Genomic DNA, 47120 nt, shown 5'->3' on the forward strand with positions numbered 1-47120 from the left:
CCGGCGGCCAGCGCCAGCGCATCGCCATCGCCCGCGCGCTGGTGCTGAAGCCGGCGCTGATCCTGCTCGACGAACCGACCTCGGCGCTCGACCGCAGCGTGCAGTGCCAGGTGGTCGAGCTGCTGCGTCGGTTGCAGCGTCGCCACGGGCTGAGCTACCTGTTCATCAGCCACGACCTGGCCGTGGTACGCGCCCTGGCCCATGACATCCTGGTGCTCAAGGACGGCCGGGTGGTGGAGCAGGGCAGCGCCGCTGCGCTGTTCAGCCAGCCGCGCCACCCCTATACCCGCGAGTTGCTCGGAGCGATACCGGCGCTGCGCCTGGAAGAGCACCTGCGGGTGGCCGGGCTGGGAATCTGAGGCGGGAAACCATGCTGACTCTAAGGATGTTCCGAAAGGTTCTTTCCAGACGCCCCGGCGCTTTTCTTAAGATCGGCCTGCGGGCCCGTCAGGGACAAGGAGCCATGTCGGCTTCCGGGTCCGTCCGATCGATTGGGGGAATGCGATGAGTTCGTTACCGTTGTACTTCGATTACGCCGCCACCACGCCCGTGGACGAGCGCGTGATCCGGGCCATGGTGGAGTGTCTCGGCTACCAGGCGTGTTTTGGCAATCCCGCGTCGAACTCCCATGCCTACGGCCGCCAGGCGCGGCGGGCAGTGGAGCGGGCCAGGGAGCAGGTGGCCGCGCTGGTCGGCGCCAGCGCCGGGCAGATCGTCTGGACTTCCGGCGCCACCGAATCCAACAACCTGGCCCTCAAGGGCGTGGCCCAGGCGCTGGACGCGCCCGGCCACCTGATCACCAGTCGCCTGGAGCACAAGGCGGTGCTGGACACCGTGCAGCAACTCGCCGCTGACGGCTGGAGCGTGACCTGGCTGGCGCCCGGCGCCGACGGCCTGATCCGGCCGGAACAGGTGGAGGCGGCCTGGCGCGCCGATACCCGCCTGGTGTCGCTGATGCGGGTCAACAACGAACTCGGCACCCTGACCGACATCGCCGCCATCGGCGAACGGGTGCGCGAGCGCGGCGCGCTGTTCCACGTCGACGCGGCGCAGGCCAGCGGCAAGGTGGCGATCGACCTGGGCCGCCTGGCGGTGGACCTGATGTCGTTCTCCGCACACAAGACCTACGGGCCCAAGGGCATCGGCGCGTTGTACGTCGGGCCGCGCGCCGAGCGGCGGCTGAAGGCGCAGATCCACGGCGGCGGACACGAGCAGGGCCTGCGTTCCGGGACCCTGGCGACCCACCAGATCGTCGGTATGGGCGAGGCCTTCGCCCTCGCCGGCGAGCTTTTCGAGGAGGAGGGCAGGCGCATCGCCGGACTCCAGCGGCGTCTGCTGGAGGGGCTGGCGCAGATCGACGGCTGGCGCCTGAACGGCAGCGCCGACGCACGCATCGCGCATACCCTGAACCTGACCTTCGACAACCCGGCTTTCGTCCCCCAGGCGCTGGAGTCCAGCCTGGCGGTGTCCAGCACCTCGGCCTGCAACTCGGCGCGGCCGGCGCCGTCCCACGTGCTTCTCGCCCTCGGCCACGACGCCGCCAGCGCTGGCCGCAGCGTGCGCCTGAGCCTCGGTCGCTACACCCGCGAGGCCGACGTCGACGCGGCGGTGGCCGCCCTCAAGGCCGCGGCGGATAGCGGCGCGCCGGCGTGGCAGCCGTTCCTCGGGGTATCCAGGGCAGGCTGAGCGGCCGGCTCGACCCGCCCTCGCCGAAGCCCGGGGCGGCGGATAACCGCGAAGCGGTTATCCGCCCTGCGGCTCCAGGGGCTTTTCGTCTTTGCCGCCGTTTCCCGGCAATGCGCGCTTGGCGGATCATCCAGGTTGGGTATCATGCGTCGCCATTCCCATCCACCGCCGACGGAAGTCAGGCTTTGCCTGCGTGAGCCCAATGGACGATCTCTCCCCCGATTCCGCCTTGCCGCCTGCCGGCAGTGCCCAGGACAACGACGCGCCGCGCCAGTTGGTGGTCTGCATCGACGGAACCTCGAACCGCTTCGGCGACCAGCCGACCAACGTGGTGCGCCTGTACCGCTCGCTGTCGCGCGATCCGCGCAGGGTGCTGGCCTACTACGACCAGGGCGTCGGCACCTTCGGCCTGAAGGAAACCCTGTTCGAGTGGCAGAAGTTTCCCTCGCGGATCGCCGGCCTGGCCTTCGGCTGGGGACTCAAGCGTAACGTCGAGGGCGCCTATCGCTTCCTCGCCGAGCACTACCGGCCCGGCGACCAGATATTCCTCTTCGGCTTTTCCCGCGGCGCCTATGCGGTGCGCGTGCTGGCCGCGATGCTGCGCGCGGTGGGCCTGATCGATGCGCACCAGCCGCACCTCTTCGACTACGCCTGGACCCTGCTCACCACCCGCATGCCGCCCCGCGACGAAGACAAGCGGGCCGGCACGCGTCGTCGCGGACCGGACTTCGGCCTGCTGGGACGCTTCCGCAAGGTCTTCGGCCGGCAGGTGAAGGTGCACTTCCTCGGCCTGTTCGACACCGTGACCTCGGTGGGCTGGGTCTACGACCCGCTGACCGTGCCCTATTCCTCGAACAACGAAATGGTCGACGTGGTCCGCCAGGCCCTGGCCATCGACGAATGCCGCTGCTTCTTCCGGCAGAACCTCTGGTTCGGCGAGAAGGACCGCAAGTCCGACGTGTTGCAGGTGTGGTTCCCCGGCATGCACTCCGATGTCGGCGGCGGCTATGCGCCGAAGGACTCGCGGCTGGCCCTGGTGGCCTTTACCTGGATGCTCGGCGAGGCACTGGAGGCCGGCCTGCATGTCGACCCGGCGCGCAGCCGCGACCAGTTGCGCGCGCGCTCGAAGCAGGGGCCGGACCCGACCGCGCCGATCCTGCCGGTGATGACCCGGCCCTGGCGCCTGGCCGAGTGGCTGCCGCTGCTGGTCTGGGACCGCCGCAGCGGCAACCGCGCCTGGCGCTGGTCGCGTGGCCGGCCGCGCTCGCGGCCGCTGGAACCGGTCGGGCAGGAAACCCGGGTCAAGCTGCACCGTTCGGTACAGCGGCGGCTGGACGAATGCCCCGACTACCGGCCGTGCAACCTGCCAGCGCTGGAACGCTGCGACCTCGTCGACGATTCGCCGTTGCTCGACGGCTACCGCTAGCGGCTGGCCGCGATCGCGTTCAGAACCACATGCGGATGCCGGCGACGAAGCGCGCCTCGTCGTCGTCCTCGCCCTCGGCGCGGGCCAGGTCGGCGCTGTTGCCGTAGGAGCGGTTCCAGGTCACTCCGATGTAGGGCGCGAACTCGCGACGGATCTCGTAGCGCAGGCGCAGGCCCAGCTCGCTGTCGGCAAGGCCCGAACCGATGCCGCGGGCGGGATCGTTCCTGCCGTACAGGTTGACCTCGGCGCTGGGCTGGAGGATCAGCCGGTTGGTCAACAGGATGTCGTACTCGCCCTCCAGGCGCAGCGCGCTCTGGCCGTTCTCGCCGAGGAAGGCGGTGACTTCCGCCTCGAAGTCGTAGAGCGCCAGGCCCTGCACGCCGAACGCCGCCCAGGTCTGCGGCGAGCCGGGCTTGAAATCCTGGCGCACGCCGGCGACCAGGTCCCACCAGGGACCGATGGCGTGCCCGAACAGCGCCTGGACCTCGGCGTCCTCGGTCTTGCCGTCGAGCCGTTCGCCTTCGCTGCGCAGCCACAGGCGGTTGATGTCGCCGCCGATCCAGCCGCTGGCGTCCCAGGCCAGCGCGCTGCCGTCGTCGGCGTCCTGGTATTCCAACTGGTCGAGCAGGAAGAAGCTGTTCAGCGCGCTGTCGTGCACCTTGTGCCCCTCCAGCGGCGGAAAGGCGGCACGGCGGTCGGCCTCGGTCGGCACCGGGATCGGCGTACGGCTCCGGCTGGGCGCGGCCTGCGCCGGAGGTTGCCGCGCAGCGTGGCTCATCCCCGGCATCCGGCCATGGTCCATTCCCTGGTGCTCCATGGGCTGTGCCGGGGCGGGCGATGCGGCGCCGTGGTCCATGCCCGGCATCCGGCCATGCCCCATCCCCTGGTGGTCCATGGGTTTCGCCGGGGCGGAGGTCCTCTGGCCGTGGTCCATGCCAGGCATCGCGCCGTGGTTCATGGCCGAGTGGTCCATGCCATTGTCCTGCGCGGCCTCGACGGGATTCGGCAGGCCCAGCAGCAGACCCAGGGCGAGGGCACCGCCGGCCAGGCGGGCGGGTTTCGGCTGGCGGCTCATGCGTTGTCTCCTTCGTCTACCCGCACTTCGCGGAACATGCCCATCTCCATGTGGAACAGCAGGTGGCAGTGGTAGGCCCAGCGTCCCAGGGCGTCGGCGGTGACCCGGTAGCTGCGGCGGGTGCCCGGCGGCATGTCGATGGTGTGCTTGCGCACCAGGAAGTTGCCTTGCTCGTCCTCCAGGTCGCTCCACATGCCGTGCAGGTGGATCGGGTGGGTCATCATGGTGTCGTTGACCAGGACGATCCGCAGGCGCTCGCCGTAGGTCAGGCGCAGCGGCTCGGCGTCGGAGAACTTGATGCCGTCGAAGGACCAGGCGAACTTCTCCATGTGCCCGGTCAGGTGCAGCTCGATGGTGCGCCCCGGCTCGCGGCCGTCCGGGTCGGCGAAGCGGCTGCGCAGGTCGGCGTAGGTCAGCACCCGCCGCCCGTTGTCGCGCAGGCCGAGGCCGGGGTCGGCGAGCTTCGGTGTCGGCGTCATGGTCTGCATGTCGACCAGCGGGTTGCCGTCTTCCGAAGCCGGATGGGACTGCATCGGCATGGCGCCCATGCCCATCCTGGAATGGTCCATGCCATTCATGTCCATGCCGGCCATCTTCGAATGGTCCATGCCATTCATGTCCATGCCCGACATCTTCGAATGGTCCATGCCGCTTGGGCGGCTCGTCGCCGCGCCATGTCCCATGGCGCCGTGGTCCATGCCGCCCATGCCCATGTCGTCCATGCCGATCAGCGGGCGCGGATCGGGCGGCGGCACCGGCGCGCTAAGCCCTTCGGCCAGCGCCAGGGTGCCGCGGGCATAGCCGCTGCGGTCCATGGACTGGGCGAAGAGGGTATAGGCGCGCTCGCCGCCCGGCTCGACGATCACGTCGTAGGTCTCGGCCACGGCGATGCGCAACTCGTCGACGCTGACCGGCTCGACGTGCTGTCCGTCGGCGGCCACCACGGTCATCTTCAGGCCGGGAATGCGGACGTCGAAATAGCTCATCGCCGAGGCGTTGACGAAGCGCAGGCGGAGTTTTTCGCCGGGGCGGAACAGGCCGGTCCAGTTGCCGTCCGGCGGCTGTCCGTTGAGCAGGTAGGTATAGGTGTAGCCGCTGACGTCGGCGAGATCGGTGGGACTCATCTTCATCTCGGCCCACATCTTGCGGTCGGCCAGGGTCGCGGCCCAGCCGTTGGCGCCGACGTCGTCGATGAAGTCGCCGACGGTGCGCTTGTGGAAATTGTAGTAGTCGGACTGCTTCTTCAGCTTGGCGAGGATGCGCTGCGGCTTCTCGTCCGACCAGTCGCTGAGCAGCACCACGTAGTCGCGGTCGTAGCTGAACGGTTCCGGCTCGCGGGCGTCGATCACCAGGGCGCCGTATACCCCGGCCTGCTCCTGTAGCCCCGAGTGGCTGTGGTACCAGTAGGTGCCGTTCTGCCGGACCTTGAAGCGGTATTCGTAGAGACCGCCGGGAGCGATGCCTTCGAAGCTGAGGCCCGGCACGCCATCCATGTTGGCCGGCAGGATGATGCCGTGCCAGTGGATCGAGGTGTCCTCGGCGAGGCGGTTGCGCACCCGCAGGGTCACGCTGTCGCCTTCGCGCCAGCGCAGGGTCGGGCCGGGCAGCGAACCGTTGATGGTCATGGCGGTGGCCGGCGAGCCGCTGAGGTTCACCGGGGTCTCGCCGATGAACAGGTCGAAACTGTCGCCGGCGAGCAGGTTCTGCTGGCCCGGCCCGGCCAGGGCCCAGGCCGGGGCGCGCCAGAGACCCAGTCCGCCGAGCAGACCGGTGGCGGCGAGGCCTTTGACGAAGGTGCGTCGCGAAGTTCTGTGCATCCGCTGGTTTCCACGCAGGTGGCAGGACGGACTGCGCGAGCCTGCGCAGCCGGGAGGTCGCGGCCCCGCCAGGGCGGTGCGGCGATGCGGACACCCTAGCGGCGCGCGCCTGTCGGCAAGCTGTGGGGAAGATTACAGTGCTGTCAGCTCAGCGCGGCGGGTTCACCAGGTGGCGGTCGAAACCGCGCGCCACCAGGCGTTCCCAGGCGTCCATGACCTGCGCCGGGATCGGGCAGGCGACCTGGAAGCCCAGCGCCGGGTAACGCATGATGCGGTCGAGGTCGCCGACCATCTCGTCGATCACCCCGAGTACGCCGACCAGGTTCGAGATGCCGTCGGGAAATGCGTAGTCGGGCGCATCCACATGTCCCTCCAGACCCGGCCAGCGGACCGGCAGGGTCAGCGCCACGCGGCGGATCGAGTTGGGCTTGGTGACGAAGGTCGCGCGGCGCAGGTCGGGGAACAGCTCGCGGGCGAAGGCGATGTTCTCGGCGAAGTTGGTCGCCCGCGGCTCGATCACGATGAGGCTGTCGCTTACCCCGCGCGCCCTGGCGTGGCGGGCGAACAGCTCGGCTTCCGGCTCGACCCAGAGATGGCGCGTCCAGTGCCCGGTGTTGCCGGTGAACAGCAGGCGTTCGGCGAGGCCGCGCTCGAGCAGTTCGCAGGCGTGGTCGCAGACCCGCAGGTCGTAGGAGCCGCATACCACCAGCAGTTCGCAGGGCACATGGCAGCGGCCGTGGCCGAGGAAGTCCCAGAGCAGCCGGGCATCTTGCAGGGTCGGGCTCATGGGACGCCAACGCTCCTCTCGCTGCCGGTCGTGGCGGGGTACCGATGCTGGCAGTACAGCCGGTCGTCTTCGCGGACGATCCGCAGCTCGCGGAAATCCCGGACCGACCAGTGCGCGCCGGCGGCGAGCAGGCCGCTCTCCTCGCCGATCGCCACGCAGGTCGCGCCGGCGGCGCAGGCGGCCTGCACGCCGCTGAGGGAGTCTTCGAACACCAGGCAGCGCGCCGGTGCCACGCCGAGCCTGGCCGCGGCCAGGCGGTAGCCATCCGGAGCCGGCTTGCCATGGACCACGTCGTCGCGGCTGACCAGGGTGCGGAACGCCGCCTGCAGGTCGTGCTGGCGCAGCACGTGGTCGATGCGTGCCGGCCAACTGCTGGTGACCAGCGCCAAGGGCACGTCCAGCCAACGCAACTGGCGGATCACCGCGGCGACGCCGGGCAGCAGGGGACAGTCGGCGCCTTCCTCCAGCGCATCGACCCGTTGCTTGAGGATCCGCCGGCGCTCCGTCGGCAGGTGGCCGAACAGATAGTCCAGGGTGTAGCCGCCCGGGCGACCGTGCACGTGGTCGCGCAGGCAGTCCGGGCCGAGCGCCACGCCCTGTTCGCCGGCGACCCGGCTCCAGGCCGCGGCGATGGCTTCGCGGGAGCTGATCAGGACGCCGTCCATGTCAAACAGAACGGCTGAAAACGCTAGTCGATGCATCTCGGGCACTCTGTAGGGCAAGCCAGACCAGGACAGCGCCGCCGAGGGCGAACAGCGCCATGATCAGATAGGACCACTGCGGCAGGCCTTCGTACAGCCAGCCGGCGGCCGGACTGGCGAGGCCCATGGGCAGCGCTACCGCCAGAGAGTAGTAGATCCCCTGGGTCAGTACCCGCGCGCTTTCCGGCGCGTGGTCGCGGATGTAGCGCATCACCGCGGCGTGATAGGCGGCGAAGCTGAGGGCGTGCAGGCACTGGCCGAGGAGGATCGCGGCGAGATGTTCGCTGCCGGCCAGCAGGCCCCAGCGCAGCGCCGCGCAAAGGCTGGAGAAGAGCATCACCTGGAGCGCCGGGTGGCGGTCCAGGATGCGGTTGGAGACGGCGAAGAAGCTGATCTCGGCGATCACCGCCAGGCCCCAGAAGGCGCCGACCGAGAACGACGAGTAGCCCAGCGCCTGCCAGCCCAGCGAGGCGGTGGTGAAGTACAGCGAGTGGCTCAGTTGGATCATTCCCGCCGCGGCGATGGCCAGCAGCAGGGGACGTTGCCGGAGGATCGCGCGCAGGTCGGGACGGCGCCTGGCGCCCGGCAGCGGCGAGTCCGGACGGCGCAGGTTGCGGCGACGGAGGAACAGGCAAGCCAGCGCGGTGAGCAGCATGGTCAGGCCGACCAGGGCGGGCACCAGTTGCTGGCCGAAACGACCGAGCAGCAGGCCGCCCAGGGTCGCGGTGAGGATGAAGGCCAGCGAACCGACTGCGCGTACCCGCCCGTAGTTCTGCAGGGCGGCCTTGTCGCGCTTGAGCAGGTAGGATTCGGTGAGCGGCAGCACGCTGGTCCAGAACGCGCCGTAGAGCACGCTCAGGGCGATGAACAGCGGCAGCCCCTCGGCCAGTTGGAACAGCAGGGCGCAGGCGCCGGCCAGGGCCGCCAGCAGGGTCGCCAGGCGCAACTGGTCGATGCGCCAGTCGGCCACGTAGGTCAGTGCCACCCCGGCGATCACCTGCGGCCAGTAGGCCGCGGCGATCAACAGGCCGATCTGGCTGGCGCCGAAGCCCAGGCTGGCCAGCCAGGTCGGCCAGAACGGATAGATCAGCCCCTCGGCGGCGAAGTAGCCGGAAAAGATCAGGTACATGCCGGTTCCCGCGTCGCCGTGCCGCTCCGCTGCGGTCTGCGCCTCACTCGAAGCGCGCCCTGGCGAAGGCGTTCTCGCCCTTGCGCCAGACCAGCAGGGACTCGCCCAGCACCACCAGGTCGACCATGCCGTCCTCCAGCGCGCCGAGGGCGTCCTGCGGGGCGCAGACGATCGGTTCCTCGTGGCGGTTGAAGGAGGTGTTGATCAGCGCCGGCTGGCCGCTGCGGGCATGCCAGGCATGCAGCAGGGCGTGCATGAACGGATCGGCCTGCGGTCGGATGATCTGCGGCCGCGCGGTGCCGTCGACATGCACCACTGCCGGGCAGCGCTCGCGGAAATCCGCATGGCAGTCGTAGGTCATGGTCATGTAGTCGGCCGCCACCTGGTCTTCACGCCAGCCAACGTAGCAAGCCTCGGCGTGTTCTACCGCGGTGACCGGGGCGAACGGCATGAACTCGGTGCGTTCCATGCGCTGGTTGAGCCAGTCGTTGGCGCTGGCATCGCCGGGATGGTAGACGATGCTGCGGTTGCACAAGGCGCGCGGACCGAACTCCATGCGGCCCTTGAACATGCCCAGCACCTGGTTTTCCCGCAGCGCTTCGACCAGCGTCTCGATCAGGTTGGCCGGCCGGCTGTAGGCCAGCTGCGGGTACTGGCTGGCGATCAGCTCGGCATTCTGTGCGGCGCTGCGCGCGTCCGGTCCGAGGGCCATGCTCGGCGCCGGGAAGCGCGTACCGTTCTCGCGATAGGCCACCGCCACCGCCGCGGCCAGGGCCAGGCCGCCGTCGCCCATGCAGGGCAGCACGTAGACATCGCGGACCCCGGGGATCTCGCGCAGGCGCTGGTTCAGCTTGACGTTGCCGAATACCCCGCCGGCCAGGCACAGGTTGGCACAGCCGGTGCGCGCCACGTGCTCGCGGGCGATGGCCACCAGCAGGTCTTCGGAGTGCCGTTGCGCGGCGGCGGCGACATCCGCCGGGCGTTCCGCCGCGCAGCGTTGCAGCAGCGGATCGCTGTAGCCGTCGTAGGAGGGCAGGTACAGTTCGCCACAGCGGGCGCGCAGGCGGCCGTTCTCCAGGCGGATCATGTCGTTCATCAGCGGCAGCAGCTTTTCCGCGTCGCCGAACGCCGCCAGGCCGGTGATCTTTCCTTCGTGGCGGTTCGGCTTGAAGCCGAGCAGGCGGGTGATGCGCCCGTAGAAGTAGCCCAGGCTGTCGACGCTGGTCTCGCGTTGCAGGACCGTCTCGCCGCCGTCGGCGCGGTAGTGGGTGACGGTGAGCGACTGGAAGTCGCCGCGGCCGTCGCAGGTGAGGGTCAGCGCCTCGTCGAACGGCGAGCAGACGAACGCGCCGAGGGCGTGGCATTCGTGATGGTCGATGTACTCGACCTTGCCGCGCAGGCCGTTGGCGCGGACGAAGGCATCGAATTCGCCACGCTTGGCCTTGTCGTTGGCCATCTCGTCGGCGATCCGCTTGCGCAGGTGCGGCAGGCCTTCGGGACGCTCGCGGGCTTCCTCGAGGACCCGGTCCAGGTAGAGGTCGAGGTGCCGCCCGGCGTCGAACCCGGCGTTCCAGCCGTAGGCGATGCGGTCGATGTCGGCCAGGTCGATGCCGGCCTCGCCGAGCACATAGTCGATGGAGCGGCTCGGCCAGGCCTTGTGGTCCTTCTGGCGGGTGAAGCGTTCCTCGCTGGCGGCGGCAACGATCCGGCCGTCGCGCACCAGGCAGGCGCCGGCCAGGTCGTTGTTGGTGATCCCGAGAATGATCATGCGGTGTCCTCTTGCGCGAACGGGTGGGGGCGAGAGGCGTAATAGGTTGCATGGCACCGCGGGCCCAACAACCTGCCAGATCTGGTCGCCTGCGAAATCTGGCAGGGCTACCGGATCTGGCAGCTGGACAGCCGTCGACGGGCTTGCCGGCCATGCCGGCCGGGCGCCCGCGCCGGCATCAGAAGCTGTAGCTGAGGCGGCCGAACAGGATGCGTCCGTAGGGATCGGTGTAGCGCGGGTCGTAGCCGCTCTGGAAGGTGTAGGTCTGGTTGCTGAACGGCGGTTCGCGGTCGAACAGGTTCTTCACCCCGAGGGTCAGCCCCAGCGCGTGGCTGAGGCGGTAGCTGCCGGCCAGGTCCCAGAGGTTCCACGAGCCGACCTTGCCGTGGCTGGCGCGGTCGTAGTCGTTGTAGCCGCTGGTGTAGCGGTTGCTCAGGGTGGCCTGCCAGGCGTCGCGGCTCCAGGTGGCGCTGGCGACATGCTTCCAGCGGGCGATCACGCCGACGCCCTGGAAGTCGCCGACATTGTCCAGGTACTGGCCGCCGATCTGCTGCTGGAAGTCGTAGCGGGACACGTAGGTGCCTTGCAGGTCGAGCCCGAACTGCCCGTAGCGGCTGGCCGGGAAACGATAGTCGAGGCTCAGGTCGACGCCGCTGGTCTTTACCTTGCCGAGGTTGGCCAGTCCGGTGACGACGTGATCGATCGAGCCGTCGGCCTTGCGCACGATGCGTCCGGCGTAGGCCTGCGGGTCGGCGAAGATCGCCGCTTCGGGAAACTCGGCGATCTGGTTGGCGATCCTGATCCACCAGAAGTCCAGGCCGACGGAAAGGTCGCGCAGCGGCTGGTAGACCAGGCCCAGGGTAACGTTGCGCGCGGTTTCCGGTCGCAGGTCGGTATTGCCGCCGGTGGCGTTGTAGAACTGCTGGGCGCAGTCGCGGTTGGCGATGCCGCCCTGGCTCGGCTGGCCGCCGGCGCACAGGCGCGGGTCGTCGTAGTTGGCGCTGGTATAGGTGGTGAAGGTCGGGTTGTACAGTTCGTACAGAGACGGCGCGCGGAAACCTTCGCTGTAGGCGCCGCGCAGGACCAGCTGGCGGAACGGCTGGAAGCGGAACGAATATTTCGGGTTGCTGGTGCTGCCGAAGTCGCTGTACTTGTCGTGGCGGATCGCTGCGCTGAGTTCCAGGCTGTCCAGCACCGGCACGTTGAGTTCGGCGTACTGCGCCTTCAGGTTGCGCTCGCCGCTGACCGTGGCGGCGGGATCGACGCCGAGGCTCTGCACGTTGCCGGCGAAGTCCTGGATGTCCTGGTGGAACGCTTCCTTGCGGAACTCGCCGCCCAGCGCCAGGGCCGCCGGCCCGGCGCCGAACCAGTCGCCGATCTCCCGGCTGGCGCGGGCGTCCAGGCCCTTGACGCGGCCGACCGAGGTACGGAAGTCGCCGCTCAGGGCATGGCTGCCGAGGTAGGCGAGGCCGGCGTCGGTCTGCGGCCCGAACGGGTTCAGCGTCCCGTTGGCGATGCCGAGGGCGGCGGCGCGATCATCGACGTAGCCGCTGTGGATATGGTCGACCACCTTGTTCTGGTTGTACGAGGCGCCGATATCGTAGTCCCAGCCGGCGAACTGGCCGTCGAAGCCGAGCAGCAGGCGCTGGCCGGTGTTCTGCGAGGATTGCAGGCGCGGCCCGAGCACGCTCTGCCGCCAGTTGACCGCCACCGGCCGGCTCGGGTCGAGGGCGAAGCCGCCGGGACCGGGAGTGATGCCGTTGCCGGGATAGAAGGCGGTGCCGGGATCGATCTGCAGGCCGGTGAGGGTCCCTGGGCCGACCTGGGTAGCGTTGTCGTTGCGCGACCAGAAGTACTCCAGGCTGACGTTGTGCTCGTCGGCCAGCTTGCCGGTGGCGCGGCTGAACACCGAGGTCTTCTCGGTTTCCGGCACCAGGTCGAGGTAGCGCCACAGGCTCTGCCGGCAGATGCCGTTGCGCGGGATCAGGTCGGCGCCCTTGCAACCACCGGCGGCCAGCGGATTGCTGGCGTTGGCGCCCTGGCTCCAGTTGCCGGGGAAGGCGGTGCCGGAGCTGTAGTCGAGGCCGCGTCCCGGCTGGTAGTTGTAGGTGTAGCCGCGGTCCTTGGCGCCGAGGCGCTCCTGCTTGTCGTAATTGGCCACCGCGAAGACATTGAAGCGATCCTCCTCCAGCTCGCCGAAGCCCCAGCTAGCGCTGACGTTGCGCTGGTTGCCGCCGCCGTCGCGGGTGGGGGAGGCGTAGCCGCCGTCGAAGCGGCCTTCGTTCAGGCTCTTGCGGGTGATGAAGTTGATCACCCCGCCGATGGCATCGGTGCCGTAAAGCGCGGAGGCGCCGTCGCGCAGCACCTCGACCCGGTCGATGGCGGCGAAGGGAATGGTGTTGAGATCCACCGCGGAGCCGTCGATGGCATTGTTCGCCAGGCGCCGGCCGTTGAGCAGCACCAGGGTCTTGTTCGCGCCGATCCCGCGCAGGTCGGCGAACGAGGCGCCGCCGGTGGCGCTGCCGACCGAGCGACTGGAGTTGTATACGCCCTGGTTGCCGGAAAGCCGGCCGATGAGCTCTTCGGTGCTGGTCACACCCTGTTGGCGCAGCTCCTCGGCGCGCAGGACGCTGATCGGCACCGCGGTTTCCGCATCGACCCGGCGGATCGCGCTGCCGGTCACCTCGATCCGTTGCAACTGGACCGTGGGCGGGTCGACAGGCGCTTGTTCCTCCGCCGTGGCGGCGCTGCCGGGAGCGAGCTGCAGGGCCAGCAGCAGGGCGGCGCCCAGCGGCGCGTCGGTGTGGAGCGATCGGTGCATGGTCGGGGCATCCCTTGTTCCGGTGTGTCCAGGGATGTCCGTCGAGCCGGGGGATTTTCCAGGGTCGGCTTAGACCTTTGCGCCATGAGTTTATGTCCGCTGGGAAGAAGCCATGCCGTCGCGCCTTTCGTCGGCGGGCCGGAGCGGCAGAACCAGTACCCTCCGCCGAGGTCGAAAAGCAGGCGTCGCGGCGCTGCTGCGGCGTCCTTTCTTCAGCTACATTTTTCTTTCAGCAGTCGTTCCCATCATCCAGGGCAGCACCCAAGGGGCAGATCATGGCTCGCACCACTCCCATCGAGCTTTATCGCAACATCGGCATCGTCGCCCACGTCGACGCCGGCAAGACCACGACGACCGAGCGGATCCTCTTCTATACCGGCGTCAACCACAAGATGGGCGAGGTCCATGACGGCGCGGCGACCATGGACTGGATGGTCCAGGAGCAGGAGCGCGGCATCACCATCACCTCGGCGGCGACCACGGCCTTCTGGCAGGGCTCGACCAAGCAGTTCCCGCACCGCTATCGCTTCAACATCATCGACACTCCCGGCCACGTCGACTTCACCATCGAGGTGGAGCGCTCGCTGCGCGTGCTCGATGGCGCGGTGGTGGTGTTCAGCGGCGCCGACGGAGTCGAGCCACAGTCCGAGACGGTCTGGCGCCAGGCCAACAAGTACCATGTGCCGCGCCTGGCGTACGTGAACAAGATGGACCGCCAGGGTGCCGATTTCCTCCGTGTGGTCGCGCAGATCAAGCAACGCCTGGGCCATGTCCCGGTGCCGATCCAGCTGGCGATCGGCGCGGAGGAGAACTTCAGCGGGCAGATCGACCTGGTGAAGATGAAGGCCATCTACTGGAACGATGCCGACCAGGGCACCAGCTACCGCGAGGAGGAGATCCCGGCGGAGCTGCGGGCGCTGGCCGAGGAGTGGCGGGCGCACATGGTCGAGGCCGCCGCCGAGGCCAACGACGAACTGATGAACAAGTATCTGGAAGGCGAGGAACTGAGCATCGAGGAGATCAAGGCCGGGCTGCGCCAGCGGACCCTGGCCAACCAGATCGTACCGGCGGTGCTCGGCTCCTCGTTCAAGAACAAGGGCGTGCCGCTGGTGCTCGACGCGGTGATCGACTATCTCCCGGCTCCGTCGGAAATCCCGGCGATCAGGGGCACCGACCCGGACGACGAAGAGAAGCACGACGAGCGCCATGCGGACGACGACGAGCCGTTCTCGGCGCTGGCGTTCAAGATCGCCACCGACCCCTTCGTCGGCACCCTGACCTTCGCCCGTGTGTATTCCGGGGTGCTGACTTCCGGCGACGCGGTGCTCAACTCGGTGAAAGGCAAGAAGGAGCGGGTCGGGCGGATGGTGCAGATGCACGCCAACCAGCGCGACGAGATCAAGGAAGTGCGGGCCGGCGACATCGCCGCGCTGATCGGCATGAAGGACGTGACCACCGGCGACACCCTGTGCGCCATCGACAAGCCGATCATCCTCGAACGGATGGACTTCCCCGATCCGGTGATCTCGGTGGCGGTGGAACCGAAGACCAAGGCCGACCAGGAGAAGATGGGCATCGCCCTGAGCAAGCTAGCCCAGGAAGACCCGTCGTTCCGCGTGAAGACCGACGAGGAGACCGCGCAAACCATCATTTCCGGGATGGGCGAGTTGCACCTGGACATCATCGTCGACCGCATGCGCCGCGAGTTCGGCGTCGAAGCCAATATCGGCAAGCCGCAGGTGGCCTATCGCGAGACCATCCGCAACACCTGCGAGATCGAGGGCAAGTTCGTCCGCCAGTCCGGCGGCCGCGGCCAGTTCGGCCATTGCTGGATCCGCTTCGCTCCGGCCGACGAGGGGCAGGAAGGCCTGGAGTTCCACAACGAGGTGGTCGGCGGGGTGATTCCCCGCGAGTTCATCCCGGCGATCCAGAAGGGCATCGAGGACCAGATGCAGAACGGCGTGCTCGCCGGCTACCCGCTGATCGGCCTGAAGGCGACGGTGTACGACGGCTCCTACCATGACGTCGACTCCAGCGAGATGGCGTTCAAGATCGCCGCCTCGATGGCCACCAAGCAACTCTCGCAGAAGGGCGGAGCGGTGCTCCTGGAGCCGGTGATGAAGGTCGAAGTGGTGACCCCGGAGGACTACATGGGCGACGTGATGGGCGACCTCAACCGCCGGCGTGGCCTGATCCAGGGCATGGAGGATACCCCGGCGGGCAAGGTGATCCGTGCCGAGGTCCCGCTGGGCGAAATGTTCGGCTATGCCACCGACGTGCGCTCGATGTCCCAGGGGCGCGCGAGCTACTCGATGGAGTTCGTCCGCTATGCCGAGGTACCGGCCAGCGTGGCCGAGGCGATCGTCGCCAGGCAGGGCCGCTGAGAGCCGCCGCGCGCCGCCGAGGCCAGCGGCGGCGCGCGCCTTTCCGGGAGAGGCAGCCGCATCTTCGGCGCCGATGCGCTTGCCAAGCGCGGTCTTTGACGCCCCCTGGATGCTTAACTATAAGACAGTGACCAAGGCCCGCACTTATACGGTCACAAGGATGGCGAATCGATGCTTGCTTCAGCGATTGCCAGCGGTACCGCAGTCTCCCAGGTCTCCAAGCATCTCCTAATGTTCCTGGCCGCCCTTTTCCTCGCCCTCGGTGCATGCGGCTGGGCGATCCTGCACATCGCCAGGCACCAGGACGACATCGCCATCGAGCAGAGCCATTTCTATGTAGAAAAGGCGCTGCAAAATCGTCGGGAAAATTCCGAGCAGTTCTCCACCACCTATTCCTTCTGGACCGACGCCTACGTCTATCTGGGAAGCCGGATCGACGTGGACTGGGCCTTCACCAAGAACAACCTCGGCTCGGTGCTTTACACCACCAACGGCTACGACGGCGTCTTCGTCATCGACGACCGTGGCACTCGCTACGCCATGCTCGAGGGCGAGCTTTCCGAACGCTCGCTGGCCGACTTGCTGAACGCCGACACCGGGGACATCCTCCGCTCCGCACGCCGTGCCGCGGTGGACGAAGCGGCGATCAGCCGCTACGTCGACTTCGACGGCGCACCGGCGATCCTGGTCGCCTCGGCGATCAAGCCCACCAGCGATCATGCGCCCATCGACCTGGCCAAGGCCTCGGTACTGGCCTTCGTCGACCGACTGACCCCGGAAAAGCTGGCCAAGCTCGGTGGCGACTACGGCATTGCCAACCTGCACCTGCTGGCCGGCGGTGCGGCGGGCGACAAGGATAGCCTCGCCCTGGAAGGCACTCCCCATCGCCTGGCCTGGGTGTCGTCGCGTCCGGGTAGCGCCATGCTGCGGGAGACCGCGTTGCCGCTGCTGGGAATCTTCGTGCTCGCCGCCGGGCTGCTGTTCTGGCTGAGCCGCAGCGCCGTGCTCAACGCTCGCGCGGTGGATCGCCAGCAGAAGGTCCTGAAACGCAGCAACCAGGCCCTGCTGGCCAGCGAGGAGCGTTTCAAGTCGATAGCCGAGGCGGCCTCGGACTGGATCTGGGAAGTCGACGGGCATTGCGTCTTCACCTATCTCTCCGTGCGCTTCCGCGACGTCACCGGCTACCAGCCGGAGGCCTGGATCGGGCGGCGGCTGGACGAGTTGCTGGATAGCGATACGGTGAACATCGTCAAGTGGCTGGAAGGACTGCCCGACGCCGGTGCGCCGTCCAGCCTGGTCTGCGCTTTCCGCGACAGCCAGGGCCAGGCGCGGATCGGCAAGCTGAGCGCCAGCGCGATCCGCAACGGCGTCGCCAGCGGCTATCGCGGCACGGCGGCCGACATCACCGACGAAGTCGAAGCCCATGCGAAGATCCAGCATTTGTCCCTGCACGATGCCCTGACCGGCCTGCCGAACCGCAACAAGCTGTTCCAGTTCCTCGAACGCCTGCTGGCGGAAAAGGCTGGCAAGTCGCCGCTAGCGGTACTGATGCTCGACCTCGACCGCTTCAAGCCGATCAACGACCAGCACGGCCATCCGGCAGGCGACGCGGTGCTCTACGCCATCGCCGAACGGCTGCGCGCCTCGACCCGCGACCAGGACATGGTTGCCCGGCTCGGCGGCGACGAGTTCGTGGTGGTCAGTACCCACGTGTCGTCGAAGCTGGAAATCGAGAAGTTCTGTAGCCGGCTGATCGAAGTGATCAACCGCGAGATCGCCTACGAAGGGCACAGCTTCCATGTCGGCGCCAGCATCGGCGTGGCCCTGGCGCCGGAGCACGGCGGCGACCCGCGCGGCCTGCTGCGTTGCGCCGACGTGGCGATGTACGAGGCCAAGGCCGCGGGGCGCAATACCTGGCGTTTCTACCTGGAAGCGATGGACTCCCATCTCGCCGAGAAGAAGCAGCGCGAGACCGAATTGCGCGCCGCCTTGCAGAACGGCGAGTTCGAGTTGTACTACCAGCCGCGCTTCCTGGCGCAGGAGCAGACGATCGCCTCGGCGGAGGCGCTGATCCGCTGGAACCATCCGCGCCGCGGACTGATCGGCCCGGACGAGTTCATCGGCCTGGCGGAAGAAAGCGACCTGATCGTGCAGATCGGCAACTGGGTGCTGCGCGAGGCCTGCGCCACCGCCGCCACCTGGCCAGGCGAGGTGATGGTCTCGGTGAACGTGTCGCCGGCGCAGTTCATGACCGGCGATATCGTCTGGCAGGTGCGCGAGGCGCTGCGCCTGGCCCGCCTGGATGCCCGCCGGCTGGAGCTGGAGGTCACCGAGAACGTCATGCTCAACGATGTCGACGGCGCGCTGCGGACCATGACGGCCCTCAAGGAACTGGGCGTCCGCCTCAACATGGACGATTTCGGTACCGGCTATTCCTCGCTCGGCTACCTGCGCACCTATCCCTTCGACAGCATCAAGATCGACAAGCGCTTCGTCGCCAGCATGGAGAAGACCGGGCGCGACCGTTCGATCGTGCAGGCCATCATCAATCTCGGCAACGCCCTGAACCTGCGGGTCACCGCCGAGGGCGTGGAGACCGAAGGGCAGATGCATATCCTGCGCGACGAGCAATGCCACGAATTGCAAGGGTTCCTGCTCAGCCGGCCACTGGATGCGCGGCGCCTGCGCGATCTGCTGGAGCACGAGACGGGGCAGACCCAGGCGCCACAGGTTTCCGCCGAAGGCCATGCTGCGCGCCGGCCTTGAGTGGGCGTCAGAAGGGAGCACGCGGTGCCTCGGCGGCCCTCGGTCCAGCGAACGCCCTGCGTATGGTTCAGAAAATGCTGAACTGATTATTTGACCTGACTGATTCCCTTCCCGTCTTCGCTTGCCGACACTCCGTCCTTCCCATGGCCTTGTGCCAGGGCCGCCGGCCGGAATGCCTGCTTCCGGCGAGCGATAACAAGAATGACGAGGAAGCCACATGAGCAATAACAACGAGGCGTCACGCCCGAAGATCGAAGTGCGTTCGATCGATTACGTTCCCCGCCACGAGCGTCACGGCAAGGTCTGGCACCAGGCGCCGTTCTGGTTCACCGGCAATTTCGTACTCACCACCATGGTCACCGGCTTCACCGGGCCGGCCCTCGGCCTGGGGGCGCTGTACTCGATCCTGGCGATCGTCCTCGGCGTCTGCTTCGGCACCTTCTTCATGGCCTTCCATGCCAACCAGGGCCCGCGCATGGGCTTGCCGCAGATGATCCAGTCGCGTGCCCAGTTCGGCCTGCGCGGGGCCATCGTGCCGTTCGCCGCGGTGGTCTTCGTCTATATCGGCTTCAACGTGTTCAACGTGATCCTCGCCACCGACGCGATCAACACCGTGCTGCCGGGACACCGCGCACCCTGGTACGTCCTGCTGATCGGCGCGGCGCTGCTGCTCGTTGAACTGCGCGTTGCCGTAGTCGTGGCCGCCATTGGCGTTGCCCGGCTTGCCGCTGTCGAAGAGGAAGCGGTTGTCGCCGCCGGCGTCGGTGATGTAGCCGACGTTGACCGGGTCGAACTCGACGCTGCCGGTATAGAAGGTCCGCGGCCGCAGGTCCGGCGGCAGCAGCAGGTCGTAGAGGGTCGCCACCGAGCCGTTGTGCAGGTAGGGCGGGCTGGCCCAGATACCGTTCAGCGGGCGCGCCTTGTAGGCCATCAGGTCGCTGGTCATCGCCAGGCACTGCTCCAGGCGCCGGGCCTTGTCGCTGCCGGCCGTGACGTTTTCGGCCAGGAGCAGGGCGCCTGGCGCGTCCGCGGCGGTCGCTTCGGCGCTGCCGGCGTCGGGGCTGTCCGGGACCGGACTGATCAGCGGCGGCAACTGCCCGTCGAAGATGCCCAGGGCGGCGGTCTGGAAGGCACCCAGGGCGATGCTCAGGCCGCGCGCGGCCAGGGCCTGGACCACCACTTCCTGGAGCACGTCCACCGCATAGGCCTGCTTGCCGTAGAAACCGCGCTGGCCGGTGCCGACGAAGGACAGGTAGGGCTTGCCGCGCACGTAGCCGGTCTTCAGTTGGGCGATGCTGTTGCAGGCGGTCCACGGGTCGGTACCGATCGGCGCGACCTCGCCACGCGCCTGCAGGTGGGTGAGCACGGTCTTCACCGGGGTCTGCAGGTCGTTGCGGTCCAGCGGCGTGTGGCAGCTGGCGCAATGTTGCCGGTACAGCTCGCGGCCCTCGGCGACCCTGGTCGGCTCCGGGGCGCCGAACAGCGGGTTCGGCCAGGCCGGCGGTTTCAACTGGCCGAGCTGGTCTTCGATGCGGATCAGGTTGTCGACGTTGATGCTCGACGGGTAGCCGATGTGCAGCGCCGACTGGATCGGGCTGAGCACCTTGACGTCGGCGAATACCCCGACCGCCTCGCCGGCGTTGCGCGCCAGGGCGCCGACGTCGAACTTGCGGTTGTCGATGTCGACCACGTTGATGTGGTTCGGGTTGAAGCCGGTCCACTGCACGCGGTCCAGCTGCGGTACGTTCCACAGGAACGGATAGCTCACGGGGGCGTCCTCGGCGCCGTAGATCTGCTCGTCGGCATGCAGTTCGTAGCCCACCGAGTTGAAGATCGAACCGATGGCGTCCAGGCGGCCCGGGCCGAACTCGGGATCGTGCGGCAGGTTGAAGTGCGAGCCGTCGCGCAGGCGCACGAGGGTGGCGTCCAGGGCGGCCTGCAGGCGTGCCTTGTTGGCGTCGTTGTAGCCGCTGACCAGGCCATCGGCGCCGAGCACCTTGCGGGCGAAGCGCTCGAACTTGGCGGTGTCTGCGCGGGTGCTCTGCAGGGCGCCGAGGATCTCCAGCTGGAAGCCGGCGAGGTCGCCCATGGTCTGCCCGCCGTAGACGGTCAACTGGGTGCCCTGGTAGCTGATGTGCGAGGTGTGGCACATGCTGCAGGTCGGTCCGACCCAGGGTTCCCTGGAGCCCTGCAGGGCTTTCCAGCGCAGCTTGGTGAAGGTCAGGTCGCTGTCGTCGCTGCGGTCGACCGCGTAGCCCTGCACCACCTTCACGCCGGAGCCGCCGAGGGTGTGCGGGACATAGCCGTACTGGCGGATCAGCGCGTCGGACATCAGCGGTTCTTCGCTGGCGCGCTGCTCCAGCGCCACCAGCCAGGCCAGCGGCAGCATCCGCGAGCCCTGGCCGGCTTCCAGCCAGGCGGTCTTCTGGGTCTGGTTCCAGCCCTGGTCGAGGTCGACGCCGCTGTCGTCGGCGAATGCCGGGGCGCCGGCGAGGACGGAAAGGATGGCAAGGCTGAGTCGCGATAGGGGCATCGGGCGGTTCTCTCTATTGGGCATGTGTGCGGGGCCGGCTCACAGGGTCTTGAGGTATTCGAGCAGCGCCAGGCGCTGGCTTTCGTCGTAATTGCGGGCGAAATCGTGGCCGGCGTTGGAGTTGCCTTCCAGGTGGGTGTCGAAGAGGAAGGCGTTGTCCGGGCCGGGCGCGGTGAGGTAACCGACCCGGCTCGGATCGAACTCGTGGCTGCCGGTGTAGAAGGTGGCCGGCCGTTGCTCCTGGGGCAGCAGCAGGTCGTACAGCGACGGCACCGAACCGTTGTGCAGGTAGGGTGCGGTGGCCCAGATGCCGTTCAGCGGGCGAGCGATGTAGCCGAGGAATGGATGCTCGGTATTCAGGCAGTAGTCCTTGCGCGCACTCTTGTCGGTGGGGGCTTCGCCGGCGGCGAGGCTCTGCGCCTGGCTGTCGGCCGGGCCGGCGCCGGCCAGCAGCAATTGTCCGGCGGGCACCGCTTGCAGGCTGTCGGAGCCGGGCAGGGTCTGCTGCCCGGTGACGATGGCGTGGATGATCTCGGCGATGCCGTCGGCCAGTTGGCCTTTCTTGCCGAGCATGATCTGGAACACCTCGGGAACCTGCATGTCGGCGATCTTCGAAGTCCGCCCGACGATGCCGACGCCGCTGGGGGTGCCGAGGGACGGCCGGAACAGGCCGAAGTAGTTGCCGCTGGGGCTGCTGAAGGTGAAGGTGTTGCAGGCCATCCACGGGTCGGTGCCGATCGGCGCGTCGTCGCCATGGGCCTTCAGGCGCACCTGGCGGACCTTGATCGGGGTTTGCAGGTCGTCGCGGCCGATGCTCGCATGGCAGGCCGCGCAGTTCTCCTCGTAGAGGCGCTTGCCCTGGGCCAGCCTGGCGCTGTCCGGGGCGCCGAACAGCTGGCTCGGCCAGGCCGGCGCCTTGAGCTTGTGGATCAGGCCCTCGACACGGGTCAGGTTGTCCACGCGGATGCTCGATATATAGCCCTCCAGGCCGGACAGCGGATGGCTGACCACGTCGCCGTAGTCGCCCTGGACCACGCCGATGTCGCCGGCCAGGTAGCCGAGGTCGAAGACCTGGCCGTTGAGGTCGAGGACCTTGACGTTGGGCACGAATCCGCTGGATTGCAGCTTGTCCATCTGCAACGTGTGCCACAGCGCCGGGAAGCTGGTCGGCGCGTCGGTCGGGTTCGCTTGCAGATGGCGGGTGCCGGAGTTGATTGCCGCGCGGTTGAGTGACTGGCCGGTGGCGTCGAGGCGCCCCGGGCCGGGCTGCAGGTCGGTCGCGGACATGCTCAGCAGGGTGTCGATCAGCGCCGCTCGCTTGACCAGGGCGGCCTTCAGCAGGTCGCGGTTGGCCGGGCTGTCCTCGCTGCCGAGGACGTTGCCGGCGAAGCGCGCGAACTTGTCGCCGTCGTCGCTGGTGCGGCGCAGCGCGGCGAGCACTTCGTCGAAGATCGCCTGGACGTTGGCCAGGGTGGCGCCGGCGTCGACGGTCAGTTCGCTGCCGCGGTAACTGATGTCGGTGGAGTGGCAGCCGGCGCAATTCAGCCCGACCCAGGGTTCGCTGGACGACTGGCGTGCCTTCCAGCGCAGGCGGGTATCGGAGAACAGGCTGTCGTCCTGCTGGTCGAGGGCGAAGCCGCGCGGCAGGCGCAGTTCGCCGCCTTGCCAGTTGCGCAGGGGAAAGCCGAGGCGCCGGGCGTTGTCTTCGGAGAACAGGCGTTCCTCGCTGTCCGGACGTTCCAGCGCCTGGGCCCAGGCCAGCGGCAGCAGCCGCGAACCGAGCGAGGCGTCGTACCAGGAGGCGCGCTGCTCGGCGTTCCAGCCTTGCTCGAGCTGGATTTCGGTGGCGACGGCAGGGTTGCCGGCGGTGGCCAGTGCGGCGGCCAGCAGGACCCGCGAAAAGGTCGGATGCATCGTGTTCCCCTCATGGCTGACGACGTCTGCGTCCCCACAGGGCAGAGCGATGCAGTGCGCTCGATGGCTGGGCGTGCCGCCACTTCGTCCCTGACGGGAGCGCGCCGGCCGCGGCGCGCCGCGAGCCGGAACGTCCGGTTGGGCACTACGCTACGGAGTCGCGGCGGCCTGCGGGTAATGCTTTTTGTGCGACGGAAAAGGTATGGGAAACGGAACCGCCCGGTCCGGAAAGGGCGCGCCGGTCGGGCTTCGCCGTGCGCGCCAGGTTCGCAGGGCGGAGAGCGCCTAGGGCGTTGCCCGCTCTATCGGACAATCCCTGCCGGGCTTGCGGACGAAGACCAGGTAGAGTGCGCTGAGCAGCGCGAGGAACGGCACGCCGAAGACCAGGGTCATGCGGAACGCCTCGGTGAAGAAGGTGGTGACCAGGATCGCCGCCATCAGCGCCAGGCCGAGCAATGTCGACCAGGGCGCCAGGCGCATGCGGAAGGCCAGCGGCGCGGCGCCATGGCGGGCGCGGTGGCGGCGGAAGCAGAGGTGGGTGAAGAAGATCATCAGCCAGGTGAAGAGGGCGCCGAACATCGACACCGCCATCATCAGGGTGAACGACTGCTCCGGATAGACCAGGTTGAGCAGGGTCGCCAGGGCGATACCGACGCTCGACAGCAGCAGCGCGTTCAGCGGCACGCCCTGGCGGCTCAGTTCGCCGAGGCCCTTCGGCGCGTGGCCCGCGCGCGACAGGCTGAACATCATCCGGGTGGTGATGTAGAGCTGGCTGTTCATCGCCGACAGCGCGGCCACCAGCACCACGAAGTTCATCACCCCGGTGGCGCCGGGCAGGCCGATCGCCTGCATCACCGTGACGAACGGGCTCTGGCTCTGCCCGGCCTGGTCCCAGGGGACGATGGCGAGCATCAGCGCCAGGGTCAGCAGGTAGAACACCACCAGGCGCAGGATGGTCGAGCGAAACGCCGACTTCACCGCCTGTTCCGGGTGCTCGGCCTCGGCGGCGGCGACCGCGATCATCTCCACGCTGAGATAACTGAAGATCGACACCACCACGGCGATCCACATGCCTTTCAGGCCGTGCGGGAAGAAGCCGCCGTGGGCGCTGTAGTTGTGCACGCCGTAGGCCGGGTTGGCGGAGCCGAACACCAGGTAGGCGCCGAGCAGGATGAAGGCGACGATGGCGGCGATCTTCAGTGTCGAGAAGCAGTATTCGAAGTTGCCGAAGGCTTTCACGCTGCTGGCATTCAGGCCGATCAGCAGGGTCGAGAAGGAGATGATCCAGACCCATTCCGGGATAGCGGCGAACCAGTACTTCATGTACATGGCTACCGCCGTGACCTCGGTGCCCACCGCCAGGACGATGGCCGCCCAGTAGGCGTAGCGCACCAGGAACCCGGCCAGCGGGCCGACGTAGTGCTCGGCGAAGGCGCCGAACGAGCCGGGGGTGGCATGGGCCACGGTCATTTCCGCCAGGCAGCCCATCAGCAGCAGGGTGATCAGCGCGCCGATGGCATAGCTGAGCAGGACGCTGGGACCGGCGAAACCGATGGCGAAGGCGCTGCCCATGAACAGGCCGGTGCCGATGGCGCCGCCGATGGCGATCATGCTCATCTGCGCGGCCGAGAGCCGCCGTTGCAGGCCCTGTTCGCGGCGCGAGATGGCCTCGAAGCCCTGGGGGTCGTTCATCTGGATGTCCTCTGGAATCTTATTGGGGTTCTTATGAATTGCCGAGGGAACGTCGGTGGCGATGTGCGGGTGCCGGTCGCGGCCTCCTGTGCGCGAGAGCGGTGGGTGCTCGCGGGCCGCCCCGGGAATACCGGCGCGGCCCGCGCGGGGGGGACTCAGGTCACCTTGTGCCGGACCTGGTAGCGCGGCTCTTTCCAGGCTTCGCCCTGGAGGATTTCCAGCAACGCCTGCACCGCATCCCAGACCTCGACGAAGCGGGTGTAGAGCGGGGTGAAGCCGAAGCGCAGGATGCCCGGCTCGCGGTAGTCGCCGATTACCCCGCGGTCGATCAGAGCCTGGACGATGGCGTAGCCCTGGGCATGCTCGAAGCTGACATGGCTGCCGCGCCGGGCATGCTCGCGCGGGGTCACCAGGGTCAGGCCGAAGCGTTCGCAACGGCTTTCCACCAATTCGATGAACAGGTCGGCGAGGGCCAGCGACTTGTCGCGCAGGCGCTGCATGTCGGTCCGGGCGAAGATATCCAGGCCGCATTCGACCAGGGCCAGCGAGGTGATCGGCTGGGTGCCGCAGAGGAACCGGGTGATGCCTTCGCCGGGCTGGTAGCGCGGCTCCATGGCGAACTGGCGGGAATGACCGAACCAGCCGGACAGCGGTTGCCAGACGCGCTCGCGCAGGCGCGGCGCGACCCACACGTAGGCCGGCGAGCCGGGGCCGCCGTTGAGGTACTTGTAGGTGCAGCCGATGGCGTAGTCGGCGTCGGCCGCGTGCAGGTCCAGCGGCAGCGCGCCGGCCGAGTGGGCCAGGTCCCAGATCGCCAGGGCGCCGTTTTCGTGGACCAGGCGGGTGACCTCGCGCATGTCGTGCAGGTAGCCGGTCTTGTAGTTGACATGGCTGAGCATCACCACCGCGGTATCCGCGTCGATCGCCGCCGGCAATTGGTCCGGGTCATCCACCAGGCGTAGCCGGTAGCCGCGCTGGAGCATGTCGGTAAGACCCTCGGCGATGTACAGATCGGTGGGGAAGTTGCTCGATTCGGAAACGATCACCTTGCGCCCTGGCGCTTCTTCCTCCTGGATCCGCAGGGCGGCGCTGAGCACCTTGAACAGGTTGATCGATGTGGTGTCGGTGATCACCACTTCGCCGGCGCGCGCGCCGATCAGGGGCGCCAGCTTGTCGCCGAGGCGCTCCGGCAGGCCGCGCCAGTCGGCGCTGTTCCAGCTGCGGATGAGCCCCTCGCCCCATTCCGCGGCGACCACTTCGGCGGCGCGCTCCACGGCGGCCCGGGGGCGGGCGCCGAGGGAGTTGCCGTCGAGGTAGATCACGCCGTCGGGCAGGGCGAACAGTTGGCGCAGGTCGGCCAGGGGATCGCCGGCGTCGAGCGCCAGGCAGTCGTCACGAGTGGTCATCGGTTACTCCGCGGTTGGCAGGGCGCGCAGCACGGCACGCACCGGGCTGGCATCGAGATGGGTGAATTTCAGCGGCAGGGCGAGCAGTTCGTAGTCGCCGGCGGGCACGTCGTCGAGAACCACGCCTTCGAGAATCGCCATGCCGTGGCGGCCCACCGCGTGGTGGGCGTCGAGGGTCTTGGAGTGCTGGGGGTCGAGCGACGGGGTGTCGATGCCGACCAGCCTGACGCCGCGCGCGGCGAGGCACTCGATGGTGACCGGAGCGATAGCGCAGAAGCCTTCCGGCCAGTTCGCCGGGACCCGTTCGAAGGTCCGCAGCAGCACCCGCGAGGGCAGGTCGTCGAGCTGGCCGGCGAGGTGTTCGGGGGTCACCAGCGGGTTAGCGCCGATGCAGTGGATCACCCGGCACGGTCCCATGTAGACGTCCAGCGGCACCTGGCCGATGGGCAGGCCGTCGGCGCGGTAGTGCAGCGGGCCGTCGACGTGGGCGCCGGTATGCGGCGAAAGGGTGATCCGGCCGACGTTGACCGGACACTGCTCGTCCAGCCGCGCCGCCCATTCCTGCTGGAACGGCGTGTCGCCGGGCCAGGTCGGCGTGCTCGGGTCGAGGGCGGGACTGATGTCCCAGTAGCGGAGCGAAGTCATTGTTTTTCTCCGGAAATCCAGCGAATGATAATGAACGAGATTTCGGAGAATTTTCGTGCGAAATGCAAGGTCGCATGGCAATCTATTCGCACAAAATTCGAAGATAGCTATTCATTCTGATAGGAACTGCACATGTCCCTGGACGCCATCGATCTGCGCATTCTCCGTCACCTTCAGCAGGACGGGCGGATGAGCAACCAGGACCTGGCGGAGAAGGTCTCCCTCTCGCCATCCGCCTGCCTGCGCAGGCTGCGCCTGCTGGAAAGCGAGGGGATCATCCGCGGCTACTCGGTGGAGCTGGATGCCGAGCGACTGGGTGTGGAACTGGAAGCCATCGTCCATGTGTCGCTGCGCCAGGACGTCGAGGGTTGGCACGAGGCGTTCATCGCCAGGGTCCGGGACTGGCCGGAGGTGGTCACCGCCTATGTGGTGACCGGCGCCACCAACTATGTGCTACGGGTCCGGGCGCGCAACCTCAAGCACTATTCGGACTTCATCGTGAACAAGCTGAACCGCGCCGCCGGCGTCACCGATATCCGCTCGGAAATCGTCCTGCAGGAGATCAAGGCCGGTGCCGACCTGCTCGACCTGGTGAACCTGAAGAGTTGAACGGGGCGACCCCTCATAAAAGCATGAGTGCAATGAGACGGAGGAATTTTCAGTCGTCGAGGGAAATAATTATTTTGTCTTTTTTCATGGGGTTACGAGTTATTAGCTAATGAATAAATAGTCTGCCGGAATTGATTTTCCCCGTGCTAGGTTTCCTCCGTCCCCGTTGCCGGGTTGTCAACGTTACACGGAGGTTAGGCGGTGAGTGAATATATCGAGACCGACGACGCAAGTTACTTCCGGGTCAGGCGCCAGGCCTATGTTTCCGCGGAACTGCACCGGCGCGAACTGCACGAGATATTCGACGACAGCTGGCTGTATGCCGCCCACCTCAGCGAACTGCGCGAGCCCGGCGACTTCATCACCCGCGACGTCGGCGGGCGCAACCTGATCATCCAGCGTCGCGCCGATGGCGAGCCGGCGGTCTACCTGAACGCCTGCGCGCACCGCGGGGCCAAGGTCTGCGCCGAGCGCCAGGGCAACAGCCAGCGTTTCACCTGTCCCTACCATGGCTGGACCTACGACAGCCACGGCAGCCTGATCGGCCTGCCGGACAAGGGCGCCTACCAGCACGCCGGGCAATGCCATCCGGAGCTGTCCCTGACACGGGTGAAACACGCGGTCTACCGCAACTTCCTGTTCATCCACTACGCCGCCCGGCAACCGTCCCTGGAAACCTACCTGGGCCAGGCGAAGGACTATATCGACCTGATCTGCGACCAGTCCGAGGCGGAACTGGAGATCATCCCCGGCGGCTTCGAGCATTCGATCAAGGCCAACTGGAAGCTGCTCGCGGAAAACGGCGTGGACGCCTACCACCTGCCGTTCGCCCACAAGCGCTACCTGGAATACCTGAATACCCTCGGCACCGATCCGGAGTCGCACAAGCGCCATGGTCGCGGCGAGGCGCTGGGCAACGGCCACGCGCTGATCATCAGCGGCCCGCCGTCCACCGGACGGCCGATCGCCTACTGGAGCCCGCTGTTCCCGGAAGCGCTCAAGCCGTCCATCGCCGCCAAGTTCGAACGCCTGGTGGAACGCTTCGGGCAGGCGCGGGCAGAGGACATCGCCCACACCAACAAAAGCCTGTTCATCTTTCCCAACCTGGTGATCAACGACATCCTCGGCCTGAACATCCGCTCGTTCTTCCCGACCGCCGCCGATGAGGTCAGCGTCACCGTATGGGGTGCCGGCTTCGCCGATGAGACCCGCGAGGAGCGGGCGGCGCGGATCAATGGGCTGATCTCGTTCATCGGTCCGGGCGGTTTCGGCACCCCCGACGACGTCGAGATCCTCGAATCCTGCCAGCGCGCCTACGCCCACACTGCCCTCGGCTACAGCGATTTTTCCCGCGGCATGGGGCCGGCAACCCGCCGCCACGTCGACGAGGAGCAGAACCGCGGCTTCTGGCGCGAATGGAACCGCCGGCTCGGGCAGCAACCCGCTGCCCTGCGGCGTCTCGCCGTGGCCGTCTGAGCCGTCTTCAACCATCGCTCCCTGCAGATCCCTGCGCGCCGCCCTGGCTACGCGGGGAATAAAGGGTCACTGCAAGGAACGTCATCCATGTGTGGAATCACCGGCTGGACCGACTGGAGCCGCGACCTCGGCGAGCAGCGCAGCATCCTCGAACGCATGACCCGTACCCTGGCCCCGCGCGGGCCGGACGCCGAAGGCCTGTGGCTGTCGCGGCACGCGCTGCTCGGCCATCGGCGCCTGGCGATCATCGACCTGGAGAACGGCGCCCAACCGATGCTTGCCGAGGCTGGCGGGCGGGTGGCGCTGACCTACAGCGGCGAGGTCTACAACTTCCGCGAGCTGCGCGCCGAGCTGGAGACGCTGGGCCAGGTCTTCCGTACCCGCTCGGACACCGAGGTGGTGCTGCGCGCCTATCTGCAATGGGGCGAGGCTTCCTTCGCCCGGCTCCGCGGCATCTACGGCTTCGCCCTGTGGGACGAGCGCGAGCAGAGCCTGTGGCTGGTGCGCGATCGCTTCGGGGTCAAGCCGCTGTACTACTACCCGACCGCCGGAGGCGTGCTGTTCGCCTCGGAACCCAAGGCGATCTTCGCCAACCCCGAGGCCAACCCGGTGCTCGACGCCAGCGGCATCGCCGAGCTGTTCGCCCTGACCACCGCGCCGACCCCCGGCCACGGCCTGTACAAGGGCCTGCGCCAGGTCCGGCCGGGCCAGGCGCTGCGCTTCGACCGCAAGGGTGTGCGCGAGCTGGTCTACTGGGCGCTGCGCGCGGAACGTCACGAAGAGGGCGCCGAGGACAGCGCCGAACGCGCCGGCCAGTTGCTCCGCGAGGCAGTGGCCGAGCAACTGGTGGCTGACGTCCCGCTGGGCAGCCTGCTTTCCGGCGGGCTCGACTCCAGCGCCATCAGCGCCTTCGCGGTGGCCGCGCTGGATGGCGACGCGCGGCGCCTGCCGACCTTCTCCGTGGACTTCCCCGGCGAAGGCCGCGGCTTCGTCCCGACGCCCTGGCAAAGCAGTTGGGACGAACCCTATGCGCGGCTGGCGGCGAACTTCCTCGGTACGCCACACCGTACCGTGCTGGTCGCCCCGGAAGAGGTGCTGGAACAGGACGAGGCGGTGCTCCAGGCCCGCGACCTGCCCGGCTGGGGCGAGCTGGACGCCTCGCTCTACCTGCTGTTCCGCCAGGTCCGCGAGCACACCACGGTAGCGCTGTCGGGCGAGTCGGCCGACGAGGTGTTCGGCGGCTACCCGTTCTTCCACGACCCGAGCGCACTCGAACACGACGGCTTCCCCTGGCTGGCCGGCAAGAGCGGGCCCTGGCAACTGCTGCGGCGGGAGGTCGCCGAACGGGTGGCGGCGCCGGAATACATCCGGGCGCGTTACCGCGAGGCCCTTGCCGAAGTGCCGCGGCTGGATGGCGAGGATGCCGCCCAGCGGCGCCAGCGCGAGGTCGCCTACCTGGCGCTGAGCCGCTGGCTGCCGGCGATGCTCGAACGCAAGGACCGGATGAGCATGGCGGTCGGCCTGGAAGTGCGCGTGCCGTTCTGCGACCACCGCCTGGTGGAGTACGTATGGAACCTGCCCTGGGCGCTGAAGAGCGTCGCCGGGGAAAGCAAGAGCCTGCTGCGCCGGGCCCTGCGCGGGCACCTGCCGCAGGCGATCCTTGAGCGGCGCAAGAGCGGCTTCCCGGCCAACCCCGATCCACGCTACCTGGCGCTGCTGCGCGAGCGGGTCGGCCGCCTGCTCGACGACGGCCGCTCGCCGCTGTTCGAACTGGTGGACGCCGGGCGGGTCCGCCAGGCTCTCGAACAGGGCACGCCGCTGCCCAGCCCGCGTGCCTCGGCGAGCCCGACCGCCGGCCTGGCCTACCTGCTGAACCTGGACCGTTGGCTGACCCGCCATGGGGTCGACATCAGCCTCTGAGCGGCACTTTCTTCCCGGAGGATACTCATGAGCCTTGCCTTGTCCCGTCCCGACAGCGACCTGCTGGCGCGGGTCAGCGATTTCCTCGTCGCCGAAGCCGAGCTGCTCGACGACCGCCTGCTGGATACCTGGTTCGCGCTGTTCGAGCGCGCCGCACGCTACCGGGTGCTGCCCCTGCAGGAGCAACTGGCCGGCCAGGCGCCGGAGGACAGCCTGTACATCATCGACGACGACCACGTGCGCCTGCGCGAGCGGGTCGACAGCATCCTCGGCGGGCATACCTGGATGGAGCAGCCGCGCTCGCGCACCCGCCGCCTGGTGGGCAACGTGCGGCTGAAGCGGGTCGAGGGCGAACTGGTCAGCAGCCGCAGCAACTTCGTCGTCCATCAGTTCCGCAACCGCGAGGCCTGGAACTTCGTCGGCGAAGCCAGTCATGTCCTGCGCGACGGTCCCGAGGGCTTGCGCATCGTCTCGCGGGAGATTCGCCTGGACCACGAGACCATCAGCGCCCAGCGGCGCATCAGCATCATCCTGTGAGGCGCCGCCCATGAATACCGATCCGTTGCTGCCCGGCTTCGACTACCTGACCCTGCACACCTCCGCCGCGCGCCTCCGCGTCGCCGTGAAGGGCAGCGGCCCGCCGCTGCTGCTGTTGCATGGCTATCCGCAGACCCACCTGGCCTGGCATCGCATCGCTCCGCGCCTGGCCGAGGAGTACAGCGTGGTCCTCGCCGACCTGCGTGGCTATGGCGAATCGCGGGCGCTGGACGAGGAGGGCGCCGACTATTCCAAGGCCGCGCTGGCCCGCGACCAACTGGAAACGATGGGCCAGCTAGGCTTCGAACGCTTCGCGGTGATCGGCCACGACCGCGGCGCGCGGGTCGGCTATCGCCTGGCGCTGGACCATCCGCAAGCGGTCGCGGCCTTCGTCTCGCTGACCGTGGTGCCGATCCTCGACAACTGGGCCGCGGTGAACAAGGCCTTCGCCCTCAACGCCTACCACTGGTTCCTCCTCGCCCAACCGTACGACCTGCCGGAGCGCCTGATCGGCGCCGATCCGCAGCACTTCCTCGACTACACCCTGCGACGCATGGCCCAGGGTCGCGACATCTACCACCCGCAGGCGCTGGAAAGCTACCGCCGGGCATTCCGCGATCCCGCCGTGCGCCATGCGATGTGCGAGGACTACCGGGCCGCGGTGGGCGTCGATGCCGACGCCGACCAGGCCGATCGCGACGCCGGCCGGCGCCTGCAATGCCCGGTCCAGGTGCTCTGGCAGGAGCGCCCCTACGCCGCCGGGCAGCATCCGCTGGAAATCTGGAAGACCTGGGCCGGGCAGGTCGAGGGCGCCGCCATCGGCGCCAGCCACATGCTCCCCGAGGACGCGCCGGACGCGGTGCTGGAGCACCTGCTGGGGTTTCTCGCCAGCCACCGGGAGGCGCTCCGATGAGCGCCGTCGAACGCGATCCGGCGGCGCAGGCGACGCTCTGGCGACAGCGGGTGTTCGAGGTGCACGCGGCGATGTCCGCCTACCTCGCCGAGTGCCATCGGCGCGAAGACCTGGGGGACTGGGTGGCGACCAGCGCGCGGATATTCGCCGATCTGCCGGCGACCGACGACCTGCGCGCCGAAGCCTGGCAGGCGGTGTTCTTCCGCGCCCAGGCGCTGATCGAACAGTTCATCGTCGCGCGCCCGGCGGATTACCGGCTCGACGACTGGGCGCGTGCCACCGCGCGGATCTATCGCGCGCTGGAGCCGGCGGGGCGGGGCGATCCGGCCAGCGCCGCCGACCGTCTGGCACGCCAGGCCGCGCTCTACGGTTCGCGTTTCGAGGTGCAGGCCGAGGCTGGCGGGCGCGCGGTATTCCACAACCGTCACTGCGCGATCTGGGACTACCGCGAGCGCGCCCGTGCCCGAGGCGTGCCGATCACCCTGGAGTCGGCCTGCACCTATTGCACCAAGCTGCTGTCGGCGTTCGTCGCCGCCAGCGATTGCCGCGCCGACTGGCGGCTCTACGAAGAGCCGCAAGGCCACGGCTGCGTATGGACCATCACGGCGGACAGCCTCAACCAAGGAGCAGGCGTACATGAACGCGATCATTGAACAGGCGCGCAGCCTGGACGGCTACCAGGATTCCAGCGAACTGCTGCAACGTCGCGACCAGGACTGGGTGCTCGACCGCGCCGGCATCGAGCCGCGCAGCCTGCTCGATCTCGGCTGCGGCATCGGTTCGCTGCTGCTCGGCGCCGCCCGGCGCTGGCCCGGCCTGCAACGGTTGTGGGGCATCGAGCGTTCGCCGCTGCGCCTGGAGCAGGCGCGCGCGCAGTTGCGCGGGGCTGGGGTCGAGGCGCGTCTGCTGGAGGGCGACCTGCTCGACCTGCCGCCGCTGGCGGAACGCTTCGAGCTGATCAGCATGACCGCCGTGCTGCACTGGCTGTATCCCGATGAAGAGCGGCTGTTCCGGTGGGCCGCGCGGCACCTCGAGGCGCAGGGGGTATTCCTGTTCACCTCGCACCATCCGTTCGCCGAGGATGGCCTCGGCGGCGAGGACGACCTGGTCGCCCAGGCCCTGGTCGAGATGGGCCTGGCCGCGCCGGAACGGGTGGCGGCGCTCTACGCGGAAGCCGGGCTGCTGCCGATGGGCACCCGCACCCGTGGCCGGGAGGCGTTGCGCGAACGCGTCGAACGACACTTCCAGGTCGACTCCATCGTCTCCCGCCCGGCGGTCCTGCGTGTCGCCGACTCCGCCGAGTACCAGCGTTTCCACGCCGCCACCTTCGGCACCTATTTCGCACCGCTGGTGCCGGCGACGCGCCTGGAGGAATTCTTCGTCCGTCTCGGGCGGATCGCCGAGCGGCGCATGCAGGCCGACGGGCAGGTCAACGAAATCCCGGTCAGCGTCTGGCGCTGCCGGGCGCGGGAGGGCGAGGCATAACCTTATGCGCAATCGGTCTGCCGCGCGGCTGAAAATCGCTACGGGCAATTGCACTCGGTGGCATCCGCAACCGCTCAAGGAAGAACCGACCATGCCCAACCCGCGTTCGCCGCGTCTTCGACTCGTCCCCGTGCTCTGCGCGGTCGGCCTGGCCTGCCTCGGCCAGCCCGGCGAGTCGGCGGCAGAGGAGGTCCGCGCCGCCAGCCGCGCCGAGATCCAGCGCTTCGACATCCCGGCCGGCGAACTGGCCCAGGTACTGCTGAGCATAGTCCGCCAGAGTCGCACCCCGATCGCCTTCGACCAGCACCTGGTGGAGGGCCTGCCGGCACCGGCGATCCGGGGCTCCTACAGCGTCGAGCAGGCGCTGCAGCGGGCCTTGCAGGGCAGCGGCCTGGAATACAGCCGCAGCGCCGCCGGCGTGCTCAGCCTGCAACGCGCCACGGCGCCGGATGCCGCGCTGCCGGCGGCGAAGCCCGCCGGGACCCTCGCCACGGTGGTGGTCACCGGCACCCGCAAGGCGGATGTCAAGGCCGGCGAGAGCCTGGCACCGATCGACGTGGTCAGCGCCGAGCAATTGCGCGACAGTGGCAGCGGCGACCTGCGCGACGCCCTGGTGCGCCTGCTGCCCTCGCTGTCGCGCCAGGCCCAGGCCTACAACGCTTCGGCGCTGACCAACGCCCAATCGCTGCGTGGCCTGAGTCCCAACCACGTGCTGGTGCTGGTGAACGGCAAGCGCCGTCACGAGACCGCCAACATCAATGTCAGCGGCGGGCTGCAGAGCGGCTCCACCGGGGTCGACCTGGATACCATCCCGCTCGCCGCCATCGAGCGCATCGAGGTGCTGCGCGACGGCGCCTCGGCGCAGTACGGCTCGGACGCCATCGCCGGGGTGATCAACGTCATCCTCAAGTCGGCCGACCACGGTGGCCGGCTCGCCTACGACAACGGTCGCTACGGCGATGGCGACGGCCTGACCCAGAACGGTGGGCTGAATCGCGGCCTGCGTTTCGGCGAGAGCGGTTTCCTCAACCTCAGCGCGCAGTTCCGCGAACAGGCGCGGACCATCCGCGCCGGCATCGACCAGCGTACCGGGCACTACGGCAACCCGTCCATCGGCGACCCTTCGCTGCATCGCCAGGCGCTGGCCTACAACGCCGGCGTGGCGCTGGACGACAACGTCGAGCTGTACAGCTTCGCCACCTATACCCATCGCTCGGTGTCCTCGGCGCAGATCTACCAGTTGCCGTCCCTGGCGCCGCGTCTCTATCCGAACGGCTTCACCCCGCGCATCACCAGCGACGAGGACGACTATTCGCTGACCCTCGGCGCCCGTGGCGGCGAGCTGTTCGGCGCCTGGGACTGGGACCTCAGCTCGACCTACGGCGCCGACCGCCCGGAGATCGGCATGGACCACTCGATCAACCTCGCCCTCTACGGCGAGACCGGCGATTCGCCGCGCTCCTTCGACCTGGCGCGCTACAAGGCCACCCAGTGGACCAACAATCTCGACCTGCGCCGCGACTTCGACCTCGCCTGGCTGCCGGCGCCGCTGAATTTCTCCTGGGGCCTGGAGCAGCGCCGCGAGCTCTACGAGGTCGAGGCCGGCGACCCCTGGTCCTACTACAACGGCGGTTCCAAGGCACTCCCCGGGCAGGCGCCGGCCACCGCCGGACAGTGGAGCCGCGACGTGCTCGGCGCCTATCTCGACCTGTCCACCGCCCTCGACGAGCGCTGGCAACTGGAGACGGCGGCGCGCTACGAGCACTACAGCGACTTCGGCAGCACCACCAACGGCAAGCTCGCCAGCCGCTACCGCTTCAGCCCCGAGGTATCGGCGCGAGCCAGTATCAGCAGCGGCTTCCGCGCGCCGTCGCTGGCCCAGGAGAACTACACCAGCCTGGGCGTCTCGCCGACCATCGCCAGCGGCCTGCTGGCGGTCAACTCGCCGGCGGCCAGGCTGCTCGGCGCCGAAGACCTGGAGCCGGAAAAGTCGATCAGCTACAACCTCGGCCTGGTGCTCGATCCCTTGCCGGACCTGAACCTGGCCATCGACGCCTATCGCATCGAGATCCGCGACCGCATCGTCGACGGTGCCACCTATTCCGGACAGCCGGCGATCGATGCGCTGCGCGCCGGCGGGATCAGCATCCCGGCCGGACTGACCCAGGTCAGCACCCACTACATGACCAACGGCGCCGACACCCGTACCCACGGCCTCGACCTCACCGCCAGCTACCTGACCCGGCTCGGCGAGTGGGGCCGGATCGACTGGCGCCTGGGCGCCAACTTCAATCGCTCGAAGCTGGTCAGGAACCATCGCGGGCGCAACGGCCAGCCGCTGCTCAACGACCAGCAGCAGGCCTGGATCACCAGTTCCACGCCGCGCAGCCAGGTCAGCCTGCAGGCCGACTGGAGCTACCGGCGCTGGGGGCTGACCCTGCGCGAAACGCGCTACAGCAAGACGGTTTCCGAACTGGACTACTACACCGGCGAGCATGCCTATTCGACCACGGTCTTCAACCGCTTCGAGAACTCGCCCAAGTACATCACCGACGTTGCCCTGCGCTATGCGGCGAGCCGCAACCTGACCCTCAGCGCCGGGGCCAACAATCTGTTCGACGTGAAGCCCGACAAGCTCCCGGCCGAGAGCGCCTACCTCGGCTTCAACCAGTACGACACCTATGCCTCGCAGATCAGCTTCAACGGCGCCTTCTACTACCTCGGCGCGGCCTACACCTTCTAAGGAGGACGAACCATGAGCATCGAACTGCGCGGCGGCGTGCGCGCCTCCGCGGTCATCGGCGACAGTGCCTTCGCCCGCCAGGCCGCGCGTTTCCTGCCGGACACCCGCAGTCGCGCGGTGAGCGCCTTCGATATCCAGCAGAAGGCCCGCCTGGAAGAGGCGGACGGCCTCGACGGCGCGCTGTTCACCGTTTCCGCCGCCTGGCCCGACCCCTGGCTGGTCGCCGGCTGGGCGCTGGCCGCGGCGCCGCGCCTGCGCGCCACCGTCGCGCACCGACCGGGGAGCGCCCAGCCGACCGTTGCCGCGCGTGCCCTGGCCACCCTCGACGGCCTGTCCAACGGGCGAGCCGGCGTACACCTGGTGATCGGCTCCAGCGACGCCGACGTGCGCCGCGACGGCGACTTCGCCGACAAGGACGAACGCTACCGGCGCGCCGTGGAGTACCTGGAGGTCTTCACCCGCGCCCTGGAAAGCCGCGAACCCTTCGACTACCACGGCGAGTTCTACCGGCTGGAGGACGCCGGCAGCGGCTTCCTGCCGATCCAGCGGCCGCGCCCGCCGCTATCCGTCGGCGGCTCCTCGGCGCAGGCACAACGCCTGGCGGTGCGCTTCGCCGACGTCTACGCCGGCCACTTCGCCAGCCCCACGCAGACCGCGGAGCTCAAGCGCAGGCTGAACGAGGAGGCGGCGGAGCAGGGACGACGGCTGAAGTTCTGGAAGCACTTCCAGGTGATCCTCGGCGACAGCCCGGCGGCGGCCCTGGACATCGCCGAACACTACCGCCAGGCCGCCTTCGAACTGCTTCTGGCACGGCCCCTCGACGAACTGGCGGCATCGCCGCAGGTCGCCCGCGACGGCGAACGCGACCGGCTCGCCCGGCTGGAGCCGGAGGCCTTGCGCGAATGGGTGGCGAATACCGTGCAGCGCAGCTTCGCCGGGGTGCTGGTGGGCAGCGTCGGCGAGGTGGCGGAACAGATCCTGGCCTTTCATCGCGCCGGCATCGAGATCGTCCAGCTCGAGGCCACCACCGAGAACGCCGAGGACATCCGCTTGCGCCGCCAACTGATCGAGCGCCTGAGGCGCGACGCATGAGCGGCGTCGTCCGCGAGGCCATGGAGGACGTCGCGCCGGCGCCTGGCGTCGGCGAGTTCGGCGTGGCCAGTTGCGGGGTGCTGCTGGCCTCGGTAGTGGGGGTGATCTTCGGCCCCACCGGGCTGGTGATCAGCAGCTTCTCGCTGTTCATCGAGCCGATCGCCGCCGACCTGGACTGGGACCGCGGCCAGTCGGCGCTGCCGGTGACCCTGCTGGGCCTGGCGGTAGCCCTGAGCAGCCCGCTGAAGGGCTGGCTGGTGGATCGCTGGGGCGCGCGCGCCCTGGTCCTGCCGCTGACCGCCGCGCTGGCCCTGTGCCTGGCCAGCCTGGCGCTGGCGCGCAGCGGCTGGCAGCTATACCTGCTGTTCGCGCTGCTCGGCCTGCTGACGCCGGGCAACATTCCCTATGCGCGGATCCTCGGCGGCTGGTTCGAGCGTCGTCGCGGCGCGGCCTACGGCATCCTCGGACTCGGTTTCGGCGTCGGCGGGCCGCTGGCGCTGTACCTGGGCAGCGCCTGCATCGACGCCTTCGGCTGGCGCGCCACCTTCCTCGTCTATGGCCTGCTCGAAGGCCTCCTGGCGCTGCCGCTGCTCTACGCGTTGTTCCGCGAGCGGCCCGGCGACCTGCCGCAGGCGCGGCGCCCGCCAGCCGACGCGCTGCCCGGAGCGACGCCAGGCCAGGCCTGGCGCTCGGCGGACTTCTGGCTGATCGTCGGCAACCTGATCCTCGGCGTGTTCGCCGTCACCGGCGTGATGGTGCATGGCGTGCCGCTGTTACAGGAGCGCGGCCTGGCGCGGGAGGTCGCCACCGACGTGCTGGCGGCGCTGTGGGTCGGCATGATCGTTTCGCAACCGGCGCTGGGCTATCTGCTGGACCGCTACGACACCCCGCGCATCGCCTTGCCGTTCGCCCTGCTGGCGGCGCTCGGGCTGCTTCTCCTGCTCCTCGGCGGACCGCCGGCGCTGCTCTGGGGCGCGGTGTTCCTGATCGGCCTGGGCGCCGGCGGCGAGACCGGCACCACCCAGTACTTCGTCAGCCGCTACTTCGGCCTGCGCCATTTCAGCGTGATCTATGGCTCGATCCAGCCCTTCACCTTCGCCATCGCCATCAGCCTGGGGGCCTGGCTGCTGGGTTACTTCTACGACCGCGCGGGCTCCTACGCGGGCTCGACGCTGGTCCTGCTCGGCGCGTTCGGCGTGGCGGCAGGGCTGCTGGTCATGCTCGGGCGCTATCGCTACGCCATCGACGGGGAGGCACGCAGCCATGGGCGAGACTGAACGGAGCAGGGCGGAGGTCGGCGTCTGGCTACTGGCCGGACTGGCCTTCGTGGTCGGCACGGTGGAACTGGTGGTGGCCGGGGTGCTCGACGAACTGGCTGCCAGTTTCGCCGTCAGCCAGGGCCGGGCCGGGTTGCTGATGAGCCTGTACGCGCTGGTCTATGCGCTGCTCGGCCCGCTGCTGGTCTACCTCAGCGCCGGTATCGAGCGCCGCCGCCTGCTGGCCGGCGTGCTGCTGGTGTTCGTCGGCGCCAACCTAGCCAGCGCCGCCGCGCCGAGCTTCGCCCTGTTGCTGGCGAGCCGGCTGCTGGTGGCGGCCAGCGCCTCGGTCATCGTGGTGGTGGCGATCACCCTGGCGGTGGCCATCGTCGCACCGGAACGGCGCGGCCGGGCGATCGGCCTGGTGTTCGCCGGCATCGTCGCCTCGCTGGTACTGGGCGTACCGCTGGGCACACTGATCGGCGAGTTCTGGGGCTGGCGCAGCCTGTTCCTGCTGCTCGCCGGGGTCGCGCTGCTCGGCCTGCCGCTGCTCCTGCGCCTGCTGCCGGCCATACCCGGCGCGCCCGGCATAGCCCCGGCGGAGCAACTGCGGGCGCTGGCCCGCGGCCGGGTGCCGTTCGCCCACCTGGCATCGCTGTTGCAGATGACCGGCCAGTTCACCGTCTACACCTACATCGTGCCGTTCCTGGTCGGCAGCATGGCCCTCGACAAACCGACCATCAGCCTGGTCCTGCTGGTCTACGGGGGCGGCGGCATCCTCGGCGCGCTGCTCGGCGGACGCGCCGCCGACCGCTGGCCGGGGCCGGCCACCTTCGTCGCCTTCCTGCTCCTGCACGCACTGGCGCTGGTCCTGCTGCCGTTCGCCACCGGCGGCCTGCCGCTGCTGCTGGGCGCGGTGGTGTTCTGGTGCGTGTTCAACATGGCGCCGGGGCCGGCGATCCAGAAATACCTGGTGGAACTCAGCCCGGACACCGCGGCGATCCAGATCAGCCTCAACACCAGCGCGATCCAGCTGGGCGTGGCCCTGGGCGCCTTCATCGGCGCGATCCTGGTGGACCAGGTGGCGGTGCGCGCGCTCCCCTGGTGGGGCGCCGTGCTGATCCTCGGCGCCGCCGCCTGCGGCTGGCTGTCCGCGCAGCGGCCGGCGGCGGGCACGGCGGACTGCCGGGAGCGCCTCGATTGATTCCCTACCGCGCGCCACGGGTACAGCCCCGGGCGCCGTTCCTCAACCTCCAGGCTCACTACCGCTATCCGTGGCGTGGCCTGCCAGCAGCGAACGCTTACCATGGATAGCCAAGGCTCCATCAAGAACACCCTGATCGCCCAGTTGTTCCAGCAGAACTACGACTGGCTGTGCAAGAAGCTGTCCTACCAGACCGGCTGTAGCCACAGCGCCGAAGACCTCGCCGCCGAGGCCTTCCTGCAGGTCTGGATGCTCCCCGATCCGGCGTCGATCCGCTCGCCGCGGGCGTTCCTCGCGACCATCGCGCAACGTCTGATGTACGAGAGCTGGCGGCGCAAGGACCTGGAGCGCGCCTACCTGCAGATCCTCGCCGAGGCGCCGGAGGCGGTACAGCCGTCGCCCCACGAGCAGTGGATGCTGATCGAGAGCCTGCAAGCCATCGACCGCCTGCTCGACGGCCTGTCCGGGCAGGCCAGGGCGGTGTTCCTGATGAGCCAGCTGGAAGGCCTGACCTACGTGCAGATCGGCGAACGCCTCGGACTGTCCCTGGGGCGCATCCACCAGTTGATGAAGGATGCCTTGCACTGCTGCTACCGGGGATTCCAGGAATGAGCGAGAAGCCGGAACGGCAACGCATCGTCGAGGAGGCCATCGAATGGATGGTGCGCCTGCAATCCGGCGACTTCAGCGCCGCCGAGGGCGACGCCCTGGAGCGCTGGAAGGCGCTGTCGAGCGAGCATGCCGAGGTGTTCCGGCAACTGCTTGGCAGCCTCGCGCCGCTACAGGACTCGCCCTGGCGCGGCCAGCCGAGCGCTACCGTGCTGCGCGCCCTGGAGCAGCCGTCGAGCCGCCGGCGCTTCGTCGGCGGCGCCCTCGGGCTGTTCGTCCTGCTCGCCGGCGGCGCCGGCCTGGAGCGCTGGGTCCAGTCCGGCATGGGCCTGCCCGGCGAACTGGCGACCGGCACCGGCGAGCGCCGCGACTGGTTGCTGGCCGACGGCAGCCGCCTGCGCCTGAACGCGCGGAGCAAGGCGCGACCGTTGCTCGACGACGCCCAGCGACGCCTGGAGCTGCGGCGCGGCGCGTTGCGCCTGGAAGTGAAGGAGGACCCGCGCGGCGCCTTCGCCCTCGACTGCGCCGCCGGACGGGTGGACTGCGCGAGCGGCAGCCTGCTGCTTGCCGAGGAACGCGGGGCGATCCGCCTGGTGACCCTGCGCGGCAGCGCGCGGCTGACCACCGGAGAGGGACGCCAGCTGGCGGTGGCGGCACGGCGCAGCCTGCTGTTCGATGCCGGCGGCCTGCTCGAACAGGGCCCGATGCAGGCCGGAGAGGACGCCTGGGCCAGCGGCTGGCTGGAGGTCCACGATCGTTCCCTGGCCTGGGTCGCGGAGGCCTTCCGGCCCTATCTGCCAGGCATCCTCCAGCTCGACGCGGAGATCGCCGGCAACCGCGTCAGCGGACTGTTCCCGCTGGACGACATGCACACGTCCCTGGACATGCTCGGGCGCAGCCTGCCGATCCGCGTGCTGCGCTACAGCGACTACTGGATCAGCCTGCGCGCCGCCTGACTCATTCGTCGAAGAACAGCAGGCAACGCAGTTCGATGCTCTGCCGCGGCGGCGCATCGGCCGGGGTGCAGGGGTCGTCGAAGGCGGTGTGCGCGCCGAGGCGGGCCTGCGCGTCCTCCCGCGAATCGTAGATCTTCAGCAGCAGCGCTTCCTCCGGCAGCAGGTGCGGGTAGTAGTACCAGCGGTGCTCCGGGTTGGGCTTGACCGAGTAGGTTTCGCCCACCTTGTCGCGGTACACCAGGTCGCTGGCCACCAGATCGTCGAACGCCAGGCTGCGGGCGTCCAGCAACGCCAGCGGCGCGCGCTGCACCGGGCGGCCGAACGGGCGCCACAGGTTGACGATCTGGAAGCGGCCGGCCAGGCGCCGTTCGGCGCGTTCCGCCGGCAGGTGGTCGCGGACCCGGCGCGGCGCCGAGCGCAGGGTCTGGTCGTTGTGCACGTAGCGCACCGGTTCGCGCAGGCCGCGTTCTTCGCGCCCGGCCTGGTCGACGCGCACCGTGTGGTCGAAGATCACCGCCTCGGCGGCGCCGGTCAGGCGGCGGAGCAGGGCGATGCTTTCCGGGTAGTAGCGTTCACGAACCTGGGCTTCGTCCTCGAAATCGCCCACCGCGCTCGCCTCGCGCACCAGTTGGAAACCCTCGCGCTCCAGGCTGGCCGGTTGCGCCAGCAGACGCGCATTGCGGATCGCCACCCGGGTCGGCTGCAACAGCGCGCTGCGCTGCGGCGTCCCGGCGGGGGCCGGATAGGTGTAGGCGACCGGCCGTTGGCCGTTGTCGCGGATATAGTTGACCTCGGCCTCGACCTGCTCCGGCGCGTGCGCCGGCCATGCGTGTTGCTGGCAACCCATGTGTCGTTCTCCCGTTGCCAGCGGAGATGCCTCCGCTGCCGCGCCGCCGGATGCGGCGCGTGAACGGCCAATCTAGCCGCTGGCAGGCGGCGACGAAACGAACATCGAGCGCTGGCGTCCTGCCTTCTTGGAATAAGCCCGGAGCGGCTCAGGGCATCGCGTCGAGTCGTCGCCGCTGGCGATACTGGCGCGGCGTCATGCCTTTCCAGCGCCTGAAGGCGTGGATGAAGTTGGACACCTCGCCGTAGCCGAGGCGCTCGGCGATCTCCTCCAGGCGGATCGCGCCGGTGGCCAGCAGCTCTTCGGCGAGGGCCTGGCGCACCTCGTCGAGCAACAGGCGGTAGCTGCTGCCCTCGTCGTCCAGGCGGCGGCGCAGGGTGCGCACGGTGAGGTGCAGTTCCATGGCCAGGGTCTGCATGTCCGGCAAGCGGCCGGGCGTCCTCAGCAGGCGGTCGCGGATGCGTCCGGCCAGGCCGCCGCGCACCTGGCGGCGGGCGAGCAGGGCGCGGCACTGCTCCTCGCAGGCGCGCGCCACCTCTGGATTGGCGCCGGGCAGCGGGAGGTCGAGGAAGCGCCGTTCGAAGACCACCCGGTTGTCCGCCTGGTCGAACGCCGGGCACAGGCCCAGCTCGCGCACGTAGGGCGCGGGATCGGCGGGCGGTGGGCGGCGGAAGCCGGCGCGGAGGATCGGCAGGCGCTGCCCGGTGAGGTCGCGCTGGATGCGCAACACGCCACCGGCGTCGCGTTCGAGGAGGAAAATCCGCAGGTCCTCGGGAATGCCGGCGTCGTCGAGCACCAGGTGCGCTTCGTCGTCGTGCACCTCCAGGCGGATGCCGTGGAAGGCGAAGGTCAGGTCGAGGTAGCGCAGGCCCAGTTGCGCGGCGCTGAGGAAGGTCGGGCTGCTGAGCAGGGCGAAGCCCCAGATGCCGTAGGCGTTGAGGTGATAGCGCAGGCCGGCCGCCAGGCCCGGCGCGCAAGCGTCGCCCAGGTGCCGGACCAGGTTGCGCACGACGCTCAGTTCCTGGGCCGCGTCGATTTCCCCGGAGGGATCGCCGAGCAGGCGGATATCCAGGCCGCTACCCGCCAGGCACTGCTCCAGGCCGAGGCCGCGGTCGATGCCGAACTGGATCAGCAGGTGCGCGCTGATGGCACTGCGGCGGGGGGACCAGGGCGGAGTGGGCATGGCGGTGTCCGGAGTTGACCGAAAATCACAACTTTATGTCCGGCCCGGCCATAACGCCAGTCGCCCCGGCGAACTAGGATGCTGCCATCCGCCGCTGGGCGGTCTCGCGCCGGACGGCGTGGCAAGCAACAAACGGGAGCACAACAATGCACAACGAGTCCCGCCCTGAAGCCCCCTTGCGGGTGCTGGTGGTCGGCGCCGGCTTCGCCGGTCTCGGCCTGGCGATCCGCCTGCGACAGGCAGGCATCGACGATTATCTGGTCCTGGAAAAGGCCGCCGACGTCGGCGGTTGCTGGCGGGAAAACCGCTACCCGGGCGCCGCCTGCGACGTCCCCTCGCATCTCTATTCGTTTTCCTTCGAGCCGAAGGCCGACTGGTCGCGCAAGTTCGCCCCGCAGGCGGAAATCCTCGACTACCTGCGGCATTGCGCGGACAAGTACCGTCTGCGCGAGAAGATCCGTTTCCACTGCGAGGTGGAGGAGGCCCGCTTCGACGCCGACAGCGGCGAATGGCAAGTACGCTGCGCCGATGGCCAGACGTTGCGCACACGGGCCCTGGTCTGCGCCACCGGCCAGTTGAGCCGGCCGCTGCTGCCGCGCCTGCCCGGCCTGGAGCGCTTCCAGGGTCCGGCGTTCCACTCGGCGAACTGGGACGCCGAGGTCGAGCTGGCCGGCAAGCGGGTCGCGGTGATCGGCACCGGAGCCAGCGCCATCCAGTTCGTCCCGCGGATCGCCCCGCAGGTGCAACGCCTGTCGTTGTTCCAGCGCAGCGCGCCTTACGTGATCGCCAAGCCGGACCGCACCTACGCCGACTGGGAACGCCGCCTGAAGGCGCGTTGGCCCTGGCTGCAACGTCTGGATCGGGGGCTCAAGTACCTGCACCATGAATCGCGGATGCTCGCCTTCGCGACCTTCCCGGCGCTGATGAAGGTGATGCGGCTGAGCTTCCACCGCCACCTGCACCGGCAGATCGCCGACCCGCAACTGCGCACGCGGCTGGTTCCCGACTACCCTCTGGGATGCAAGCGCATCCTGATCAGCAACGACTATTACCCGGCATTGGCCAGGAGCAATGTCGAACTGGTCGACACGGGCATCCGCGAAGTCACCGAAGACGCTGTGGTTGGCCGTGACGGCCGCCGGCACGAGGTCGACGCGATCATCTTCGGTACCGGCTTCGCCGCCACCGAGTTCCTCGCCCCGATGCGCATCCTCGGCCTCGACGGACGCGACCTGCGGCAGGCCTGGGCGGATGGCGCGGAAGCCTACAAGGGCATCAGCGTCAGCGGCTTCCCCAACCTGTTCATCCTCTACGGGCCGAACACCAACCTCGGTCACAACTCCATCGTCTACATGCTGGAAAGCCAGTTCCCCTACGTGCTCGGCTGCCTGCGCCAGCTCCAGGCGCAGGGCTTGCGCTACCTCGACGTGAAGCCCGAGGTCCAGCGGCGCTTCAACCTGGAGGTGCAACAGGGGTTGCGCCACACCGTCTGGGAGCGTGGCTGCGACAGCTGGTACAAGACTGCCGCCGGCAAGAACACCAATAACTGGCCGGGCTACACCTTCGTCTATCGCTGGCGTACGCGCCGGCCGGAGCTCGCCGACTATGACCTGGCCCGCTGAAGCGCCCCTGATGTCGCCGCCGCAACGCCTGCGCGCCGGTCTCCTGCGCGGCTGCCTACGCCTGTTGTTCCGCGGGCTGGTCCGTCCGCCCATGCCGGTGGCACTACAACGCGGTGTTTTGCGCGGGCTGAGCCTGGCGACGCTGGGCGCCGGCGGCGTCGTCCGCGAGCGCCGCAGCCTCGCCGGCGTGCCCTGCGAGTGGTTGCGGCCGCGCGGGGCGGAGGCGGGGCGCCGGGTGCTCTACCTGCATGGCGGCGCCTACCTGATCGGCTCGCCGGCGACCCACCGGGCGATCACCACGCACCTGGCCCGGCGCTGCGCCGCCGAGGTTTGCGCGGTGGACTACCGGCGCGCCCCGGAACATCAGTTCCCCGCCGCCCGCGACGACGCCCTGGCGGTCTACCTGGCATTGCTGGAGGCCGGCCATTCGCCGCGCCGACTGCTGCTCGCCGGCGACTCGGCGGGCGGCCACCTGGCGCTGTCCCTGGCCCTGGAACTGAAGGCGCGCGGCTTGCCGTTGCCGGCCGGGCTGCTGCTGTTCTCGCCCTGGACCGACCTTGGCTGCCAGCGCCTGCACACACCGGCGGGCGGCGACCCGTTGCTGTCGCGGGCCTGGCTGGAAAGCGCGGTGCGCCTGTTGCTGCCGGCCGACGCGGAGCCAGGCTCGGCCGCCTTGTCGCCACTGCATGCCGACCTGGCGGGGCTGCCGCCGCTGCTGGTTCAGGTCGGCGAGGACGAATTGCTGCGCGACGACAGCCTGCGCCTGGCGCAACGGGCCGGCGAGCAGGGCGTCGCGGTGCGATTGCAGCGCTACGCCGGTTGCTGGCACGTGTTCCAGGCCCACGCCGGCGTGTTGGCCAGCGCCGACCGGGCGTTGGACGAGGCGGCCGCGTTCGTCGTCGAATGCTGCGCGGAGGGCGACCGGTGCAGAACATCCTGATCAGTGGCGCCGCTTCCGGGATCGGCGCCGCCAGCGCGCGGCTGTTCCACCGCCGGGGCTGGCGGGTCGGTTTGCTGGACATCGATGCCGAGGCGCTGCGCGGCTTGGCCGCTGAATTGCCGGGTGCCTGGCAGCGTGCCCTGGACGTCAGCGAGCCCGACGCGGTCGGCGAGGCGCTTGCGCAGTTCTGTGCCGATGGCCGCCTGCGCCTGCTGTTCAACTGCGCCGGCGTCCTGCGTTTCGGCTGCTTCGAAGAGGTCGCGCTGGAGGACCATGCGCGGTTGCTGGCGATCAACCTGCAAGGCGTCCTCAACTGCTGTCACGCGGCCTTTCCGTTCCTGCGCGCGACGCCGCAGGCGCAGGTGCTCAACATGGGTTCGGCATCGGGGCTGTATGGCGTACCGGAGATGGCCGTCTACTCGGCCTCGAAGTTCGCCGTGCGCGGGCTTACCGAGGCGCTGGAGCTGGAATGGCGCCGCCACGGTATTCGTGTGGCCGACCTGATGCCGCCGTTCGTCCGCACGCCGATGGTCGCCGGGCAAGCCTACCGGCCGCCGGTGTTGCGTCGCCTGGGGCTGAGACTGGACGCCGAGGATATCGCCGAGGCGGCCTGGCGGCAGGCGCACAGCCGGCGGGTACACCGGCCGGTGGGCGGGTTGTTCACGGCGCTTTATTGGGCCGGGCAGTTGTCTCCGCCGTGGGTGAACCGGGCGGTGATGGCGTGGTTGTCGCGGGACGAATAGGCACTTGCGTTTATCCGCCGCTTATCCGGGGTATTGGCGGATACCGCCTGTGGCGGTATTCGCCCTACAGGCCCCCGGAAACGCCGGCTGCCGCTCCAGCTCCGTAGGGCGAATAACCGCCCGCGGTTATCCGCCGCTTATCCGCGACATCGGCGGATAACGCCCGTGGCGTTATTCGCCCTACAGGCCCTGGAAACGCCGGACAATTCCCCCGGACATTTCCGCAGGCTCTCTCAGAAGCCTGGGAATTGGATAAAAACCCAGTAGGAGGATGATGGAGGGGCCGGCAAATCCATTCCGTAGGGACCGAACGGCACTGCCCTCTTTTTTTTGAGGGCAAAAAAGACGCGGGCCGCAGGTGCGGGAACACCTACGACCCGCTAACCACAAACCAGCTTATAAAGGAGCTGACCCATGGCTAAGCCGAATGATACG

At 68.8% G+C, this 47120-nt stretch carries 34 protein-coding genes and 2 pseudogenes; 22 read left to right on the forward strand and 14 right to left on the reverse strand.

The annotated features are described in order from the left end of the window. The 3 genes from HMPREF2886_RS15995 to HMPREF2886_RS16005 all read left to right on the forward strand — a co-directional run. Positions 1-359, forward strand: a 359-nt coding sequence (locus HMPREF2886_RS15995; RefSeq protein ID WP_139147661.1) for an ATP-binding cassette domain-containing protein, incomplete at its 5' end; no start/stop codon positions are given. A gap of 145 nt (positions 360-504) precedes the next feature. Then, positions 505-1686, forward strand: a complete 1182-nt coding sequence (locus HMPREF2886_RS16000; RefSeq protein WP_033970813.1) for an aminotransferase class V-fold PLP-dependent enzyme — start codon at positions 505-507, stop codon at positions 1684-1686. Positions 1687-1888: 202 nt separating this feature from the next. Further along, positions 1889-3112 carry a DUF2235 domain-containing protein gene (locus HMPREF2886_RS16005; RefSeq protein ID WP_022580914.1) on the forward strand — a complete coding sequence of 408 codons (1224 nt, stop codon included), beginning with the start codon at positions 1889-1891 and terminating at the stop codon, positions 3110-3112. Between the two features lie 19 nt (positions 3113-3131). Here HMPREF2886_RS16005 and HMPREF2886_RS16010 read toward each other — a convergent pair whose 3' ends face one another. From HMPREF2886_RS16010 to HMPREF2886_RS16040, 7 genes are all read right to left on the reverse strand, one after another. Further along, positions 3132-4187, reverse strand: coding sequence for a copper resistance protein B (locus tag HMPREF2886_RS16010; RefSeq protein ID WP_033977844.1), 1056 nt, complete (start codon positions 4185-4187; stop codon positions 3132-3134). Continuing rightward, positions 4184-6004, reverse strand: a complete 1821-nt coding sequence (locus HMPREF2886_RS16015) for a copper resistance system multicopper oxidase (protein ID WP_033977846.1) — start codon at positions 6002-6004, stop codon at positions 4184-4186. The genes HMPREF2886_RS16010 and HMPREF2886_RS16015 overlap by 4 nt, the downstream gene beginning before the upstream one ends. Positions 6005-6152: 148 nt before the next feature. Beyond that, positions 6153-6791, reverse strand: coding sequence for a YdcF family protein (locus HMPREF2886_RS16020; RefSeq protein ID WP_033970817.1), 639 nt, complete (start codon positions 6789-6791; stop codon positions 6153-6155). Beyond that, the gene (locus tag HMPREF2886_RS16025) at positions 6788-7456 is read right to left on the reverse strand and encodes an HAD family hydrolase (protein WP_058173627.1); all 669 of its coding nucleotides are present in this window, start codon (positions 7454-7456) and stop codon (positions 6788-6790) included. Before HMPREF2886_RS16025 ends, HMPREF2886_RS16020 begins: the two co-directional genes overlap by 4 nt. A gap of 1 nt (position 7457) precedes the next feature. After that, on the reverse strand, positions 7458-8621 hold the full coding sequence (locus HMPREF2886_RS16030) for an MFS transporter (RefSeq protein WP_033977850.1): 1164 nt from the start codon (positions 8619-8621) through the stop codon (positions 7458-7460). Between the two features lie 43 nt (positions 8622-8664). Beyond that, positions 8665-10389, reverse strand: coding sequence for a carbamoyltransferase family protein (locus HMPREF2886_RS16035; RefSeq protein ID WP_033970822.1), 1725 nt, complete (start codon positions 10387-10389; stop codon positions 8665-8667). 178 nt (positions 10390-10567) lie between these two features. Further along, positions 10568-13210, reverse strand: a complete 2643-nt coding sequence (locus HMPREF2886_RS16040) for a TonB-dependent receptor (protein ID WP_033977852.1) — start codon at positions 13208-13210, stop codon at positions 10568-10570. A 275-nt stretch (positions 13211-13485) separates the two neighbouring features. Here HMPREF2886_RS16040 and fusA point away from each other — a divergent pair, with 275 nt between their 5' ends. From fusA to HMPREF2886_RS33365, 3 genes and pseudogenes are all read left to right on the forward strand, one after another. After that, positions 13486-15594, forward strand: a complete 2109-nt coding sequence (fusA, locus tag HMPREF2886_RS16045) for an elongation factor G (protein ID WP_003118529.1) — start codon at positions 13486-13488, stop codon at positions 15592-15594. A gap of 171 nt (positions 15595-15765) precedes the next feature. Then, a complete protein-coding gene (locus tag HMPREF2886_RS16050) occupies positions 15766-18360 on the forward strand; it encodes a bifunctional diguanylate cyclase/phosphodiesterase (protein WP_070747818.1) in 2595 nt (864 codons plus the stop codon). A gap of 217 nt (positions 18361-18577) precedes the next feature. Next, positions 18578-19120: pseudogene (locus HMPREF2886_RS33365) on the forward strand (cytosine permease); the annotation flags it as partial. Here HMPREF2886_RS33365 and HMPREF2886_RS35015 read toward each other — a convergent pair. The 5 genes and pseudogenes from HMPREF2886_RS35015 to kynB form a co-directional block, all read right to left on the reverse strand. Then, positions 19016-20893: pseudogene (locus tag HMPREF2886_RS35015) on the reverse strand (10S-dioxygenase); the annotation flags it as partial. The pseudogenes HMPREF2886_RS33365 and HMPREF2886_RS35015 overlap by 105 nt on opposite strands. A 39-nt stretch (positions 20894-20932) precedes the next feature. Continuing rightward, positions 20933-22807 carry a (7S,10S)-hydroperoxide diol synthase gene (locus HMPREF2886_RS16060; protein WP_033970836.1) on the reverse strand — a complete coding sequence of 625 codons (1875 nt, stop codon included), beginning with the start codon at positions 22805-22807 and terminating at the stop codon, positions 20933-20935. 285 nt (positions 22808-23092) lie between these two features. Next, on the reverse strand, positions 23093-24499 hold the full coding sequence (locus HMPREF2886_RS16065) for an amino acid permease (protein WP_039026814.1): 1407 nt from the start codon (positions 24497-24499) through the stop codon (positions 23093-23095). A 155-nt stretch (positions 24500-24654) separates the two neighbouring features. Continuing rightward, a complete protein-coding gene (kynU, locus tag HMPREF2886_RS16070; protein WP_033970841.1) occupies positions 24655-25905 on the reverse strand; it encodes a kynureninase in 1251 nt (416 codons plus the stop codon). A 3-nt stretch (positions 25906-25908) separates the two neighbouring features. Next, positions 25909-26550: a kynurenine formamidase KynB gene (kynB, locus tag HMPREF2886_RS16075; protein ID WP_033970843.1), complete on the reverse strand. Its 642-nt coding sequence runs from the start codon at positions 26548-26550 to the stop codon at positions 25909-25911. A gap of 132 nt (positions 26551-26682) precedes the next feature. On the opposite strand from kynB, the gene kynR reads away from it, so the two are divergent. The 13 genes from kynR to HMPREF2886_RS16140 all read left to right on the forward strand — a co-directional run bounded on the left by kynR (position 26683) and on the right by HMPREF2886_RS16140 (position 41350). Beyond that, positions 26683-27159 (forward strand): kynurenine pathway transcriptional regulator KynR, encoded by a 477-nt coding sequence (gene kynR, locus HMPREF2886_RS16080; RefSeq protein WP_003088777.1) that lies wholly within the window; start codon positions 26683-26685, stop codon positions 27157-27159. Between the two features lie 201 nt (positions 27160-27360). After that, positions 27361-28635, forward strand: a complete 1275-nt coding sequence (locus HMPREF2886_RS16085) for an aromatic ring-hydroxylating oxygenase subunit alpha (protein ID WP_033977874.1) — start codon at positions 27361-27363, stop codon at positions 28633-28635. 87 nt (positions 28636-28722) lie between these two features. Beyond that, complete coding sequence (gene asnB, locus HMPREF2886_RS16090; protein ID WP_033970848.1) at positions 28723-30555, forward strand: asparagine synthase (glutamine-hydrolyzing); 1833 nt, start codon at positions 28723-28725, stop codon at positions 30553-30555. 27 nt (positions 30556-30582) lie between these two features. Next, a complete protein-coding gene (locus HMPREF2886_RS16095; protein ID WP_003088783.1) occupies positions 30583-31092 on the forward strand; it encodes an aromatic-ring-hydroxylating dioxygenase subunit beta in 510 nt (169 codons plus the stop codon). A gap of 10 nt (positions 31093-31102) precedes the next feature. Further along, the gene (locus tag HMPREF2886_RS16100) at positions 31103-32005 is read left to right on the forward strand and encodes an alpha/beta fold hydrolase (RefSeq protein ID WP_033970850.1); all 903 of its coding nucleotides are present in this window, start codon (positions 31103-31105) and stop codon (positions 32003-32005) included. Continuing rightward, entirely contained in the window at positions 32002-32658 is a 657-nt protein-coding gene (locus HMPREF2886_RS16105; protein ID WP_033970851.1) for a hypothetical protein, read from the forward strand. The genes HMPREF2886_RS16100 and HMPREF2886_RS16105 overlap by 4 nt, the downstream gene beginning before the upstream one ends. Continuing rightward, positions 32642-33490 carry a class I SAM-dependent methyltransferase gene (locus HMPREF2886_RS16110; RefSeq protein ID WP_033970853.1) on the forward strand — a complete coding sequence of 283 codons (849 nt, stop codon included), beginning with the start codon at positions 32642-32644 and terminating at the stop codon, positions 33488-33490. The genes HMPREF2886_RS16105 and HMPREF2886_RS16110 overlap by 17 nt, the downstream gene beginning before the upstream one ends. Positions 33491-33581: 91 nt before the next feature. Beyond that, positions 33582-36233: a TonB-dependent receptor gene (locus tag HMPREF2886_RS16115; RefSeq protein WP_070747821.1), complete on the forward strand. Its 2652-nt coding sequence runs from the start codon at positions 33582-33584 to the stop codon at positions 36231-36233. A 12-nt stretch (positions 36234-36245) separates the two neighbouring features. Then, positions 36246-37325, forward strand: coding sequence for an LLM class flavin-dependent oxidoreductase (locus tag HMPREF2886_RS16120; RefSeq protein WP_003120261.1), 1080 nt, complete (start codon positions 36246-36248; stop codon positions 37323-37325). After that, positions 37322-38602 (forward strand): MFS transporter, encoded by a 1281-nt coding sequence (locus HMPREF2886_RS16125; RefSeq protein WP_033970858.1) that lies wholly within the window; start codon positions 37322-37324, stop codon positions 38600-38602. The genes HMPREF2886_RS16120 and HMPREF2886_RS16125 overlap by 4 nt, the downstream gene beginning before the upstream one ends. After that, positions 38589-39785 carry an MFS transporter gene (locus HMPREF2886_RS16130; RefSeq protein WP_070747824.1) on the forward strand — a complete coding sequence of 399 codons (1197 nt, stop codon included), beginning with the start codon at positions 38589-38591 and terminating at the stop codon, positions 39783-39785. Before HMPREF2886_RS16125 ends, HMPREF2886_RS16130 begins: the two co-directional genes overlap by 14 nt. 102 nt (positions 39786-39887) lie before the next feature. After that, positions 39888-40397, forward strand: coding sequence for a sigma-70 family RNA polymerase sigma factor (locus HMPREF2886_RS16135; protein ID WP_003107976.1), 510 nt, complete (start codon positions 39888-39890; stop codon positions 40395-40397). Beyond that, positions 40394-41350, forward strand: coding sequence for a FecR family protein (locus HMPREF2886_RS16140; RefSeq protein WP_058179319.1), 957 nt, complete (start codon positions 40394-40396; stop codon positions 41348-41350). The genes HMPREF2886_RS16135 and HMPREF2886_RS16140 overlap by 4 nt, the downstream gene beginning before the upstream one ends. 1 nt (position 41351) lies before the next feature. Here the strand turns inward: HMPREF2886_RS16140 and HMPREF2886_RS16145 are convergent, their stop codons facing one another. Continuing rightward, the gene (locus HMPREF2886_RS16145) at positions 41352-42197 is read right to left on the reverse strand and encodes a CmcJ/NvfI family oxidoreductase (protein ID WP_033977883.1); all 846 of its coding nucleotides are present in this window, start codon (positions 42195-42197) and stop codon (positions 41352-41354) included. A 148-nt stretch (positions 42198-42345) separates the two neighbouring features. Further along, on the reverse strand, positions 42346-43380 hold the full coding sequence (locus tag HMPREF2886_RS16150; protein ID WP_033977885.1) for an AraC family transcriptional regulator: 1035 nt from the start codon (positions 43378-43380) through the stop codon (positions 42346-42348). Positions 43381-43526: 146 nt separating this feature from the next. Here HMPREF2886_RS16150 and HMPREF2886_RS16155 point away from each other — a divergent pair, with 146 nt between their 5' ends. The 3 genes from HMPREF2886_RS16155 to HMPREF2886_RS16165 are packed head-to-tail and all read left to right on the forward strand — an operon-like array spanning position 43527 to position 46685. Further along, positions 43527-45002 (forward strand): flavin-containing monooxygenase, encoded by a 1476-nt coding sequence (locus HMPREF2886_RS16155; RefSeq protein ID WP_042166562.1) that lies wholly within the window; start codon positions 43527-43529, stop codon positions 45000-45002. A 10-nt stretch (positions 45003-45012) separates the two neighbouring features. After that, the gene (locus tag HMPREF2886_RS16160; protein ID WP_079752160.1) at positions 45013-45942 is read left to right on the forward strand and encodes an alpha/beta hydrolase; all 930 of its coding nucleotides are present in this window, start codon (positions 45013-45015) and stop codon (positions 45940-45942) included. Further along, on the forward strand, positions 45927-46685 hold the full coding sequence (locus HMPREF2886_RS16165; protein ID WP_079394863.1) for an SDR family oxidoreductase: 759 nt from the start codon (positions 45927-45929) through the stop codon (positions 46683-46685). The genes HMPREF2886_RS16160 and HMPREF2886_RS16165 overlap by 16 nt, the downstream gene beginning before the upstream one ends. The last annotated feature ends 435 nt before the right edge of the window (positions 46686-47120 follow it).

This window comes from Pseudomonas sp. HMSC066A08, from assembly GCF_001813025.1.
GTDB lineage: Bacteria > Pseudomonadota > Gammaproteobacteria > Pseudomonadales > Pseudomonadaceae > Pseudomonas > Pseudomonas aeruginosa.

What these genes read in the sequence shown, in the direction of transcription:
- HMPREF2886_RS16060 (WP_033970836.1), bottom strand. Translation starts at nt 22,807, where the DNA reads ATGCATCCGACCTTTTCGCGGGTCCTGCTGGCCGCCGCACTGGCCACC.
- HMPREF2886_RS16135 (WP_003107976.1), top strand. Translation starts at nt 39,888, where the DNA reads ATGGATAGCCAAGGCTCCATCAAGAACACCCTGATCGCCCAGTTGTTC.
- kynU (WP_033970841.1), bottom strand. Translation starts at nt 25,905, where the DNA reads ATGACCACTCGTGACGACTGCCTGGCGCTCGACGCCGGCGATCCCCTG.
- HMPREF2886_RS16010 (WP_033977844.1), bottom strand. Translation starts at nt 4,187, where the DNA reads ATGAGCCGCCAGCCGAAACCCGCCCGCCTGGCCGGCGGTGCCCTCGCC.
- HMPREF2886_RS16105 (WP_033970851.1), top strand. Translation starts at nt 32,002, where the DNA reads ATGAGCGCCGTCGAACGCGATCCGGCGGCGCAGGCGACGCTCTGGCGA.
- fusA (WP_003118529.1), top strand. Translation starts at nt 13,486, where the DNA reads ATGGCTCGCACCACTCCCATCGAGCTTTATCGCAACATCGGCATCGTC.
- HMPREF2886_RS16160 (WP_079752160.1), top strand. Translation starts at nt 45,013, where the DNA reads ATGTCGCCGCCGCAACGCCTGCGCGCCGGTCTCCTGCGCGGCTGCCTA.
- HMPREF2886_RS16040 (WP_033977852.1), bottom strand. Translation starts at nt 13,210, where the DNA reads ATGCACCGATCGCTCCACACCGACGCGCCGCTGGGCGCCGCCCTGCTG.
- asnB (WP_033970848.1), top strand. Translation starts at nt 28,723, where the DNA reads ATGTGTGGAATCACCGGCTGGACCGACTGGAGCCGCGACCTCGGCGAG.
- HMPREF2886_RS16025 (WP_058173627.1), bottom strand. Translation starts at nt 7,456, where the DNA reads ATGGACGGCGTCCTGATCAGCTCCCGCGAAGCCATCGCCGCGGCCTGG.
- HMPREF2886_RS16020 (WP_033970817.1), bottom strand. Translation starts at nt 6,791, where the DNA reads ATGAGCCCGACCCTGCAAGATGCCCGGCTGCTCTGGGACTTCCTCGGC.
- HMPREF2886_RS16015 (WP_033977846.1), bottom strand. Translation starts at nt 6,004, where the DNA reads ATGCACAGAACTTCGCGACGCACCTTCGTCAAAGGCCTCGCCGCCACC.
- HMPREF2886_RS16125 (WP_033970858.1), top strand. Translation starts at nt 37,322, where the DNA reads ATGAGCGGCGTCGTCCGCGAGGCCATGGAGGACGTCGCGCCGGCGCCT.
- HMPREF2886_RS16130 (WP_070747824.1), top strand. Translation starts at nt 38,589, where the DNA reads ATGGGCGAGACTGAACGGAGCAGGGCGGAGGTCGGCGTCTGGCTACTG.
- HMPREF2886_RS16050 (WP_070747818.1), top strand. Translation starts at nt 15,766, where the DNA reads ATGCTTGCTTCAGCGATTGCCAGCGGTACCGCAGTCTCCCAGGTCTCC.
- kynB (WP_033970843.1), bottom strand. Translation starts at nt 26,550, where the DNA reads ATGACTTCGCTCCGCTACTGGGACATCAGTCCCGCCCTCGACCCGAGC.
- HMPREF2886_RS16095 (WP_003088783.1), top strand. Translation starts at nt 30,583, where the DNA reads ATGAGCCTTGCCTTGTCCCGTCCCGACAGCGACCTGCTGGCGCGGGTC.
- HMPREF2886_RS16140 (WP_058179319.1), top strand. Translation starts at nt 40,394, where the DNA reads ATGAGCGAGAAGCCGGAACGGCAACGCATCGTCGAGGAGGCCATCGAA.
- HMPREF2886_RS16145 (WP_033977883.1), bottom strand. Translation starts at nt 42,197, where the DNA reads ATGGGTTGCCAGCAACACGCATGGCCGGCGCACGCGCCGGAGCAGGTC.
- HMPREF2886_RS16155 (WP_042166562.1), top strand. Translation starts at nt 43,527, where the DNA reads ATGCACAACGAGTCCCGCCCTGAAGCCCCCTTGCGGGTGCTGGTGGTC.
- HMPREF2886_RS16110 (WP_033970853.1), top strand. Translation starts at nt 32,642, where the DNA reads ATGAACGCGATCATTGAACAGGCGCGCAGCCTGGACGGCTACCAGGAT.
- HMPREF2886_RS16005 (WP_022580914.1), top strand. Translation starts at nt 1,889, where the DNA reads ATGGACGATCTCTCCCCCGATTCCGCCTTGCCGCCTGCCGGCAGTGCC.
- HMPREF2886_RS16120 (WP_003120261.1), top strand. Translation starts at nt 36,246, where the DNA reads ATGAGCATCGAACTGCGCGGCGGCGTGCGCGCCTCCGCGGTCATCGGC.
- HMPREF2886_RS16030 (WP_033977850.1), bottom strand. Translation starts at nt 8,621, where the DNA reads ATGTACCTGATCTTTTCCGGCTACTTCGCCGCCGAGGGGCTGATCTAT.
- HMPREF2886_RS16000 (WP_033970813.1), top strand. Translation starts at nt 505, where the DNA reads ATGAGTTCGTTACCGTTGTACTTCGATTACGCCGCCACCACGCCCGTG.
- HMPREF2886_RS16065 (WP_039026814.1), bottom strand. Translation starts at nt 24,499, where the DNA reads ATGAACGACCCCCAGGGCTTCGAGGCCATCTCGCGCCGCGAACAGGGC.
- HMPREF2886_RS16150 (WP_033977885.1), bottom strand. Translation starts at nt 43,380, where the DNA reads ATGCCCACTCCGCCCTGGTCCCCCCGCCGCAGTGCCATCAGCGCGCAC.
- HMPREF2886_RS16100 (WP_033970850.1), top strand. Translation starts at nt 31,103, where the DNA reads ATGAATACCGATCCGTTGCTGCCCGGCTTCGACTACCTGACCCTGCAC.
- kynR (WP_003088777.1), top strand. Translation starts at nt 26,683, where the DNA reads ATGTCCCTGGACGCCATCGATCTGCGCATTCTCCGTCACCTTCAGCAG.
- HMPREF2886_RS16035 (WP_033970822.1), bottom strand. Translation starts at nt 10,389, where the DNA reads ATGATCATTCTCGGGATCACCAACAACGACCTGGCCGGCGCCTGCCTG.
- HMPREF2886_RS16115 (WP_070747821.1), top strand. Translation starts at nt 33,582, where the DNA reads ATGCCCAACCCGCGTTCGCCGCGTCTTCGACTCGTCCCCGTGCTCTGC.